This window comes from Pontibacillus yanchengensis Y32, assembly GCF_000770635.1.
GTDB classification, from domain to species: Bacteria; Bacillota; Bacilli; order Bacillales; family BH030062; genus Pontibacillus; species Pontibacillus yanchengensis.
Genome location: NZ_AVBF01000032.1, coordinates 1 through 47,455 on the forward strand (window position 1 = coordinate 1; position 47,455 = coordinate 47,455).

Genomic DNA, 47,455 nt, shown 5'->3' on the forward strand with positions numbered 1-47,455 from the left:
TCCAAGTCTTCCAGATTATGCTTCTTATCTTGAATAAGGCTATTTTATTTGTTGATTTCCAAATCAAAAACCAAACTTTAATATAGCCTTTTGTTTCTTGGAGTGTACAATGACTAGCCGACTAAAAAGATTAATATACATGTTTGTGAAAAAGTAATAAGGGAACATGTTTATCAAAAAGATAGGATGGTGACATGTGTTTTGATTTTGAATAATGTTAAGATTTATCAACCTAATGGGGACTTTGATAAAGAAGAGATATATCATCTACATATTGAAAATGGCTACTTCTCTTCTATACATAAAGGAATAAGTAATGAAGAAGGTAATCATGTCATAGATGGCAAAGGTAGAACAGTAGTACCAGGCTTCACAGATTCTCATATGCATTTACTTCGTTTTGGGATGTTGAAAAATGAATTGGATTTAACACAAGTGACAAGTTGGACAGAAATGAAAAAGGAAGTAGAAGCCTACTATCCGGAGATTGAAGAAGCAGATTGGATTTTTGGTAAAGGTTTCAATGATGGTGCTTTTACAGATATCGATCACTTGCTAACAGCAGAGGATTTAGACGAAATTAATGTTAATAAGTATATGTATTTCATGCATCAGGATGGTCATGAATGTGTCATTAGTAAGAAATTACTCAAGCGGTTAGAGGAAGAAGAAGATTTTCACAAAGAACCTGAGGTATTTAAAGAACGAGATGATCAAGGGAATTTAACGGGACGTTTTAAAGATACGGCTGTTCACTATATAAATCATCATCTCTGGGAACGCTCGATAGAACATGCAAAAGAGTCACTATCAGTAGCGCTACCATATTTACTTGAGAATGGTATCACCACTGTTCATTCAGATGATAGAAGTTTTGTTGGTTCCTACCAATCGCTTTGGAAAACGTACACATCACTAGAAGAAGATGGTAAACTACCGATTGAGGCGTACTTACATCACTATATTTTTGATCAGAAGGACTTAGATGAATTCATTGAGAATTTTCACAAGCGGACAGGGGAAGGTACTGATCGCGTAAAAGTAGGTGCTATCAAAATTTTCTTAGATGGTACGCAGCGATTACATACAGCTGCCATGCGTCAACCTTATCCAGATTCCCCAGATACAACTGGATATTTAATTTATGACCAAGACCAACTTAATAAAATGATTCAGACAGCAGCTAGTCATGGGATGCAAGTAGCTGTCCATGCTTTAGGTGATCGGGCCGTCCAATCAGCTATTACGGCTTTTGAACAACCAGAAGCTCGTACTAAAAAATTACGTCATCGTATTATTCATGCTCAAACGCTTGCAGAAGATTTACTAGAAAGAATGGAAGATTTGGGAGTGTATATTGAAACACAGCCTTCCTTTTTAATGGACGAATGGAATCAAAAGGATCAATGGACACCTAAAGATATCTTGCCATACTGTGATGCATTTGGAAGTATGATTAACCATAACATCCCTATTACACTTAGTTCTGATGCGCCAATTGGAGCCTTGGATCCGATTGTATCCATTTTTGGAGCGGTTAATCGAATGGATGAAAATTATCAGCCGAGTGGAGGGTGGATGCCTAGTGAAAAAATTACGTTAGATCAAGCATTTTCAGGCTTCGGTACCATTCCCTCTGAGCTAGAATGGAATGAAGGTGTAAAGGGAAGGGTATCAGAAGGCTATCAAGCAGATTTTGTATTATTGAATCATCATCCTAATGACATAAGTACTGAAGACATTCTGCAACTTCATGTTCAATCGACATGGATTAAAGGGGAAAAAGTATATTCAAAAACCACTGATGGTCAATAGCGAATGGTTGAACCATATCATCATAAAAAGGAATTAGTTTTTTGTTGGTTAGTTAAGTTACATTATAACCTGTCGATTTTCCTCGGCAGGGTCTTTTTTATGAACGAGTAGGAGAGTGACATTGAAATGCAATGGAGCGAGCATAAAGGGTACAGTCGTATGATTAAAGAAAATAAGTTAACAATCGGTCTGACACTACCACTAGAGCATCATGGTCAAGAACGACCAACGATGAACGACCAAGTAGAACGAGTTCAGTTAGCAGAGCGTTTAGGCTTTAGTGCCATTTGGTTTCAAGACGTGCTATTAGAGGACCCAACGTTTCATGATCCTTCAACTGGACAAGTGTATGATAGTCTATTGTATCTTACCTACATAGGTGCACATACAACTATTATTAATCTTGGTACCGCTGCTGTCGTATTGTCTTTGCGACATCCATTACGATTAGCTAAAGAAGCGGCAACCATTGAGAACTTGTTTCCTGAACGTTTCATGTTGGGGATATCATCTGGAGATCGTCGGAGAGATTTTGAAGGGTTGCATATCCCGATTATGGAAAGAGGTAAGATATTCAGAGAGGCTTTTCAGTTTTACGAACATGTCTTGCATAGTGAATACGAAGATTACCAATCCCCCTTAGGAAAAATAGAAGGTGCTACACTTGTACCAAAACCTAACACTCCAATCCCCACCTTTATTACAGGTTATGCTCAACAGACCCTTGATTGGGTAGCAGAGCATGGAGATGGTTGGATGTTTTATCCGCAATCATTAGATAAACAGCAATCACTTATCAAACAGTATAGAAACAAAGTAAGTGATAAAAGTGGAGTCGCATTTAAACCTTTCTTTCAACCACTTGTAATGGACCTTGCTGAAGATCCTAATCATGAGCCTGAAAAAATAAAATTAGGCTATAAACTAGGTTCTAAAGCGTTGATAGCATGGTTGAAAGAGCATGAAGCAATCGGAGTAAATCATGTGATGATCTCTTTGTCGAATAGTAGCAGAGAAGTAGAGGAGGTTATGAGGGAACTTGGGGAAGTGGTATTACCGCATTTTCCACCACATCATACATTTCCTTTTGAAAAAGAGAGATAGTTAATGTGTAACTAAATATAAAATATCGATTCTAAAAAATACTTAGTAGTAACTCCGACCATAGTAGCAAAAAAAGAGGCAAACGCTTTAACCGTTTGCCTACAATTAATAAGGTTAATTTTTAACGTAACTGTGTTGTTTTGTTCGATGTTCATTCCAATTTATTGTAAATGTATTTAATAGATTGTCTAATTTCTCAACTAAAGTAAGGGTTAATAGTCCATTGCCTTCAGCTTGAGAGGAATGACCAAGAGGAACGGTTCTTCTAATTAACTGCGCGTATAGTTCTGGTTCTGAGAGTCTTCTGTTAAACTGCGTTTCAGTAATGTTCACTAACAACGATAATGCACCTGAAATATGTGGCGTGGCCATGGATGTACCAGATAAACGCGCGTATTTTCCATCTATATATGTTGATAGTATCTTTACTCCTGGTGCTACCAAGTCTATTTCATCATTAGTATTTGTAAATGAAGCAATATTTCTATTGAAATCAATGGCCCCAACTTGTATTACTTCATTATAAGCTCCTGGATAGGCATACTCATCTGTTCTAGCTTGTCCATCCCCGTTATTACCAGCAGCACATACAACAGATACACCTTGATTCACAGCGTATTGGATTGCTTCATGTAATTCAGGGACATCACTTGGGCCACCTAATGACATGGACATTACTCGAACTTCTTCTCCGTTAGGACCTTTCCAATTTGTTGCGTAATTAATGGCATCAATGATCCAATTCATTTTTCCTTGTCCTTCTCCAGTAAGCACTTTAAGAATAAGTAAGCTACTCTCAGGTGCTACGCCAGTTACCCCTGAGTTGGTTTGAGAGGCAGCAATTGTACCAGCTACATGGGTACCATGACCATTATTATCATTAAAGTTATTTTCATCACTATTGTAGTCCGTTGTAAAGTTTTTACCTCCAATAATACGACCTTGTAAATCAGGGTGGTTGATTTCACATCCTGTATCTATGACGGCAACTATATTTCCTTTGCCTTTTGTAGCAGATTCCCAAACTAAAGGAGCCTCAATCATCTCCACACCTTCTGGAACAATGGAAGAACTGTCTAAAATCTGTTCCGTCTTATAAGGAATTAATTGTACGTCTGCCATATTCACCCTCCATTTGAAATAGTTGTTATATTTCTAGAATACACGAAGAGAGGGGTAATAAAATAGTAAAAAATCAGAAAATTAAAACAATAATGCTATGTACCTACTAGTTGTGCCAACCAACTTAAGAAACTTTCTCATTTAATAGGCATTAATACATATAAAAATCCCCCTTCTAAATAGAAGAGGGGGGATTTTCTGGAAAAGCAAAAAAACCATTGAGAGGGTAAGTGCTTTATTCTACAAAAGACTTATATTCGCACTTCTTTGTCGGAAGTCAACACCCTGGTAATACGTATTCTTAACAAGAACATTAGGTCCAAGGCATTTTGCCATAGGACAATGACAATTAAGTTGCTGAGCTATAGTCGATTGTTGCCATTTATGAAATGCATCCGGTAAAGATGTGTTTTGTATGTTTCCTAATCGTGGTTCGTCTCCAAAATCAGTTACGATAATTTCTCCACTAAAGATGTTTACGTTTAAACGTGAACGTCCATCAGGGTCATTACGAACGGTGACATTCGGTTCTTCATGGAGTCTTTGTTGAAGAGACAATGCTTCTTTGTCAGAACTACAAGGATAAAAAGGAAGCGTACCAAATAGCATCCATATATCTTTTTTTCGGTGATCGAGTAATCGATGGATACCTTCTTTCATCTCATCTAAAGAGAGAATATCCAGGTCACTTGCAAAATCAGCAGGATACATAGGGTGAACCTCATGTCGAGCACAACCCATCTCGATTATATGATCATGGATTGATTCTAAGTACGGGAGGGTTCGTCTATTTAACATTGTTTCAGCAGATACCATGACACCTTCTGCAGATAGCTTTTGTGAATTTTCTACCATGCGATGAAAGTATTGCTCACGTACTCGTTCTGGAGGTTTCTTTTCCATGTTCCGAAACCCAGTGTGTACGAATTCCTCTATCGTTCCCCAATTGTGAGAGATATGTAATACATCTAAATAGGGGATGATATCTTTATATCGTTCATATGGTAGAGTCAAATTCGAATTGATTTGTGTCCTTGCCCCACGTTCATGTGCATATTTCAATAATGGAACGACATACTGATCAACGGACTTTTTCGAAAGGGCAGGTTCTCCTCCTGTTATACTTACCGCACGAAGATGAGGTATTTCATCTAAGCGTTTTTTTAATAGGTCAAAAGGAAGTGCATCCGGGTCCTTTTGTTTTAATGTGTAGCCAACAGCGCAATGTTCGCACCGCATATTACATAAATGAGTAGTCGTAAACTCAACATTTGATAGAGTGATACCACCATGCTCCTCAACATCCATATAGGCTTCCCATGGATCATTAGAAGGGGTGATAGGGTGAAGCTTCATGTTTTGCATTATATGAAACTCCCTTTCTTCTTTAGTTTCTTTATACAACAGCTACCATTCTATCATGTATGTTGCAAAAAAAGAAGAACGACTCTTATGCAGACGAGTCATTTTCCCTTTTTGTACACATATTTTTGCCGTGTTGAATGTAAGACCTTACCAATTGTTAGCCTATTGTTATGCTTAACATTCATGTAATCAGGGAAAAAGGCACAAGTGATAGTAATAAAATTCTCATGGAGGGATATTTTTGGCAAGTTTACAAGGAAAGACAGCAATCGTAACAGGTGCAAGTAGTGGCATAGGCGAAGCTATAGCGAAGCATTTAGCTCATGAAGGCGCAAATGTTGTCCTAGCTGCTCGTCGACAAGAACGTTTGGAGGAACTAGCAAAAGAAATAGAAGATTCAACTTCAGTTAAAACAAAAATCTCCATAACAGATGTAACGAAACAGAGTGAAATGGAAGCACTCGTTACAGAGACGAAAGAAGAATTTTCTTCTGTAGATATGTTTATAAACAATGCTGGGGTAATGCTTTTATCATTCTTGAAGAATGACAAGGTGGAAGAATGGGAGAAGATGATAGATGTAAATATAAAAGGTGTTTTATTTGGCATCCATGCTGCACTACCAACTATGCTTAAACAAGAGTCAGGTCATATTGTAAACGTATCTTCTGTAGCAGGTCATGAAGTATTCCCTGCTAGTAGTGTGTATAGTGCTACAAAATATGCAGTTCGAGCTCTTTCAATGGGGATGGAAAAAGAACTATCTAGCTCTGGGGTGAGGGTAACGAACGTATCACCAGGCGCAGTTTCCACTGAGTTACCAGAGCATATCACGGATGAGGAAGTCCTCGATATGTTTAAAGACCGTCAAGGACGTATCACGCTTGAATCAGATGATATAGCGCGTTCTGTTGTTTATGCTGTTACACAACCAGAATACGTAAACGTTAATGAAGTAATGGTAAGACCGATGAAAAAATAAACGTATTTACATTCTGTTTCTTAAATAAAAAAATGTAGACCCAGAACCATTTTAGGTTCTGGGTCTTTTACATAATAGTTGTGTGAGGAAGACTACTTAATATCAAAAGCTTTATATCCTTCAAGTGTCGATGCTTCATCAATGTCTACATCTGTAATTTTTGCATACGGGCTAGGTCCTTGTTTAATAGCTTCAATAAAGGATGTCATGTCTTCATCTTGCCCCTCAGCTTCGATTTCAACGGAACCATCATTTCGGTTACGAACCCAACCAGTAATATTGAACTCTTTGGCTTTTTGTTGTGCTGAAAATCGAAAGCCAACACCTTGGACTCTTCCTTTTACTAATAAATGTACATGTTGCATTGTACTCACCTCTACTCATTGTCGTCGCTATGATTTAGTTCACTAACTTTATTCCCGTTTTAGCTGTAAAGTTAAACGACAAGAAACAGAAGAGGCTATTTATTCATCGAATGGTTGGTCAGGGAAAAGCTCCTTAAAAGCGTCTTCCGCTGCTGCTTCTGATGTAAATAAGGCATCATTTTCCTCAATAAGGTGGTATGCTTCATGCAAAAATAACGCCACATCCTCTGGGTTGTGAGGGTGTTTCACAATTTCTGCTTGTTTAATGTTTGCCACGGTAGGTGTATGGGGATTACGGTAAATAACATACACTTCATCACCTTCATTCACTTCTCTTGGGTCTACCATTGGATCCAAATGTATCACCTCTTATTTATTGTTTCTATTAGTGTGTGTGCATACCGTAGAAGTTAACAAAAATTGTTCGTGTTAAAAAAAGGAAAGAGGAGGAGGTTGTATAGTGGAACGTATTTTAATCCAAAATATAAAAGGCTTTAAGATTGGCCACGCTGAACATTTAGATGGAATAACTGGCTGTACCACTATTTTATGTCCAGAAGGCGCAATTGCTGGGGTTGATGTAAGAGGAGGAGCTCCAGGTACCAGGGAAACAGACTTATTATCGTCAGAAAACTTAGTGGATACTATTCATGCCATGTTTATGTCTGGTGGAAGTGCATACGGTCTCGATGTAGGTAGTGGGATTATGAAGTTTCTCGAGGAGCAACAGATTGGATTTGATGTTCAAGTTGCGCGAGTCCCTATTGTACCAGGTGCGGTTCTTTTTGATTTAGCGGTAGGATCGCCTACAATTCGTCCAAATCAAAAATTGGGTTACACGGCAGCTCAAAATGCATATCATCTCGCAGATGAAAGAGAAGGATCCATTGGTGCAGGGACAGGGGCTACAGTTGGGAAATGTTTGGGGATGGATTATTCTATGAAGGGTGGTATTGGAACATTTGCTGTGAAAGTTGGCGAATTACAAATAGGAGCTGTTGTAGCAGTTAATAGCTTCGGTGATATATATGATCCAGAAACAGGAGAGATTATTGCTGGAGTATATGATCAAAAAAAGCAATCCTATCTGAATACAGAATCGATTATGTTTGAGGCACCTCCTGACCAACAAGAAACAAATCGGTTCAGCGGTAATACTTCCATTGCTACTGTTTTAACAAATGCTAAACTTACCAAGGCAGATGCAAATAAGATGTCATCAATGGCTCATGATGGTTTTGCCAGAACAATGAGACCTGCTCATTCTATGGTAGATGGGGATACTATATTTACGATGTCAACCAATGAAATAGATGCAGATTTGAATGTAGTCGGTCATCTAGCATCTTATGTTGTTCAGCAAGCAGTAGTCAGAGCCATAAAAGAAGCAGATAGCCTTGGAGGCATTATTAGTTATAAAGATCTAAATAAAGTAAAATGAATGGATGACTTCACCATTTTACATAATATGATTATGGTTAACTAGCGATAGTTTCTGAATAAGAAGGTGAAAAAATGACTGAAGATCGAGAACATTATTATGTGAAAATGAGAGATGGTACATCTTTGCCTGTTTTTGCTTACAAGTCCCCTTATAAAACAAACGCAACATTGATTCTAATCCACGGAATTACAGCTGAACAACATGCATTACAACAGCTTGCTAAGAAATTACAACCAAATGTGAATGTGTTTATCCCTGTTTTAAGAGGTTATGGTGAGCATGAGGGGAGGGGGGACATCAATTACTTTGGGCAATATGATCATGACTTAATCGATGTAGCTAAATCAGTTAATAATCAGGGATATAATCGTATTTTTTGGGCGGGTCATTCAATGGGGTGTGCTAACTTACTTCGAGTGTTAGACAAAAATCTGGTTACATCGGAGGGATTTTTGTTTCTATCCCCATTTTTTCATCCTTCGTTGAAATTATATAAGTATCAAGGTAAACAAGAAAAGAAACAAGAAGATTTGTACAAGCTTAACTTATTCAAAATCATCAGCTTAGCATCATTAATGAAGATAGGTATTCATCGCTTTATGCATAGTAAAGTAGCCATTGTACCTGATGAATTTAAAAAAGGGAACTCATTGCATTTAAGCTTTCGCCTACTATTGTCGAGATTTATAGAAGATGCAAAACAACTCCCTTTATCAAAAGCGAATGCGCCTCTTTTAACCCTAATAGGGTCAAATGATGAGGTAACAGATGCGTCTAAATTACAAGCTTGGTGGCAGACTCAATCGAGTCATCAATGCACGATTGTGCCTAATGAAGATCATAATACTATTGTACATTGTGATGAAACGATTAAAAGTATAACGCAATGGTTAAAAAACTCTATAAGACAAAGCCAAGAGCATACTGCTAATTAAGCAGATGCTTTTTATTCATAAAAAATACTTAGTAGCAACTCCGAACACATAAAAATTCAAAACCATTTTTAACATGATAATAAAAAATCGGATTACTGACTAGAGAGAATCCGATTTTTTTGTATTTGTTTCAATAATTTCTTTAAATTTAATAGCTATTTCATTATTCTGGACACGGAATTCATCTTTTGCTTTAGAACGTTCTAGAATATTTAAGTTGCTGTTATGATCGATTGCTTCAATATCAATATAAAAAGGTTGGGCATTGGGACGGTTGATTGTTCCAGAAAGAATTCGAAGTTGTTCTCTTGTTAGTGTCATGATTTCCGCATCTTCCCAACTAATTTCTCCATCATACATATCATCATTATATACATGAGCAAAGTGCATAGCTTCCATAACTGCTTCAGCTGCATCAGCATACGCATTGGGACTTCCTATATTTGTGTTCATTAACCCATCTCTAACGACAGGTCGATACACAGAGTCGAATTGGTTAGTCATATATGATACCCTCCTAATGTGATTATTTCTATTTTGTAGGGATTCGGATAGGAATATACATGATTACACTAACTAAAATGTACGATAAAAGTTATATTGGTAAGAAATTCGCCTATTTTCATAGTTCATTCTGTTAATTAACGTATTAACTTGCTAAAATGAGAATTATCAAACATATTGGAATGAAACTAGGAGGGGTAAGATGGCGACGGATAAAGCGATTCTATTTGATGTAGATGGAGTATTATTAAGTGAAGAACGATATTTTGATTCCTCGGCACTAACAGTTTGGGAAATGCTTTATAGTAATCAATACATAGGATTGGATCAATCCATATTTAAAACAGACCTAACAGATGATGAAATAAATCAAGTTCGTTCCACAGTATTTGATGAAGATCGTGTTCTTTCTTTTATAAAATCCAGGGGTATTAATGCAAATTGGGATATGGTGTATTTAACCTTATCTCACCAGATTATTGTGCTATTGCAACAAATTCAATCTAAAGATGAGGCGTTTGTAAACGAATTTTTACATGAAGATATTACCTTAGATTCACTTCAAAAACTTAATAATAAAGTACAACAACTTGAAGTGAAACCTCAATTCCATTCATTCGTTGAAGATTTTGAAAAGGGTGAAGCAACAAAGCAGGAATTATTAACATTCTTAAACGAGATAGCTTATGAAAAATTAGGAGTGAACACAGAAAGTTTTACACGAAACAGTGAGCTATGGACAATCGGCCGTGAGGCATTTCAAGAATGGTATGTAGGCGAGGAATTAATAGAGAAATCTATTGGAAAACAAGCAAGACAACAAGGTAAAAAAGGATTCATCCAGCATGAAATTCCACTTGCTAAAGAAGAAGAACTTCAAGCGTTATTTCAGCAACTTCAGTCTGATAATTGGACGATAGGAGTAGGTACAGGAAGACCTAAGCTAGAGACAATTGAACCATTAAGGGCACTAGGGTTACTTGATTATATAGAAGAGGACCGTATTGTAACAGCTTCGGATGTTCTAGAAGCTGAACAAACACATCCTGATAAGGCTCCACTTGCAAAGCCACAACCCTACACGTATATACGAAGCTGGTTAACAAAGCAATCAACTATACAACAAGCTTTAGAATATACGTTACCTATTGATGGAGACAAGATTCTAATAGTAGGTGACTCAGTGGCTGATGGCTTAGCAGCTCAAACAATGGGAGCTACTTTTGTCGCTGTCTTAACAGGTCTATCAGGTAAAAAGGCTAGACCTGATTTCGAAAAAATGAAAGCTGATTATATCATTGATAATGTTGTTGATCTCTCTACCATAATATAATGTAGCGCAATAAGCCGGAGGTTTCTCCGGTTTTTGTTTTGATAGTAATGATAACGCTTTCACATTTTGTGCTTAAACCACAAAATGTTCAGTAAATGATTGTGTTCCCATCACGTTGCTAGAATGTTGCGAAAATAGTTATAATTTTTAATATAGATAACAAATAAAATAAAACCTACGTTATCCCTTCAACATAGAAAGAGATATCGCTAGAGACGATATGGGGGTGTAGTAATCATGGAAGCTTTGAGTAAGAATTTTTTTCTTTATTTATCAAATAACTCTGTTTTGGATCGTTTAGCAAAGAAATGGGGTCCAAAATTTGGGGCAGATAAAATCGTAGGTGGGGAGACATTTGAACAAGCTGTTCCCTTAATTCAACAATTGAACAATCAAGGACTGCATATTACTGTAGACCATCTTGGGGAGTTTGTTTCCTCAGAGGAAGAAGCAAGAAATCGAGCAAAAGAATGTGTCGATACAATTCGAAGCATTAGTAGTAACCAACTGCAATCACAAGTCTCAGTGAAACTAACTTCACTTGGGCTCGATATTCGCCATGATTTAGTTTGGGAAAACATGATTAATATTATGGAAGAAGCCAAAAAACATAATGTCGTAATTACAATTGATATGGAAGATTCTACACGAACACAGAAGACATTAGAAATGTATAAAGCTTTAAAAGAGAAATACGACAATATTGGGACGGTCATACAATCTTATTTGTATCGCTCCAGTGAAGACTTAGATGATTTAAATTCTTATGATCCCTACCTTCGCTTAGTGAAAGGTGCTTATAAGGAATCTGGTAAAGTGGCATTTGTTGAAAAATCGTATGTTGATGATAACTTAAAACATTTGATTAAAAAGAATCTACTAAATGGTAACTATACAGCAGTAGCAAGCCACGATGATGCCATGATTGAATATACAAAATCATTTGCAAAAGAGAACAATATTCCATCAGATCAATTTGAATTCCAAATGCTTTATGGCATGAGAAATGATACCCAACTTGCACTTTTAAAAGAAGGCTATAAAGTAAGGGTGTATCTACCTTATGGAGATGATTGGTATGGATATTTTATGCGACGTTTAGCCGAAAGACCGGCAAATGTGGCATTTGCAGTGAAAGGTATTTTTAAAAAATAAAGAATAATGTTAATGTTATGATAAAAGCGTTTCCAAATAAGAAAGGAGAATTATTTTATGTACACACCATTCAAACACGAACCATTTACTGATTTTACTGTAGAGGAAAATAAAAAAGCTTTCGAGGCTGCTTTAGAGCATGTAAAAGGTGAACTAAACAAAGATCATGACCTTCTAGTTAATGGCGAACACATACAAACAGAAGATAAAATTGTCTCCATCAACCCTGCTAACAAAGAAGAAGTTGTAGGACGAGTATCAAAAGCAAATCAAGAGATTGCCGAGGAAGCAATGCAAGCTGCTGTTACCTCATTTGAAGATTGGAGAAAGTGGTCTCCCGAAGCTCGCGCTGGTGTTTTCTTCCGTGCTGCAGCTAAAATCCGACGTCGTAAGCATGAATTTTCCGCATATCTTGTTTATGAAGTAGGTAAACCTTGGAAAGAAGCAGATGCTGATACGGCAGAAGCAATTGACTTCTTAGAATATTATGCTCGACAAATGATCGAGCTTGGCGAAGGAAAACATGTGGAAAGCCGTGAAGGGGAACAAAACCGTTATATCTATCAGCCTACTGGTGTGGCAGTAGTCATTCCACCATGGAACCTAGCATTTGCTATTATGGCTGGTACAACAGTGGCTCCTCTAGTAACTGGTAACACTGTGCTGCTTAAGCCTGCAAGTAATAGTCCAGTAATTGCATCTAAATTTGTAGAAGTACTTGAAGATTCTGGTCTTCCTAAAGGTGTTTTAAACTTTGTTCCAGGTAGCGGTAAAGAAGTTGGAGACTATTTAGTAGATCATCCAAAAACAGCTCTTATCTCATTCACAGGCTCTCGTGATGTTGGTACACGTATTATCGAGAGAGCATCTAAAGTACAGCCAGGACAAACACATCTAAAACAAGTGATTGCTGAAATGGGTGGTAAAGACACGGTTGTCGTTGACAGTAGTGCTGATATTGATACAGCTGTAGATGCTATCGTTGTATCTGCATTCGGATTCTCTGGTCAGAAATGTTCCTCTGGTTCCCGTGCTGTCGTACACGAAGATGTTTATGACGAAGTACTAGAACGAGTTGCAAAAGTAACAAGTGAACTTTCTGTAGGAAATGCTAGTGAATCAAATGTCTATATGGGACCAGTTGTTGACCAAGCTGCATATGACAAAATCATGGGTTACATGGAAGTAGGAAAAGAAGAAGGACGCCTTGTTGTAGGCGGTACAGGTGATGACTCTAAAGGATTCTTCATCCAACCAACTGTTTTTGCAGATCTTGATCCGAAATCTCGTATGCAACAAGAAGAAATCTTCGGTCCAGTGGTTTGCTTTACTAAAGCGAAAGACTTTGATGAAGCAATCGAAATTGCAAATAACACAGAATACGGTTTAACTGGTGCCGTCATTACAGAAGATCGCCAGCATATCGAACGTGCTGCACGTGATTTCCACGTAGGTAACCTATACTTTAACCGTAATTGCACAGGAGCGATTGTAGGCTATCAACCATTTGGAGGCTTCAAAATGTCAGGTACAGACTCCAAAGCCGGTGGCCCAGATTACCTAGCTCTTCACATGCAAGCAAAAACTATTTCTGAAATGTTATAAAACTAGATACTACACTAGCAAAAATACAAGCATGTGGCTTTTGATAGCCACATGCTTTTTTAGATTTTCTGCATTTTGTTCCATATAAGAGGTATAATCTTGAGACTTGAAATCGAGATAAATTAGTAATCGTAAAATAGTGGAATGTTTCCGTTGCTTTTGTGAAAATAAAGGTGGCCGTGGAACAACTCGCGTCCTGCCGGCGAGCTGGCAAGCTACCTTCGGGAAGAACGCCCTCAGGGGATCTTGCCTACCTCTTTCTCCGGCGGGAGTCTCCTTGTTCCACGGCCACCTTTGCTATTGTTGGGAGAAACGGAAACATGGCGAGGTATGAATAAATGGTATTTTTCTGAGTTATAGTCTACACACTCGTACGTCTAGTGTACCAAATGAAGGTTTTCACTAAGATGTGAACATCTTGTTTGGTAGGAGAGTGGTACTACAATTAACCGCGGGTCCGATAGCCATTACCCGGATGGGGGTTAAGGGGGAACTGCGAGACTCCCGCGGGAGAAAGAGGTTGGTGAGACCCCGGAGGGAGCGAAGCGAGTGAGAAGGCTCACCAGCTCGCCCGCAGGAAAGCGAGTTGTTCCATCGTAACCCCCTCCACTATTTAAGTATCGGACCCTCCATCTTTTGGAAATATCTCGAACCCAAGTCTTCAAGATAATGGGGCTTTAATGAAACATTAACAACAAAAAAACAAACTATAGCCAAATAAAATGAATGTTGTAAATCGTAAACCTTTTTCTTTTGGTAGGAAATAGATATAATAGGCAGTGCATACAGAAGAAATTTTCTAATAACAGATATGCATTCAATTGAATAAGAAAGGGAATGCCATGTGGATGCGAAACAGCTTATTTTCCAAACCGAGGACATACATAAAGCAACAGAACTGATAAGCTCAAGCCTAAAAAAGCCAGTTATTATTGAGAATAAAAATTTCGAACTCATATCATATAGTTCATCTTTAGATGAATTTGATCAAACGCAACAAAAAACAATTCTCTCTAAGAAATGTCCTGTATTTATAATTGATCGTTTGAAGAAGGAAGGCATTGTTCAAAAATTAGAGAAACAACCAAGTCCTATTAGGGTAGGTCCTATTGAGGAACTGGGATTTTACCAACGTGTGGTTATAGCTGCAAATCATTTACGCCATACAATGGGATATATTTGGATTCAAGAAGCAACAACACCGCTTCAAGAAGAGGACTTAGCATTCTTAGAAGAAATCACTCCTCATATTGGTAAACTCATATATGATGTGTATAACAAGTTAAATGCCTCGGATAGCCGTAAGGATGAATTACTATGGAAACTCATTCATCAAGAGTATGGAAGTGAACAACAGTTTAGACATGATGCAACTATTGCGAAACTCACTCTACCTGAACGTTTTTCTGTGCTTATCTTTTCTTTAACCAATCCTCAGCAGAGGTATTTATTAGACTATCTTCAAGAAATCGTAAATAACTTTCCAGAAAGGAAACGTATTTACTTACTAAAAACGGAATTTCAAATTGTGATGATTGTTCATGGTAATAGAGAAGATGAAGGGTTGATTACAGAAGAAGCTCGTTATGTTATCTATAAAATTAAAGAGCAGATTGGTTACGCCGAATTCTATAGGTTTATGATTGGTCTAGGTAAGGAATACCAGCGACTAATCGATGTGCGAAAAAGTTTTCTAGAAGCGTTAGAAGTTATTGAAACAGCAAACTTTATTGAACCGAGACCAGAAACAATGCCTCGTGAGTTCTCTAAATTAGGTGTATATCGATACTTAGCTACTTTATATGAAAAGAATAGCTCAGAAGATTACTTTAGCCATGATTTACTAAGGTTAATCAGTAAGGATATCGACAGTCATACTGATTTACTAAAGACATTAGAAGTGTATCTTGCCAATAATGGGAAGGGTAAGCAATCAGCTAATGAATTATTTATCCACCCAAATACGCTGAATTATCGTATTAAACAAATTCTAGAAATCACCAATATAGACTTTAATGATTTTAATATGAAGAGCTATCTATACACTGAATTACTATTATTAAACAATGTTCCGGCTTACTACAAACGCTATAAAGATGCGATTAAAACAAACTTAGGAAAAGAGTGAAACAATGCGCATTTCTCAAGGGATTTGCGCTATTTTCTATTTATACCATTCTAGTAGTCTACAAAAGGAGAGATACTTATGAAAGCTTGGAAAACGTTAGACTCAGAATATATAGTTCAGTCCCCTTTTGGTAATGTTCGAAGAGATAAATGCGAACTACCGAATGGAAACATAATCGATGACTTTTATGTAAATGAATATAGTGACTGGGTTAATGCGATTGTAATAACAAAAGAAAAGAAGGTGGTATTAGTAAAACAATACCGACAAGGAGCAAAAGAGTTCTTCGCTGAAATTCCTGGTGGCATGAGTGAAGAAGGGGAGACATATGAAGCTGGAATATTGAGAGAAGTACAAGAAGAAACTGGGTTTACTTCAGATGATCCTCCTGTACTATTGGGTGAGTTTATGGTAAATCCAGCTGAACAAAATAATAAAGTACATACATTTCTAATATCAAATGCATATCCAGCATTTCAACAGCACCTTGATGAGAATGAAGACATCGAAATAGAGGTTATAGAATTAGATAGTTTGAAAGATAGAATTGAACAAGGAAAGCTTACACAGCTTTTTACAGTAACAGCTTATTCCATAGCAGTAGCCAGAGGTCTAGTATAATTACTTTCATTACCCTTCCTTATTAAAAAGATGTGATGTCATCCGGTTCCATACAGGAAGTAATTGTTCTTCATCTTGAAGTAGATGGCAATGGACTATAAAGCCGAGCGCTAACATATCTAATGTTTGAAGTTGCTCAGCATCTATTTCAGGATTTTCGTGCATGATTTGTTGAGCCACTGTATTGTTGTACACAATATTAGAGAAGATGGTACGGAATGATTGCCTTAATTCTTCATCTACAAAGCTCTTACTAATAAATAAAAATAATAAATAATAATCTCTATTATGGTTTCGTACAGAAGTGAAGATGTGTTTTCCCAGATTCTTTACGATGTCTTCAACAGATGATGTTTGACTTAGTGGCATATGTTGGAGACACCGTTCAAATGTATAGATAGCCACTTCCTTTATTAACTCATCCATACTCGAAAAGTAATGGTAGAAACTGCCTTTACTCACAGATGCTTCCTTAATTATTTTATTAATGCCTACATTTTCAATCCCATCTCTTACAATAAAATCTACTGTTGCTCTCATTATTTTTTCTTTCGTTTCTTCCCCTTTTTTTGTAGACAATTTACTTATCCCCCTTAGAACGTTCTATATATTGTTTAAAAAAAGATCGCAATTTATGCTTACCATAACTTGGTGCAACCACATCTGTCGTTATTGCCTCATAAAAAAAGGCTAGTAATCCGTACTGTTTTTTATTCACAACTTTTATAACAGGAAGTACCACTCTAATAAGAACAGCTGGTATTCTTGTAATTTTCTCCTTCTTTTGGAGAACTTGAAAAGCAAGCTTCGCGATTTCCTCATGCTTATAAACATGGGGGCCACCAACATCTATTTGTTTATTATTATGATGGATGAGTACATCAGTACAATATTCTGCGAGGTCTTCCCCATGTATAGGATTTACTTTTTTCTTTCCGGAACCAATTAAATAAACTCTACCTTGGTGAGCCATTTTGATATATTCACTTAAATCTGAGAAATAACCTGTAGGTTTAACAATAATGTAATTCAACGGTGACTGTATCAATTGATTCACGAATAATTGTTTTGCCTCTACTACAGGATTACTCATTTCTTCACCCTGACTTGCATGGATGTACATGAATTTTTGTACCCCTTGTTCCTCTGCTTCTTTTAATAATGCCAGGTTACCTAAGTAATCTACATTATAGAATGTCATGTTATCTTTCTGGCGTGTTAATCCTATTGCTGAACATACCGAATCGATACCTTTACAACATCCTTTTAGCGTTGTTGCATCCGTAACATCACCGATATGTACTTCATCTATTAGATTAGCTACTGCTGGTTCTAAAAAAGGACCTTGATATTCCAATTTTTGAGGATTTCTTACCAAGACCTTTACATAATAACCTTTCCTTTTAAAGGATTGTACTAAGTATTTACCTAAATACCCAGTAGCCCCTGCAATCAATATTCTTTTCAATAAAATCACTCCTTTCCTCTTTAAGTATATAATAGACCAATCAGTCTATTTTTTCAATCTATATTAAAAATATGAAGGAAAGGATTTGCATGTTATGATGGAAAGAAAATATTGGAATTTCAATTTAAAAGTGAGGTCATCTTATCAAATGATAAAAGTTAAAAGAGCAACAGAAGAGCATGTTGAAGGTATTTCTCGAGTATGTTCTGTAGCCTGTTATGCCACATATGAGGGGATTAGAAGTTATGAGAATATCAAGCGAAACAATGAAAGGTTTTATAATCATAAAAGAATAACCGATGAATTAGAGGAATCAAATGGGTGGGATGGATATATTGTCGCACTTGATGAGGAAGAGGTTGTTGGAGCTATAGGCGGGGGAATGACAGGGGAAAACAAAAGTGAAATTTATGTATTATATTTACATCCTACACGCCGAGGTGAAGGAATAGGTAGCCAATTGTTACAGTACTTAACAGATATTCAAAAAAACAAAGGATCAACAGAACAATGGGTATCGGTACAAAAGGGAAATAAAAAAGGCATACCTTTTTACCAAACAAAAGGGTTTACCAGCCACTCAGAACGAATGGCGTATTCTAATAGTTCTGAAGAAGATTATGTATCTATTCGCTATGTTCGAACGATTTAAGTAAGAAAATGAGGTGAAAATAATGGGGGACGGTGTCTTTAGTGTTGTTTTATTTATTGGGTTAATAGTTATAATCGTTATGTCATCCTTAGGAGTTGGCATCACATTAAAATCAACATTTTTAGAGGATAAAAGGAAAGGATATATGATGTTAGTGGGATATGTCCTTTTAATACTATATATTTCAAAACAATTATTGAAGGTTTCCTCTCTATTAATGTATATTTGTCTCGTAAGTTATGGAATTGTTGGTATTCTAGCATATAAGGACTACAAAAGAAGAACACGAAGAATTTCAGAGAATTAACATAGTATCTATACACTTAAATCATAACAACAAAGAAAAAGGGGAGGTGTATTCGTTGCAAGAGGAATCTAAAGTTATGCTAAAAACAAGAGATATATTAATAAAAGCTTTGTTTGGATTAATGGGGGCAGGACTAGCATATCTATTGGTTTATACCCTTACGTATTTACCAAATGGATATGAGTTGGTTTCTAAACAACAAGGTGTCTTACATATACAAGAATATAATTTAGTTGGTTTAAAAGAAGATAAAATAAAATGGCAACCTCCATCAGAAGAGGAGGACTGGAGACTAAAAGCTTTGAAAACAAAGATACCAAATTTAATGGTTTCGTATTTTATTCTATTTACAAGTATTTTTATAACGTTATTCCTTACTCTATATGAATCTTCCAAGGGTAAAAGAATTATTGGTGACTTAATTGCTAGTGGTTTAACGGTTTTGTTTGCCTTCTTAACTCTACTACGAAACTTAGATCGTATAAAAGAACTTTTATAATTTTAGAATATAAAACGTTGTAAAAATTGTAATATGTCTATGACAACTCAATCTAACATGATAGACTTCATAATAAAGTGTATGAAATCGCTACCATAAGAATGATACAGAGGTTTATCGATTAGGGAGTGGACGTCTTGCAATTTTTACTAGAAAACCAGAAGAAAGAGTTATTTGATACATTTTTTGAAAGTGGGAATTTCTGTATAGTGATTGTTGATCATCATGGAAACGTATCCTACATTAACGAAAGTTACTGCCGTTTCTTAGAGGTTGAAAAGCATGATGCCATTGGTAGACACGTGACAGAAGTTATTGAAAATACAAGAATGCATCATGTAGTGGATTCAGGAAAAGAAGAAATGGCAGACTTACAATACATAAAAGGCAATTACATGATTGCGAATCGAATTCCCCTTTATGCTGAAGGACAAATAGTTGGAGCTTTTGGCATGGTTTTGTTTCGTGATACAGAAGAATGGCTAAAAATGAACAGTCATATTAGAGAGTTATTACTTGAATTGAAAGCTTATCGTTCTCAAAATAATGAGAGTAATGGTGCAACGTATTCTCTTCATCACATAATAAGTCGCTCTCCAGTTGTAGAGCAACTAAAAGAGAAGACGAAGCAGGTTGCTCCTACTGATGTATCTGTTCTGATTAGAGGGGAAAGTGGTACCGGTAAAGAGTTATTTGCTCACAGTATTCACCATTTAAGTGAACGTAGCTCAAAGCCCTTTGTTAAAGTGAATTGTGCGGCTATCCCTGAACATTTGTTGGAATCTGAATTGTTTGGTTATCAGGAAGGAGCTTTCACAGGAGCCAAAAAAGGAGGAAAACCTGGTAAATTTCAGATGGCTGATGGTGGAACCCTCTTTCTGGATGAAATAGGGGATATGCCACTGAGTGCTCAAGTGAAAATTTTACGTGTGTTGCAAGAAGGGGAAGTGGAAGCTGTCGGTGCTGTTCAACCTCAGAAAGTAGATGTAAGGATTATTGCTTCTACTCACCAACCTCTTGAAAATCTTATTGCTGAACAGCGCTTTAGAGAGGATTTATTTTATCGAATCAATGTTGTTCAACTTCATGTGCCTTCGTTAAAAGATCGTTCAGAAGATGTACCATTGCTGGCAAAGTCCTTACTATTAAAAATCACAGATCGGATAGGAAAGCGAGTCGAAGATTTTAGTGATGAAGTATATAAAAGTTTAATGGAATATCACTGGCCAGGCAATATTCGCGAACTAGAGAATGCCATTGAATCCGCTGCACATTTAACTAATTCGGAAGAAATTCAGATCAATGACTTACCAGATTATATACATCCCCATACATTCAACTGGCAAGAAGATCTAAATCTAAAGGAAATACTCGATCAAACTGAAAAACGTGTGATTGAGAAGGCGTTAGTAAAAGCAAATGGAGATAAGATCAAAGCAGCTGAACAACTTGGTATCGGTAAATCAAGTTTATACGACAAAGTAAAAAAATATAACTTGTAATCATTCCATTAACTTGGAAAGCCATTCCGGAATATCGGAATGGCTTTTTTGATAGTGTTGTAAGGGTTTTCAATGGATGATCTTATTAACTTGAAAACGTTTTCCGGAAATATGGAATGTACTGAATAAATGTATTTATCATTTTGCGGTATGACGCAGTTTTCAAAGTTGGCATGATTTTTGCATATAAAATTGGTGAAGGGAGTGGTAAGTGATGAAAGAGATTTATACATCATTTCAAGAAGCTGTAAAAGATATTGAAGATTATTCTACTATTATGGTAGGAGGATTTGGTCTGGTTGGAATTCCAGAAAATTTAATTCTTGCTTTAGTAGAATCAAACGCTAAACATCTAACTGTTATTTCTAACAATTGTGGAGTTGATGATTGGGGCTTAGGATTACTGCTTCAAAATAAACAAATAGATAAAATGATAGGATCCTATGTTGGTGAAAATAAAGAATTTGAACGACAGGTTATTAATGGCGAATTAGAAGTGGATCTTGTTCCACAAGGTACTCTTGCAGAAAGAATTCGTGCAGGTGGAGCTGGAATTCCTGCCTTTTATACACCTGCAGGCGTAGGTACGCCAATTGCAGAAGGAAAAGAAGTACGTATGTTTGATGGTAAAGAATATTTACTACAGACAGGTCTAACGGCTGATTTCAGTCTTGTTCGAGCAGCTAAAGGGGATCGACTTGGTAATCTTATGTACAACAAAACAGCCCGTAACTTTAATCCTATGATGGCAGCTGCAGGAGCAACGACTATTGCAGAGGTGGAAGAGTTAGTAGAGCCTGGAGAAATGGATCCAGAACACGTACACACGCCTGGCATATATGTTCAAAGTTTAATAGAAGGAAAGCAAGAAAAGCGTATTGAACGCCTAACGCTTCAAACTCAGGAAAAATAGGAGGTTATAAAATGGCGGTACATTTAGATAAAGCTACAATTCGTGAAAAGATTGCAAGAAGAGCTGAACAAGAAATTGAAAACGGTTTCTATGTGAACTTAGGAATCGGAATGCCTACAATGGTAGCGAATTATATTCAACCTGATAAACAGATGGTACTCCAATCAGAAAATGGTTTGGTAGGGATTGGACGATCTCCTTATGAAGAAGAAGTTGACCCAGATCTAATTAACGCTGGTAAAGAGACGGTTACAGCGTCGATAGGAAGTTCTTATTGCAGTAGCGCGGAGTCATTCGCAATGATTAGAGGAGAACATTTAGATCTAGCTATTTTAGGTGGAATGGAAGTATCAGAAACGGGAGATCTAGCCAATTGGATGATCCCCGGGAAAATGATCAAAGGCATGGGCGGCGCGATGGATATCGTTCATGGTGCCAAGAAGATTGTAATTATCATGGATCATGTGAATAAACACGGGGAACCAAAGATTTTAAAACAATGTCACTTACCACTTACCGGTAAAGGTGTTGTGAATCGCATCATTACGGATCGTGCTGTTATTGATGTAGAAAAGGACGGTCTAGTGTTAGTGGAAATTGCAGAAGGATGGACAGTTGAAGAAATAAAAGAATCAACAGAGGCTGAATTAACAATAAGCTCAAAGCTTTTAGAAACATCTTTTTAAAGTACGGGAGGTAACAGGTATGGTTGAAAATAAAGTCGTTTTTATTACTGGTTCCGCAAGCGGAATTGGGTATGAGATTGGTGAGGATTTTGCGAAGAGCGGTGCCAAGGTCGTGTTTAGTGATATTAATGAGGATAAAGTGCAAGAAGTTACTTCTTCTTTAACATCAGATGGATATGAATGCATAGGAATCAAATGCGATGTGACCAATGAAGAAGAGCTTAAAAGTGCCATTGATCAGACGGTGAAACAGTATGGTCGATTAGATGTGTTAATCAACAATGCAGGCTTACAACATGTATCTGCTATTGAAGATTTTCCAACAGAGAAATTTGAATTTATGACAAAGGTAATGCTTACAGCACCATTCGTGGCAATCAAGCACGTTTTTCCGATTATGAAAAAACAAGGGTGGGGACGTATCATTAATATGGCCTCAATCAATGGCTTAATCGGATTTGCTGGTAAAGCAGCCTATAACAGTTCCAAGCATGGAGTAATAGGACTAACGAAAGTCTCAGCATTAGAAGCTGCAGAACATGGTATCACTGTTAATGCTATATGTCCTGGATACGTGGACACTCCACTGGTTCGAGGTCAGTTAGAGGATTTAGCCAGCAATCGAAATGTTTCATTGGAGAAAGTGCTGGAAGACGTTATTTACCCGTTAGTACCTCAGAAGCGATTATTATCTGTAAAAGAAATTTCTGACTATACGGCTTTCTTAGCTAGTGACAAAGCAAAAGGAGTTACTGGTCAGGCTGTTGTAATGGATGGCGGCTATACAGCTCAATAACAAAAAGGTAGAGGAGTGATACAGCATGGAAAATGTTTATATTTTAGAAGGCGCACGAACCCCTTTTGGATCCTTTGGTGGAGCATTAAAAGATGTAGATCCAACTCAATTGGGTGTAACGGTAAGTACGAGCGCAATCGAAAGAAGTGGTATTTCTAGTGAGGATGTTGATTTTTCCATTATGGGGAATGTTATTCACTCATCGAAGAATGCCCCTTATTTAGCAAGGCATATTGCCTTAGAATCAGGAATTCCTATTGAAAGTCCAGCACTTGCAGTTAACCGTTTATGTGGCTCTGGCCTTCAGTCTGTTATTTCATCCGCTCAATCCATCATGCTTGGAGAAGGTAGTGTAGCTCTAGCAGGTGGAGTAGATAGTATGAGCCTTGCTCCACATGCATTAAGAGGTGCCCGTTTTGGTACTAAATTAGGAACACCACAAATGGATGACATGCTTTGGGCAGCTCTTACAGATGATTATATTGGTGAATTGATGGGCGTAACAGGGGAAAATCTTGCTCATAAATATGATATATCTCGTGAAGCTCAAGATGAGTATGCTACAAGAAGTCATCAAAGAGCAGCAGCGGCTACAGAACAAGGAAAGTTTAAAGAAGAAATAGCACCAGTAGAAATAAAATCTCGTAAAGGTACAAAGGTCGTTGATGTTGATGAGCATATCCGTGGAGATACAACTTCTCAAACATTAGCAAACTTAAAACCTGCTTTTACGAAAGATGGATCTGTAACAGGTGGCAATGCTAGTGGGATTAATGATGGTGCAGGCGCTGTAGTTTTAGCGGGTGAAGAATTTGTTGAATCCAAACAAGTAACACCGCTTGCTCGAATTGTTTCTTGGGGAGTAACTGGTGTTGATCCTTCCCATATGGGAATTGGTCCGGCTCCTGCTATCAAACAAGCCTTACAAAAAGCTGATCTTAGTTTAGAGGATATGGGATTAATCGAAGTAAATGAAGCTTTCGCAGCACAATACTTGTCCGTCGAAAAAGAGTTAGGACTTGATCGTGATAAAGTTAATGTTAATGGTGGAGCTATTGCACTTGGACATCCTGTAGGTGCAAGTGGTACGAGAGTACTCTACACGTTGTTGAAGGAATTAAAACGTAGAAATGAAAAATATGGGGTAGCATCACTATGCATTGGTGGGGGCCAAGGCATTGCGATGGTTGTAGAAAGTATGTAAGCGATAACAACATTTATAAGGAGATAGATACCGTGTCTAGTAGCATATATGCTTACAATACCTCCTTAAGTCCATTAGGTTTTTGCATATATGTTACTACTCGGATTGCTCTTAGTATTCTTGATAAAAGATTCAATTAGACTTAGGGGGATTTATCATGTTTGGAATATTTCTTGGGCTAGCCGCACTAATGGTGCTTGCTTATTTAGGTTGGTCCATTATATGGGTGGCACCCATTGCAGCAGGAATTGTTGCGTTAACAGGAGGACTCGATTTACTAGAAGCCTATAGAGATACATATATGGGTGGTTTTGTTAACTTTGCGAAATCATGGTTCCCTGTGTTTATGCTAGGTGCTATATTTGGTAAATTAATGCAGGATACAGGTATGGCAAGGTCCGTTGCAGTAGCAATGACAAAAGTAATAGGAACACAGCGTGCTATTTTAGGGGTGTTAGCTTCAGCTGCTGTTCTTACCTATGGCGGAGTTAGTTTGTTTGTCGTAGTATTCGCAGTCTATCCTTTAGCAATCTCGTTATTTAGAGAAGCAAATGTAAGTCGTAAGCTTATACCAGCTACAGTTGCATTAGGCGCGTTTACGTTTACCATGACAGCAATTCCAGGTTCACCACAAATACAAAACCTGATTCCAATGGATTATTTCAACACAACCGCAACTGCTGCACCAGTAATGGGAATTATAGCAGCGATTATTATGTCGGTTGGCGGTTACTTATATTTACGTAGACAAGAAAGAAAGTTAAGAGAAAATGGAGAAACGTTCACAGAACCAAAAGATGATAAAAATACAGAAGCCGAAGACAAAACTCCTCATTGGCTATTATCGTTTTTACCTCTTTTAACTGTCTTGATTACACTTAACGTTTTTCAGGTTGATGTCGTAACAGCTTTGATTGCTGGAATTCTTTTAATCATGATCTTAAATATTCCGAAATACAAGCGTTTCATCCAAGCTATGAATAGCGGTGCAAGCGGTTCTGTTATTGCTATTATTAATACAAGTGCAGCCGTAGGGTTTGGTACAGTAGTTCGTGAAGTACCAGGATTTGAACGCTTAACAGAATTATTAATGGGCGTAAAAGGCCACCCATTAATATCAGAGGCAATATCGGTCAACATTCTAGCAGGAGCGACAGGCTCTGCATCAGGAGGAATGGGAATTGCTCTTGAAGCACTAGGATCTAAATATTATGAGATAGCACAAAATACTGGAGTAAGTCCAGAAGCATTCCACCGTATCGCATCTTTATCCTCAGGTGGACTCGATGCATTACCGCACAACGGTGCAGTCTTAACGCTATTTGCCATTACAGGAATGACCCACAAAGATAGCTACAAGGATATTTTCGTTGTAGCTGTTCTTATTCCGATTATTTCCGTTGCAGTAGTAATCTTTCTTGCAGCGATTGGAATTCTTTAAGGTTATAATTTTGGGACCCAAGTGATCGTGATGACGATTGCTTGGGTTTATTTATACGTTTATTTAATTAATATTAAAATTGCTAGAAGAAGGAGTTTGTAATCTATCAGAAATAATTATATTGTATAGCATAGAGTTTTGTCTGGTATTACTTATGGGAAAAGGAGTTATAATAAATGCTACTACATCAGAAGATAAGATGGATATCGAGACAAACCTGAAATTAATAAGCTGTTCGATGATGAGAGAACGAAGCTTAAAGAGATACTCTCTACAAATTTGTGGAAAGATTATCAAAATCAAGTTCTAAAGTATGAAAGGGAGAGGTTTATTAGTAAACTAGTATCCAGTTTAACAATCTTTGTCTTTTTATTAAGTGCTTGTTCGGAAAATGAGCGAGCTATTGAAATAGAGGATAAAGGTTTAGCCAATTTTTTCATCCAAAAAGTGGAAGGGAATTCTTCCTCTCAATAAATGACTAAAAAAGTGAATGATAAACAAAAAATAGAACAAGTTCTGACTATGGTAGAAGGACTTAATGTGAAGGAGACACAATCAGAAGGAACATTCGAAAAGATGAAGTCTTCTGATACTTATATGTTTGTTTTTTCTGAAGGTGAAAATCAATATGGGAAAGCACCGTTTGCTTTTTATGTTTTAGATAATGGAACTTTCATTTTCCCTTATAAAGATTTTAATTCACCAAAAGAAAACCTCATTACAATAGAAAAACATGATGGATTATTAAAAGAAATAAAGAATCTATTTAACATTTCATATTAATTTTCTTATTGGGATTAATTGCGAGTGAGATGATTATCTTTAAAAAAGGGAGCTAGTTACTGATGAGTACGTTAACCGCTTTTAGAGTAACTAGAGCTATTGCTTTATTTATAATTATAAGTAGCTTTTTTGTATCTAACAGTGAAAGTATAAACTTCTTGGGTATGGTTTATTATGGAATTGGTTTTGGTGTAGCTGTATTCGTAGTAAGTACATTTCAAATTGAAGCTATATTAAAAGATGAATTGAAAAACTATGAAGAACACTATTATTCCTATATTGAAGTTTAGTTTCATAATCCTAGTACAACACTTGAATATTATCAATTGTATTAGGTGAGAGTGAAACAATACGTATCATCTTTCAAGTTTATACGAGCAGTTTAACGGTTAATGAAAATACCGCATAGACACACCAAAGAGGTCTATGCGGTATTTATTAGTTGTTTATAAATGAATGTCTTTAACAGAAGTTATATTCTCAATCAGTCCTAAGTCATGGAATACATTCTGATCTGTTGGTCGATCGATTGCTAGCATCATGATAGCGTCTCCGCCTTCTTCTTTACGACCAACCTGCATGGTAGCGATGTTGATATCATGCTTACCAAGTGTTGTACCTACAAGTCCAATCATACCTGGAGTATCTCGATGTTGGATATAGAGTAGGTGAGTATCAGGTGCAATGTCGATGGAGTAGTCATCGATCTTAATGATTCTTGGTCCATATCCAGTTAACATTGTTCCAGAAATAGTACGCGTACCTCGTTTTGTTTCAATAGAAACAGTAATCAGATTAGTGAAATCTTGCGCAGAACCTGAATATTCTACAGAATAGGAGAGGTTATACGATTTAGCCATATGGAATGTGTTAACAACATTCACTTTATCCCCTAGGTGATAGCTTAATAGACCTTTCATTACATTTCTTGTAAGAGAGGATGTGTCATAGTCTGTAAGTTCACCTGCATAGGTGATCGTTACTTTCGTCGGTGCTTCTAGTACAAGCTGTATGGCCATTTCACCGAGTTTCTCACCGAGATAATAATATGGTTCCAGAACTTCTCGAACCTCAGAGGAAATGGAAGGCATATTAACAGCATTCTTAAATGGTTCCCCTTTAAGGATACGAAGGATTTCCTCACTTACATCATAAGCAACTAACGTTTGTGCCTCTTCTGTTGAAGCACCTAGGTGAGGGGTTGCAATTACTTCTGGTTTAGAAAGAAGTGGGTGATGAGTTGCAGGTTCTTCTTCAAATACATCCAAAGCAGCCCCTGCTACCTTTCCATCCTCAATAGCTTCGAGAAGGGCATTTTCTTCAATAATACCACCACGGGCACAATTCAGGATACGAACTCCATTCTTCATTTTTGCAAATGCTTGCTCATCAATCATATGCTTCGTGTCTTTTGTTAGTGGAGTGTGGACGGTAATGAAATCTGCTTGTTCATAAATATCATCCAGCGTTCCTTTTGAAATGCCTAGTTTCTGAGCGCGTTCCTCAGTTAAGAATGGGTCATAAGCTACAATGCTCATGTTACATGCTTTTGCGCGTTGAGCAACTTCTGTTCCAATTCTACCCATTCCGACAATACCAAGTGTCTTCTTATTAAGTTCCACACCTTTGAACGACTTACGATCCCATTTGCCATTCATTAATGACTGGTAGGCTTGAGGAATATGACGCGCAAGAGACATCATCATGGCAAATGTATGCTCTGCAGTAGACATGGTATTACCATCTGGTGCGTTAACTACAATAACCCCATTTTCAGTAGCGGCATCAAGGTCAATATTATCTACTCCGACACCAGCACGACCAATCACTTTTAATTGGGATGCAGCTTCAATTAAAGAAGCTGTTACAGTCGTTTGACTACGTACAATTAGTGCATCATATTGAGGTATTAATTCATGTAATTCTTCCTCAGATAAGTTGGTTTTTTGATCAACATTGACTTCTTGATTAGATAAGAGCGGCTCTAAGCCTTCTTGGTTTACTGGATCACTTACTAGAATTTGAAACGTCATTGATATACACCTCCTGGGCAGCTTTTACACCTGCGCCTAATTCAATAGAAATACCGCAATCGACTAATCCCATTTCAATAATAGATAAAGTAGTTAGAACATCTATAGGGGAGCAGTAGCCCATATGACCAACTCTGAAAATCTCTCCTTTTAGTTTCTTTTGACCACCAGCAAGTGATAAACCATAACGATCTCTTACATGGTTACGGAATTCATCTACTTTTAACCCTTCCGTAGCTTTAACGGCTGTTACAGTTGGAGATGCATCTTGATCAGATGTTAAAAGGGGTAGCCCTAAAGCACGGAATGCGGCGCGAGTCATATCTTTCATTACTACATGTCGTTTATACACTTTTTCTAACGTTTCTTCCTCGAGCATGGTACATACTTCTTTTAACCCCTGGATTAGAGAAACAGCTGGAGTATAAGGGGTCATCCCATTTTCATACTGTTTATGATAGGCTTTTAAATCAAAATAAAAGGAAGAAGAGTCAACTTGCTCAATAACGTCCCAAGCACGTTCGCTTGCTGAAATGAACGCAAGGCCAGGAGGGAGCATCATTGCTTTTTGAGAGCCTGTTACTAGTATATCAATACCCCATTCATCCATTTGGGCAGGTACAGCTCCGATACAACTTACTCCGTCAACTAAGGCTAAGGCATAAGAGTGGTCATGTACGATTTTTGTTAGCTCTTGAATTGGCTGCATGACACCAGTTGATGTTTCATTATATGTCATTACAACAGCTTTAGCATTCGGATGTGCATGCAGAGTAGAGATTAATTCTTGTTGATCAACCGATTCTCCCCATGGAACTTCAATTCGATGGGTAACTAATTGATGATGTTCGCAAATGGAGGCAAATCGGTCGCCAAAGGCGCCTGCTACAACAGAGATTATCTCATCACCTGGTTTAGTGACATTCAGTACAGCAGCTTCTAGTGCACCTGTGCCACTTGATGTCAATGTGTAAACAGGTTGCTCTGTGCCGAATATAGGTTTCAAACGTTCGCTAGTACCTTTAAATAACTGAGCGAATGATTGACTACGATGGCCAATCATAGGTTGATTCATTGCATGGGTTACTTGTTGTGGAATTGGTGTTGGCCCTGGAGTTCTTAAGAAAGATTGATTGTGTAGCATTTTCTTCCTCCTCATTTTATAGCTTGTTTTGATACAAAAAACACCCCTCGCTATGAATAGCAAGGGGCGTGTATTACGCGGTACCACCCTTGATACGCTCAAAACATGGGAGCGATCTCAGACACGATAACGGGTGGGGAACCGGGTATGCTTACTTTGTTCAGATACCAGCTCAGAAGTGCTCAATTTAAGGATGTTTATCGATTCACAGCAACCATCGACTCTCTGAAAAACAAACCAAAAATCTGTCTTCTTCATAACTTTTAACGTATTATACACAGAGTTTAGCACGTTACCGTAACGGTGTAAAGAAATAAGTCTAAAAATTCACAAAAGAATAAAATTAACCATAATCATATTATGTAAACTTAAATAGACCAAGAATCTGTTACAGATTCTTGGTCTATTGGTTATTTTTCATAAACTGACCTCCAATTTTAACAGCTGCATGTTCATGGAATTTTCTTGTACGACGTAGGTAGTTATCCGTCGTAGAGGAAGATTCATGGTCTAGCAAATTTTGTATTGCTTTTAAATCTGCTCCCTTAGCTAAATAATAAGCAGCAGTGTAATGCCGGCATGTATGGGGAGTGATTTTAAATTTAATAGACTTCCCCTCATTTTTCATTTGTTTTTCCATGTCGATACGTCTCTTGATAAAAGAGAAGGTATTTGCTAAATGATTAATTTGGTTCGTAAATTCATTACTTAAATATTTATAATGGTAGGCATCTCCATTTGGTTTTGGGAACAATGCAGTGCCATCATCTTCCAATGTGCTATGAAAACCTCTTCTTGATCGAAACTCTGTTAACGCTTCTAAAACCTCTTCAAATAATGGTACCTCACGTACTTTGTCTCGCTTCCCGACTACTGTAATAAAATATAGGTTAACTTCTGGATGATAATAAACCCCAGACCATTTTGCTGAAGAAAGCTCTTGAATTCGTAACCCTGTTGAAACGAGCACAAACAGCATGGTGTACATAAACCAATTATGCTTTTTGAAGTAGTCTAGTAATGCTTGCACTTCTTCCTCGTAAAAGTCGCGATTCACTAGATCCTCTTTTTCAACTGCAATTTGTTTCATACTTCTGGTTAAGTCTTCCTGTATAATTCCTTTCCGGTACAAGAAGGAGAGGAAGGATTTCACTACAGCAGTCTTTCGGCGAAGCGTCATGGATTTATACCCTTGCTCGGTAAGTTGAAGTTGATAATGAGCCAGCTCTTCATGATGGATCCGGCGAACGGAAGAATCTTTATCATGTATATAGGAAAGAAAATGACGAATGTCACGAAAGTATTCTTTTAGTGTATTCATTTTTCTTTTCTTCCCGAGAGTAGGTTCCTCATGAAGAAATAAGTATAAAAGCCATTCATCAGGTATGTGTGACCAATCGATATTACGATAACCATGAGAGATTACTTGCTTATATAAGGTATCGTCGAACCAATCAACTTGATTAGACAAACGTAGTGACGTTGTCGTTAAAGAGATATTCATGTCGAAATCAGCCTCCCGTATATCGACATAAGCTATTACAGTTAATTAAATCTATAACGAAAGCATAACATACTTAATTGTATTAAACCTAGAAAAATTGCTCATTATTCCATCTTAAGATACAATTATATAAACAAATACATTACGTTGTATTAAATTAATGAAATGGAAGAGGTGATAAAGTGTATTATTCTATTGATTACGTAGCTAACGTATTAGGGAAAAGCAAACGGCAGGTCCAGTATTTAGTTCAACAGGGATTAACTGAACCTATTAACTTAGATACATATAGACGAGATGGTGGCTATCGTTTCAGTGAAGAAGAGGTGAGACGGTTAAGGGATGTGTTTAAGCTTCCTGGGATATCCGTTAAGGAGGCTGCTCGGCAGCTAGAGATGACACCTCAGTATCTTATGCAGTTTATAAGAGAGGGACAAATTAATAGTGAGATCGTAACGATTGGTAATCGGAGAAGAAGATGGTTTCATCAAGAAGAGATTGAACGTTTTAAGAATTTTCTGTCACAACGTGCACAGGCTAAACGAATGGGGGAATATGGGCGAAAGATTCGATTAATTTCGCGAGAAGTCCATATTTTTGACGAAGTCCTAGTACAAGGCTCTATGGCAAGGGTAGTGTCTGTTGAACCACTTCAAGTCTTAACTGCTAATGGAGAATTTGTCCAAATAGATCATGTCGATGGAAATAGTAGTAACCTCCAAGATCATCCGTATATTCGAACAAGAGGATTTGTCGAATTTCAAATACCAATTCCTAGACATTACCAACATCCTGTATATCAATTATTATTCCAATTACTACATCAACTAGGGGAAAAGAATATACAAATTTTTGAACAGGAATTCGGAGATTATTATGTACGATGCCGATTAGGTCAAGTCCACTTAGCTGAGCGCGAGATAAAGTTATTGCAACGATCGATCATTAAAGGTGACATGCAGATTGAAAATCAAACTGTCACGTTTCAATCAAATGAAGTTCAAAAAACATTGTATCTACCTAAGGATTTACTAAAGCAATATGACGATATTGCTGAACAAGAAAAAGTGCAAGTAGAAGAAATATTGTTAGAAGCATTACAACAATACATTACAAAGAAATAAAGATATAAAAAGAAAGGTTCACTCTGTCAAAAATTGCGCAAATTCAGTACAATAGACAAAGATGCAATGAACAAAGGAGTTACCATCACAATGAATGTAAATCAATCTATGGATCAATCAGAATTAGTTCCAATCGTATCTACTTTATATAAGCAATTTCAACTTCATGGAGATATTACCCAGTCAAAGAAAGCGCTTGATTTATTAGGAAAACTACAATCTGAAGAATTTGTAATGGGGTTTGCTGGACATTTCTCAGCTGGAAAATCAACGCTAATTAATACATTAATCGGCGAACAAATTTTACCCTCAAGTCCTATCCCAACAAGTGCAAATTTAGTAAAAGTGAAAAATGGTCGAGAGTATGCTCGTGTTTATTTTACTGAGGAAGACCCAATAGAAATCGAACAAGAATATGACTTAAACACCATTCAATCATTTTGTAAGGATGGAGAAGCTGTCCGTGAAATTGAAATAAGTAAACCATTGTCCTCAATACCTGACGGGGTAAGTGTCATGGATACCCCTGGTATTGACTCTTCAAATGATGCAGATCGTCTTATGACAGAATCAGCACTACATATGGTGGATGTCTTGTTTTATGTTATGGATTATAACCATGTTCAATCAGAGGTCAATTTAGCCTTTTTAGCTGAAATGAAGAAGAGGGGGAAACCTCTTTATATTGTAGTGAATCAAATTGATAAGCATCAGGAAGAAGAGTTATCTTTTACATCATTTAAAGAAAGTGTACATCGCTCCCTTGAAATATGGGGTATAAAGCCAGAGGGAGTATATTTTACGTCATTGTTTAATTTAAATCTTACCAACAACGATTTTCGATCATTACAGCAAGATGTAAACATGCTGATTCAACAGAAGCAAGATGTTGTTCACAATACAGTACATCATTCCATGAAATCGATTGTGCAAGAGCATCTTGAAACTTATAAGCAACAAAAAAACACTATCATTGAAGAAGCCCAACTAAAACTTGAAAGACTGGAACCTTCAGACATAATGGCCGTAGAAGAAGTTCAACAAGAAAAAGCAAGGATGGAAAATAGACCAGAAGATTCTGAAGAAACCATGTTATCAGAGTTACAATCTACGTTGAACAATGCTTATGTTATGTCTCATGACCTTCGTGAGCATGCTCGATCTTTTGTTGAATCCATGGATTCTGGATTCAAAGTTGGCTTTATTATGACGAAGAAGAAAACCGAAGAAGAGCGAGAGGAGCGTCTCAACACTTTCTATGAAGCTTTAGTGGAAAAAGTGAAAGCGAATATGGAATGGCCTGTTCGTAATAAATTATTAACTGTTGCTAAAGATTATCAAGTATTTGATGAAGACGTTTTACAAGATTTACAAAACTTAACGATAACGCTTGACCGAGAGGACTTAAAATATCTCATAAAAACAGGAGCTGGTAGTGGAGGAGATTACATACTTGTCTATACGAAAGATGTGGTCAATGATTTAAAACAGCGCTATAAGAAACAAGCGTTAACACAATGGGAAGCTGTAAAACAAAGTATTCAAAATCAAACAAGTCATGAAATAGAAGAAAAAGAAAAACTCGAACGTACTATGAGAGAATATGAGCAAATAAAAAAGGAGATGGAGGAAGAGAAGCAAGCGATAGAAAAAAGAAAAGATGAATACTCATCTATTATTAATGGAGAAGAAATATGGTCCTCAGCTTATGATGAAGCGACAGAAGCATTAATACATCGAGACACAAAAATTCATCATGTAGAGTGGATTGAAGAGTCACAAAAAGAGAATAAGGCACCTGATCCAGATAAAACATATTCACAAAAAAATACCAGTTCAACTACATCCTTGTCGATAGAATCTGCGATAGAGGCAATTAAACAAGCGAAAGATACATTACATGATGTACATGGCTTTGCCACCATTTTAAATGAGTTAGAGGAGAAAAAAGCCAGGTTACAATCACGACATTACACAGTTGCGTTGTTTGGAGCCTTTTCGGCAGGGAAATCTTCTTTTGCTAATGCACTTTTAGGAGAAAAAGTTTTACCGGTTTCCCCAAACCCTACGACAGCAACAATTAATCGCATAATGCCGTCGACTGATGAATATGGTCATGGTAGTGTCGAAGTTAAAGTAAAGTCAGAATCCCAATTAATAGAAGATATTCAATTTGCATCTGGTAAACATACATTAAAGTCTAATACGTTAACAAAGGTAGTGGAAGAGTTAAACGACTTAATGCAACAAGGAGAACTCTCTTCGATTGATCAAAACCGTCTCTCTTTTATTAATGCTATAAAGCAAGGTTACTCATTTATGAAGGATTACGTTGGTCAAACCATTATGGTTGATCTTGATAAGTTTGCAGCTTATGTGTCAGATGAAACTCGATCTTGCTTTGTGGAGTGGATGAATCTATATTATGATTGTCCATTAACTAGCAGAGGGATTACCTTGGTGGACACTCCAGGAGCAGATTCTGTTAATGCGAGACATACGGAAGTTTCATTTGAGTATATGAAGCAAGCTGATGCAATCCTTTTTGTGACGTATTATAATCATGCTTTTTCAAGAGCTGATCAAGATTTTCTTTATCAACTTGGTCGAGTGAAAGATGCCTTTAGTATGGATAAAATGTTCTTCCTTATTAATGCAGCAGATTTAGCGCAAAATCAACAAGATTTACAGCTAGTAACCGATTATATGGGTGAACAGTTAACACAATTTGGAATTCGAAACCCTCGTCTTTACCCTGTGTCAAGTTTAATGGCCATGCAGGAAAAGGAAGAAAGTTCACAGGTGGCTCATCATCCAGTTTTACCTTCTTCTGGAATAGATTACTTCGAGGATGCATTTACTCATTTCATGGATGAAGAAATTACAGGATTACTGGTACATGAAATCGTCTATGATTTGCATCGTGCAAGTAATATGATTCAGCATATGATAGAATCAGCATCTTTAAGTAAAGAAGCGAAACAAGAAAGAAAGAAGCATATCAAACAACAACTTTCCAAAACGCTTGAAACTATTGGTTCTGTAGATACAACACGTTATGAGCAATCCATTAAACAGAAAATTGATAAACAAACGTACTATATACAGGAAAGACTTTTATTGAGGTTTACAGATTTCTTTAAAGAACATATCAATCCTTCCTCCATTAATGGTAATAGTAAACAGGCCAAACAACAGTTAGAATCAGCTGTCTCAGAATTATTAGAGCAACTAGCTAGTGAGCTCAAACAGGAAGTGCGTGCAGTCTCCATTCGTATTGAATCCTTCCTTAATGAGATTGTCTCTGAGTTAAAGGATGATTTACAAGAACAAACACAAAGAATCATTACAGACCTCTCGTTACCTAACGCAAAGGAGAAGTCTTATGAAACACCACAAATTCAAGAACCTTTCCAGCATATAAAACCTGATTATTTTGAAAAAGAAATAAATTTATTCAAAAATACGAAAGCTTTTTTTGAAAACAATGAAAAAGAAACGATGAAAGAAGCGTTACAAGTGAAAATAAAACCTTTATTAGGTGAGTATATTTTAGGTCAAAAGGAAAGCTTAGTAGAATATTATTTAGCTCAATGGCAAGAACATGTCTCTATGTATAAAAAGCAAATAATGAAATCTATAGAGGAATATGAAGAAGGTGTAATGTATTCCTTGCAAGATGATATCTCCATTGAGACGTTAAGAGATAAAAAAGAGTATCTTGATAACCAATTACTTCAAGACACACAATAGTAAATTGTGTGTCTTGTTTTTTGAATAAAAACAGGAAACATCTTAAGAAGAAAGAAGAGGGCGGAGGAGATAATCTAAGAACAAATAAAAAAAGCAGCCAAGATGGCTGCTTTTTTTATACGTTAACTTTCTTTTCGATTTCACTATTGCTCTTGATTTCTTCAAGAAGTTTAGTTACTTGTTCGTTTTCCTTCTTCTTCTTAACGCTATCTTTTAGTTTCTTTTTAGCGTCTTCAAATTTAGGAACTTCCATTTCCTTATCACTTTGTTTGTTCATAGCTTCATACTGCTGTTTCATCTTGTCATATTCAGCTTTAAGTTCTTCTTCTGTAACCTCTACATCTTCAGTATTTTTGTCGATGAACTGTTGAATTTTAAGGTTTTTCTTGATGTTGTTTTTAAGTTCTTCTTCTGTAAGATCGTTTTGCTCTAATAGCTTTTGGAAGTTGTCTCCATTTTGTTCTTTAATTTGGTTGAACTGTTCTTTTACCTTGTTCTCAGATGCTGTGATGTTATTTTCTTCAGCTTTCTGAAGGATTAACTCTGTGTTAATTAGTTGTTGCATGATTGAAGATTTTAATTGTTTTACTTGTGATTCTTTAAGCTCTTGTCCAGATTGAGACATTTGATTTGCCTGAGACATTAGCTGATCATTGAACTTTTTCATTGGAATCTCTTCGCCGTTTACAACAGCTGCTACATCGCCACTTTCTTTGATGTCAGTGTTTGTGCTTTTCGATTCGCTGTCACTGCTATCTGATTCACTTGAGCTATCATCTTTAGTTGATTCTCCGCTGTTATCTTCTTGTTTTTCATCATTATTTTTATCAGAATTAGCATTTTCATCAGATTCGCTATTACCACATGCAGCTAGTCCGATTGCAAGTACTAAACCAAATAACATGGCTGTTAGTTTCTTTTTAAATGTCACAAAGAACATCTCCCTTGTTGTAAAATCAATTCTGTTAGAATGTACCACATCTATTAGTAGCTTGTAAAACCCTAATCAAAATTATTCTAAAAAATAAGCATATAATCCTCTTTTACTGGCATGAACATGGACTTTCTTTCATAGGGATGAAAGGGAATGAAATTATTAATCCTTAGGAGTGAAATGATGAATCCATATAATCAGTATGAAAGGGAACTAGCACATAAGGCTAGTATGTATCAATTGCTTGCAGATTACTATAAGTACATCGATCCTCAAAAACATATGATGTACTATATGAAACATTTTGAATGTATGCAGCAACTTATTCATTCACAACAACAGCAAATGGGTTATGGACAATATCGAAATAACCAACAACAATCTTATGTAAGAGTATTTCACGCTTCCCCTAATGCACCCAATGTAGATATTTATGTGAATGGTCAATTACTTCTACAAGATGTAGCATATAAACAAATTAGTGATTATATTCCTGTTATGCCAGGAGATTATCGAATTATGATTACAGCAACTGGGCAACAAGAAGCAGTGTTAACTAAAGATGTTAATGTTCCTGCAAACAGTGCAATTACACTAGCTGCGGCAGGAAAAGTTGAAAATCTAAAATTACTTCCTTATCAAGATGATCTATATCCTGAGCAAGGAAAAGCAAAGGTACGTTTCATTCATTTATCCCCTGATGCACCACGTGTGGATATTGCCGTTAAAGGCGGAGATGTTCTCTTTTCTAATGTAGGATTTGAGGAGTCAACACCATACAAATCTCTTCCTCCTACTAAAGTTGATTTAGAGGTACGTCCAGCTGGGTCTAAGCAAGTTGTACTGATGATCCCAGATGTTATGTTAAATGAAAACCAAGTATATAATGCGGTCGCAGTTGGATTTGTTGAGTCTCAACCATCCTTGGAAGCTATGTTTATTTAATATCAGTAATGAGAAACTTGAGTTGCAATAATCTACTAGCACTTATGTGAGATAGATTTGGACACATAATGTGTTTATCAAGAAAATAGAATTTAGAAACGAGTGTACGCTGAACCTTACCTATTAGAGTCTGGCTTTATACTTTCTTTCACTTCAAATAAAGGCTATACAAAAACGTATAGTCTTTTTTTAGTTTCAAATTTTAGGGGAGAACATAAAACTTATTTAAATGTTCTATCAACAACAAACTTTAACACAGCCTTTTATAAGTTGTGTAGTTTCTCTTTAAAAGCAGTGGATTACAATTGAGGTGTGCAAATTTTCTAAAAAATGTATATAATTAGAGAGACGAAAAAAAGGAGGGGTTGTTTGTGAAGAAAACACAATATAGCCAAATATGGGATCTAGATGTATTTTTTGAAGGTGGTAGTAATTCTGAAGAATTTGCATTGTACATAGAAGACACACATCAAAAGATGAAAGAGTTGGATACCGTGGTTAAAGAGTGGGAAATCCCTACATCTTCGCATGAAACAAAAGGACTTATTAATATTGTTGGTCATATTAACGTAACGTTAAGACAACTCATGGAGAGTTCTGCTTTTGTAAGTTGTTTAAGTGCTCAGAATGTTAATGATAAGAAAGCAAATCTATATCGAGCTAAGCTTAATCAAATAGGTGCTAGTCTTTCAACAAGTCTCACAACATTTGATCAGAAACTCTCTAAAATTGAGGATAATACATGGATTGAAATGCTAGATAAACCGAATTTAAATAATTTATCTTTTATTTTAAATGAAAGAAGAGAACAGGCTAAAGAAAAATTACCATTAGAACAAGAAGCATTGATAAATGATTTAGCAGTAGATGGCTACCATGCGTGGGGAGAAATGTATGATAGTATCGTTGGAGGCATGAGTGTCATAATAGAAGAAAATGGTGAAAAGAAAGAACTTTCTGTAGGACAAGCAGCAAATAAATTAAGCACTTCTGATCGGGATAAACGAAAAGAGGTATATAATCAAATCCAAAAAGCATGGGCTGAAAAAGAAGATTTATTTGGGGAAACTTTGAATCATTTATCAGGTTTTCGTCTGCAAATGTATAAACATAGAGGATGGGACAATGTATTAAAAGAACCACTTCAGATTAATCGAATGAATGAGCAGACATTAAATGCTATGTGGAACGCTATTAATAAAAATAAGGGGAGGTTCGTTCAATACTTAGAGCGAAAAGCTTCCTTATTAGGTCTTGAAAAATTGAGTTGGTATGATATTGGAGCACCTATTTCTAGTAGTGAGAATAGAGTTTCTTATGATGAAGGAGCTCACTTTATTCAAGAGCAGTTTGAGCGTTTTGGACCCAAAATGGCTGCTTTTGCTCAAAGAGCGTTTGAAGAAAGTTGGATTGAGGCTGAGGACAGAAGCGGAAAACAACCAGGAGGTTTTTGCACAAGCTTTCCTATAAGCCAACAAACCCGTATTTTTATGACGTATTCTGGTACACCATCTAATGTGGCAACTCTTGCTCATGAATTAGGGCATGCTTTTCATCAACATGTAATGGATGAATTGGAGCCATTAAATCAATTATATGCAATGAACGTTGCTGAGACAGCTTCCACATTTGCGGAAATGATTGTGGCAGATGCATCGGTTAAACATGCCCCGAATGAAGAAGAAAGACTTCATTTATTAGAAGACAAAATACAAAGAAGTGTAGCATTCTTCATGAATATTCATTCCCGTTTTCTTTTTGAAACCCGTTTTTATGAAGAGAGAACGAAAGGACCAGTTTCTGTAGAGAAGCTTAAACAATTAACCGAGGATGCACAAAAGGAAGCTTATTGTGAATCCTTAGAAGAATATTCACCTTATTACTGGGCCTCAAAGCTTCATTTCCATATAACTGAAGTACCTTTTTATAACTTTCCTTACACATTTGGGTATCTCTTCAGTCTTGGGATATATGCAAAAGCACTAAATTCAGGATCTGATTTTGAAGAGCAATATATCTCTTTGCTTCAAGATACAGGGAGAATGTCTGTGGAAGATCTCGCTAAAAAACACCTTAATGTTGACCTTACAGAGGAAGCATTTTGGGAAAGCGCGATCGAAATTTGTGTTAATGATGTAGAAGAATTTTTAAGCTTAACAGAAAATAAATAAAAAATGTATAACTTAAATAAGGTATTCATATACTAGTGGTGAACCTGATAAAAAGCTCTATACTCAATAGGGCTTTTTAGGTTTTCCATTTCATTCTGTATTAAAAAATTAAGAAAGTTTCCACAGTTCTTTTCCTGTAACTTGACTTCTGTACGTTAAAGTAGTATGATTAATGTAATTGAAAAATAAATAATTAGCTTCATATTTTACGGAAATTGAAAAGTGCTCACGATCACATATTATAAAGAGTAATCAATTAACGTTGGTACTTTTTATAATATGTGATTCTTTTTTAAAAGAAAGTGAAACATATTAAGAAATTAGCAATGGAGGTTTTCTCTCATGAAAACAGGTACAGTTAAGTGGTTTAACGCAGAAAAAGGTTTTGGATTCATTGAAGTACAAGGCGAAGACGATGTTTTCGTACACTTCAGCGCAATCAACCAAGAAGGCTTCAAAACTCTAGAAGAAGGTCAAACAGTAGAGTTTGAAGTTACTGAAGGTAACCGCGGACCACAAGCAGCTAACGTAACTAAAGTATAATGATTAAAGCTACCTTAAGAGGTAGCTTTTTCATATATCATAGTCCGAAGGAGGCATTCAGATGGCGTTTGGAAAAAAGAATCAGCAAGAGGTCAAAAAAGAAGACCTAAAAATCTGGGAGTGTACATCCGAGGATTGTAATGCATGGATGAGAGATAACTTCAAGAGTCAAGAAACTCCTAAGTGTCCAATTTGTCAGAGTGATATGGCAACCAGCATGAAAGAACTACAAGTTGTTGAAAATAACAGCGGTAATTGGAATAAATAAATACCATTTTTACAAAAAAGAGAAGGAGTGGCTATTGCTGCTCCTTCTCTTTTTTGTGAACCATAATAATATTATGTAAACTAAAGAAAGGCAAATAAAGCAAAGCGTTTATATGGTATACTTCACCACACAGAAGCTTTGCTTATAAATATTATGGAAGAAGGCTACTAGATCGTTGTCTCACTTCTGTTGATAAGATCGAATGAACTTCTGATCAATGTAATGCTTTAACTTCCAAGCCCATTTCCCCTTAAACGCCCAAGAACCATATAAAAACAATCCTTCTTTATGTCCGATTGACATGATGGCTAAGTAATGTTTCTGAGGTTTATAGTGTTGACCATCACTTTCGGTTAAAAATCCTTTAAGATTATCCCAAAGAACAGGGGCCTGTTTAATTGCAAACACCCCATTTTTTGGGAGATTTGGTGCGTTGGTTAATGTGACGCAATCTCCAGCACCAAAAATGGAGGGATAAGCTTTCACTTGTAAAGTAGATTCAACTTGTAAATATCCTTCTTGATCAATAGGTAAGTTAGAAACACGAAATAAATCAGGTGCTTTAGGACCAGCTAACCACATTACATCATCGTAGTTTATTTTCTCATTCGTTTCGGTAATAATATGGTCAGAATTTATCTCCCGAACTTTTTTTCCAGTATGAGCGAATATTTCACGCTGCCTTACTATTTGTTCTATTTTGTTAGATGCTTGTTGAGATTGGCTCTCCAATAAATAATCAGAACTAGAAATTAGAGTAACAGGATCTTGGTTATTTTGTTTCTGCCGGTAAGCTTGCAATGATAATGCTAGTTCTGTTCCTGCTACACCGCCTCCCACAATGACAGGATTTGAGCTTTCTTGCATTTCCTTAATCATATCTGGAAAATGATAGTTCGGCTTAATTCGCTTCGCGTATTCTTTCACACCAGGTAATTCTGTATGCGCAGTAAGGGAACCTATGTCAAAAGAAACTGCATCATAACTAAGCACTTTACCTTTATCCGTCAGAAGTATTTTTTGTGCTCCATCAACTGACATAACTGCCTCTTTGTAAAATGTAGCCCCAGCTTGTTCTGCTAATGATTCTACGTTAATACGAATGTCTTCTATATTATATAATCCTTCTGTGTAACCTGAGAACATACCAGAATAGTATTGGTATTCATTAGGGGACAGAAGAGTTAACTCTACCTCATCAATAGCATGGTCTATCCATTGTTTTATAATATGGAGATGCGCATGGCCAGCTCCTACCAGAATTAATTGCTTCATAAATTGATCCTTTCCTGATTTAAAATATTCCAACTACATCATAGCAAAATTATTAATAAAACCAAAAAGAACTAGCACGCAACAATTTTGCAATTGGGGGACAGATAGCTCAAAAATGCTTAGAATAAATTTTACCATCTATATGCCCCCGGGGGTTGACGATATAGAATACAGGGTGTAATATACCCATATAGGTATTTAAATTTACTTTATAAATTAATTATTTGGAGGTTATTATTATGAATATTGATAAAACATTAGATGTAAAAGGTCTTGCATGCCCAATGCCATTAGTTCAAACGAAGAAAGCAATTGGTGAATTAGAAGCCAATCAAGTACTAGAAGTTGTAACAACAGACGCTGGAGCTAAAGCAGACTTAGCTGCTTGGAGTAAATCTTCTGGTCATGAATTACTTGATCAAAAAGAAGATGACGGCGTATTCACATTCTATATTCAAAAGGGTTAATATAACGCCTTAATATACCCGTACGTGTAAGTGTAATAAACATCGAGAGGAGGACACAATATGTCTGAGACAAAGAAAACAAATATTATACTATTTAGTGGCGACTATGATAAAGCCATGGCTGCTTACATTATCGCTAATGGAGCTGCAGCTTATGATCATGAGGTGACCATATTTCATACGTTTTGGGGATTAAATGCTTTACGAAAAGACGGCAAAGTGGAAGCCCAAAAAGGCTTTCTAGAAAAAATGTTCGGTAAGATGATGCCACGAGGCGCTGACAAAATGGGATTATCTAAAATGAATATGGCCGGAATGGGTCCTAAAATGATCAAAAAAGTAATGAAAAAGCATAACACAAGCTCAGTACCAGATCTAATTGAAATGGCTCAAATGCAAGGCATTAATCTTGTTGCTTGCCAAATGACAATGGACCTACTTGGCTTCCAACGGGCTGAACTGTTGGACGATATCACTTATGCTGGTGTTGCTGCTTATCTTGCAGATGCTGAAAACGGGAATGTAAATCTGTTTATATAATTTATCACCCTTAGCAATACTATCTGGGGTAATGAAGATGTTTAAGAAGGATACAGTTAATTTCGTATCCTTCTTATTCATTTTATCCCTCATCTCAGAAATGAAATTAGCTCTAGGAAACTAGCCATAATTCAATAATAGATTCATTAATGGTAAAAGTTTTTACATTGGGGGGTTGAACATGGAATTGGATTTCTTGTTATTATTAACTATATTTATCATCGGATTCGTAGGTTCTTTTGTATCAGGAATGGTGGGAATCGGAGGTTCAATCATAAAGTATCCTATGTTGCTCTATATACCACCTCTTCTTGGATTTACAGCATTTACAGCTCATGAAGTTGCAGGAATCAGTGCTGTTCAGGTGCTTTTTGCAACCATAGGAGGGGTATGGGCATATCGTAAAGGTGGATACTTAAATAAATCTCTTATCCTTTATATGGGTATTAGTATTTTGATTGGGAGCTTTATTGGCGGTTATGGTTCTAATATGATGTCAGACAGCGCAGTAAATCTTGTATATGGTTTGCTTGCTACCATTGCTGCAATTATGATGTTTGTACCTAAAGAAGGTATTGAAGATCAAAATCTAACAGAAGTAAAGTTTAATAAAGGGTTAGCAGCATCACTTGCATTTATCACTGGTATAGGTGCTGGAATTGTCGGTGCTGCAGGTGCATTCATTTTGGTACCAATTATGTTGGTTGTGCTGAAAATACCAACTCGCATGACGATAGCAAGCTCGCTAGCTATAACATTTATATCATCAATAGGTGCAACTGTTGGTAAAGTAACAACAGGACAAGTGGAATATCTTCCTGCTGCAGTTATGATTGTAGCTAGCTTACTTGCATCCCCATTAGGGGCGAATGCTGGTAAGAAAATAAACACCAAGATATTACAGGGCATCTTAGCAGCACTGATTTTAGCGAGTGCGATAAAAATATGGGTAAGCTTCTTCAGTTAAGAAGTAATGAGAAGGTCTGTTGCCTATTGTTGCAAAGTATTTAAAATTTTGCGATGATGGGTAACGGACTTTTTTTAATCTATAGTAATGTTTAACTTGATTGAAAATGGCAATCCTAGTGAAAGTTATGGTTTACGTGTTTTTCTTCATTGGTCTATCTTAATCAATAGTACAATGGTATAATTTCATGTGGTAACTTTATAGAATTGGAGGATTATATACTATGCTACAGGCTACAAACGTAAGTCTTCGTTTTGGTGACCAAAAATTATTCGAAGACGTTAATATAAAATTTACACCTGGCAATTGTTATGGACTTATTGGTGCAAATGGTGCAGGTAAATCAACATTCTTAAAAATCTTATCCGGAGATATAGAAGCTCAAACTGGTGAGGTTTCATTAAAATCTAACCACCGTATGGCTGTGTTAAAGCAGAACCACTTCGAATATGAAGAATATGAAGTACTTCAAGTTGTCATCATGGGGTACAAACGCTTGTACGAAGTCATGCAAGAGAAAAATGAAATTTACATGAAAGCTGACTTCAGCGAAGAGGATGGCATGCGCGCAGCTGAGCTTGAAGGAGAATTCGCTGAGATGAATGGGTGGGAAGCAGAATCTGATGCTTCTCGTTTACTAACTGGTTTAGGTATTGAAGAAGATCTTCATAATAAGAAAATGTCCGAATTAACAGGTTCTCAGAAAGTGAAAGTGTTGCTTGCTCAAGCTTTATTTGGTAATCCTGATGTCCTTCTTCTTGACGAGCCTACGAACCACTTAGATATCCGTGCGATTCAATGGTTAGAAGAATTCCTCATTAATTTCGAGGGTACTGTAATCGTTGTTTCCCACGACCGTCATTTCTTAAATAGTGTTTGTACTCATATTGCAGACCTTGACTTTGGTAAAATTCAAGTCTACGTGGGTAACTACGATTTCTGGTATGAATCAAGCCAATTAGCTCAGAAAATGGCTAAAGAAGAAAACAAGAAGAAAGAACAAAAAGTAGCAGAATTAAAAGAATTTATCCAGCGCTTTAGTGCAAATAAATCCAAGTCTAAGCAAGCTACTTCACGTAAGAAGCTTCTCGATAAGATTACATTAGATGATATTAAACCATCTAGCCGTCGCTATCCTTATATTGCGTTCAAACCTGATCGTGAGATTGGTAATGACCTTCTTGAAGTGAAAAATCTTACTAAAACAATAGATGGTGTGAAAGTACTTGATAACTTATCCTTCACCATGCATAAAGATGACAAAGTTGCGCTAGTTGGAGATAATGAGATTGCTAAAACGACATTATTCAAAATTCTTATGGGAGAGATTGAGCCAGACTCTGGTTCATACAAATGGGGTGTAACTACATCTCAGAGTTACTTCCCGAAAGACAATTCTGCTTTCTTTGAAGACAACGATCAGAATCTTGTCGAATGGCTACGTCAGTATTCTCCTGAAGATGAAACAGAAACGTTCTTAAGAAGCTTCTTAGGACGTATGCTCTTCTCCGGTGAAGAGGTTAAGAAAAAAGCAAAAGTATTATCTGGTGGAGAGAAAGTACGTTGTATGCTTTCTAAAATGATGCTTAGTGGTGCCAACGTTCTGCTTTTAGATGAGCCTACAAACCACTTGGATCTAGAATCCATCACAGCATTAAACGAAGGATTAACGAATTTCAAAGGCTCCATTTTATTCTCATCTCATGACCATCAGTTTATCGACACAATTGCTAACCGTATAATTGAGATCACTCCTAACGGCGTAATCGATAAATATATGAGTTATGATGAATATATCAATGACCCTGAAATTGAAAAGCAACGTAACGAGCTTCTTCAAGCAACTTAATATGGATTCTTAAAAGCTTGTAGTCACTAGGACTACAAGCTTTTTTTATAATTAGTAAAGAAAATTCAAATAGGTATGTCTGTGTCAAAGGTTTGTAATTATATAATTTTCTACATGTACTTTGACCTATATTAAAAAATGTACGTTTGTTTTCACCTCTGAAAGGGGATTTATTTTATTGATAAAGTAAAATAACCGCAAAGGAGTGATGAAGATGAACAGTAGTGTAGAAGTAACCAAAAAAAGAGCTGAACGAAAGGGAAAGCAAGCAACACAAGATGTTAAGCCATGGGTACGTGCTTTTGCGAGATTTGGTTACACAGCTAAGGGAGCTATCTATGTACTCTTGGGTGCATTATCTTTAATGGCAGCTTTAGGAGTTGGTGGTAAAACCACTGGTTCAAAAGGTGCATTAGAAACATTAGCGAAACAACAATATGGTAATATACTGCTATGGTTAACAGCTATTGGTTTAATTGGTTATATTGTATGGCGATTGATACAGCTCATTAAAAATCCTGAAAATAAAGGGATTGGTTCTAGAATTGGATATTTATTGAGTGGAATCATGTATGGTGCACTTGCCATGAAAGCTTTTTCTATACTTATTGGAACTTTACAATCCGGTGGAGGTTCTTCTGGTAGTAGTACGAAACAATCATTAACTGCAAAAGTATTAGCTCAACCTATGGGACAATATGTGATTATGGGTGTAGGTGGAGCAATCATTCTTTATGGATTATATGAGATGTATAGAGGATTGACAGAAAAATTTAAAAAGCAATTCAATTATAGTGATATGACAAAGAAAGAAAAATCAGCGGTAAGAAAAACAGGCAAATTAGGATTATTATCGCGAGGTGTTGTTTTTGGTTTGATTGGATATTTCTTTATCCAAACAGCCATGAGAGCACAAACCAGTCAGGCATTAGGACTTGATGCTGCTTTATCTAAGCTAGCAGAACAACCCTATGGTCAATGGTTATTAGGAATAGTTTCCGCTGGATTATTGTTATTTGGTATCTTTCAAATATTAAAAGGAAAAAACAGACATTTACGCTTAAGTTAAAGAGAAGGGGGATACCCTTCTTTTTTTATAATTACTAATCAGTAAATAATTAGACTTATTCCATAATCGAGGCATAATCTTGAAGACTTGAATTCGAGATATATTTCAAAATTACCATTACTAACTGGTTGGAAAAGATG

Annotated in this window: 43 protein-coding genes and 1 other annotated feature; of the genes, 31 read left to right on the forward strand and 12 right to left on the reverse strand. The window is 36.6% G+C overall.

What is annotated here, in order from left to right; genetic code table 11:
- The first annotated feature begins 207 nt into the window (after positions 1 to 207).
- On the forward strand, positions 208 to 1,815 hold the full coding sequence (locus N782_RS12070; protein ID WP_237582651.1) for an amidohydrolase: 1,608 nt from the start codon (positions 208 to 210) through the stop codon (positions 1,813 to 1,815).
- Between the two features lie 126 nt (positions 1,816 to 1,941).
- Positions 1,942 to 2,919, forward strand: coding sequence for a TIGR03571 family LLM class oxidoreductase (locus tag N782_RS12075; RefSeq protein WP_036820214.1), 978 nt, complete (start codon positions 1,942 to 1,944; stop codon positions 2,917 to 2,919).
- Positions 2,920 to 3,033: 114 nt separating this feature from the next.
- On the opposite strand, the gene N782_RS12080 is transcribed toward N782_RS12075, so the two are convergent.
- Together N782_RS12080 and yfkAB are read right to left on the reverse strand one after the other, a co-directional pair.
- Complete coding sequence (locus N782_RS12080) at positions 3,034 to 4,041, reverse strand: S8 family peptidase (RefSeq protein ID WP_052111314.1); 1,008 nt, start codon at positions 4,039 to 4,041, stop codon at positions 3,034 to 3,036.
- Between the two features lie 240 nt (positions 4,042 to 4,281).
- Positions 4,282 to 5,406 (reverse strand): radical SAM/CxCxxxxC motif protein YfkAB, encoded by a 1,125-nt coding sequence (gene yfkAB, locus N782_RS12085; protein WP_036820216.1) that lies wholly within the window; start codon positions 5,404 to 5,406, stop codon positions 4,282 to 4,284.
- A gap of 241 nt (positions 5,407 to 5,647) precedes the next feature.
- Here yfkAB and N782_RS12090 point away from each other — a divergent pair, with 241 nt between their 5' ends.
- On the forward strand, positions 5,648 to 6,388 hold the full coding sequence (locus N782_RS12090) for an SDR family oxidoreductase (RefSeq protein WP_036820219.1): 741 nt from the start codon (positions 5,648 to 5,650) through the stop codon (positions 6,386 to 6,388).
- A gap of 92 nt (positions 6,389 to 6,480) precedes the next feature.
- Here N782_RS12090 and N782_RS12095 read toward each other — a convergent pair whose 3' ends face one another.
- Both N782_RS12095 and N782_RS12100 read right to left on the reverse strand, forming a co-directional pair.
- A complete protein-coding gene (locus N782_RS12095; RefSeq protein WP_036820221.1) occupies positions 6,481 to 6,753 on the reverse strand; it encodes an acylphosphatase in 273 nt (90 codons plus the stop codon).
- Between the two features lie 99 nt (positions 6,754 to 6,852).
- On the reverse strand, positions 6,853 to 7,101 hold the full coding sequence (locus N782_RS12100) for a transcriptional regulator SplA domain-containing protein (RefSeq protein ID WP_036820306.1): 249 nt from the start codon (positions 7,099 to 7,101) through the stop codon (positions 6,853 to 6,855).
- A gap of 112 nt (positions 7,102 to 7,213) precedes the next feature.
- Here N782_RS12100 and N782_RS12105 point away from each other — a divergent pair, with 112 nt between their 5' ends.
- Together N782_RS12105 and N782_RS12110 are read left to right on the forward strand one after the other, a co-directional pair.
- Entirely contained in the window at positions 7,214 to 8,194 is a 981-nt protein-coding gene (locus N782_RS12105; RefSeq protein WP_036820223.1) for a P1 family peptidase, read from the forward strand.
- 74 nt (positions 8,195 to 8,268) lie between these two features.
- A complete protein-coding gene (locus N782_RS12110; protein ID WP_052111315.1) occupies positions 8,269 to 9,132 on the forward strand; it encodes an alpha/beta hydrolase in 864 nt (287 codons plus the stop codon).
- A gap of 99 nt (positions 9,133 to 9,231) precedes the next feature.
- On the opposite strand, the gene N782_RS12115 is transcribed toward N782_RS12110, so the two are convergent.
- On the reverse strand, positions 9,232 to 9,636 hold the full coding sequence (locus N782_RS12115) for a hypothetical protein (protein ID WP_036820226.1): 405 nt from the start codon (positions 9,634 to 9,636) through the stop codon (positions 9,232 to 9,234).
- A gap of 202 nt (positions 9,637 to 9,838) precedes the next feature.
- Here N782_RS12115 and N782_RS12120 point away from each other — a divergent pair, with 202 nt between their 5' ends.
- The 5 genes from N782_RS12120 to N782_RS12140 all read left to right on the forward strand — a co-directional run bounded on the left by N782_RS12120 (position 9,839) and on the right by N782_RS12140 (position 16,478).
- The gene (locus tag N782_RS12120) at positions 9,839 to 10,969 is read left to right on the forward strand and encodes an HAD family hydrolase (protein WP_036820229.1); all 1,131 of its coding nucleotides are present in this window, start codon (positions 9,839 to 9,841) and stop codon (positions 10,967 to 10,969) included.
- 237 nt (positions 10,970 to 11,206) lie between these two features.
- A complete protein-coding gene (locus N782_RS12125) occupies positions 11,207 to 12,124 on the forward strand; it encodes a proline dehydrogenase family protein (RefSeq protein WP_036820233.1) in 918 nt (305 codons plus the stop codon).
- 57 nt (positions 12,125 to 12,181) lie between these two features.
- On the forward strand, positions 12,182 to 13,729 hold the full coding sequence (gene pruA, locus N782_RS12130) for an L-glutamate gamma-semialdehyde dehydrogenase (protein WP_036820236.1): 1,548 nt from the start codon (positions 12,182 to 12,184) through the stop codon (positions 13,727 to 13,729).
- A gap of 844 nt (positions 13,730 to 14,573) precedes the next feature.
- Positions 14,574 to 15,857, forward strand: a complete 1,284-nt coding sequence (locus tag N782_RS12135; RefSeq protein WP_036820239.1) for a PucR family transcriptional regulator — start codon at positions 14,574 to 14,576, stop codon at positions 15,855 to 15,857.
- A 78-nt stretch (positions 15,858 to 15,935) separates the two neighbouring features.
- Positions 15,936 to 16,478, forward strand: a complete 543-nt coding sequence (locus N782_RS12140) for an NUDIX hydrolase (RefSeq protein ID WP_036820241.1) — start codon at positions 15,936 to 15,938, stop codon at positions 16,476 to 16,478.
- 9 nt (positions 16,479 to 16,487) lie between these two features.
- Here the strand turns inward: N782_RS12140 and N782_RS20755 are convergent, their stop codons facing one another.
- A complete protein-coding gene (locus N782_RS20755; protein ID WP_052111316.1) occupies positions 16,488 to 17,057 on the reverse strand; it encodes a TetR/AcrR family transcriptional regulator in 570 nt (189 codons plus the stop codon).
- A gap of 1 nt (position 17,058) precedes the next feature.
- Complete coding sequence (locus tag N782_RS12150) at positions 17,059 to 17,946, reverse strand: SDR family oxidoreductase (RefSeq protein WP_036820243.1); 888 nt, start codon at positions 17,944 to 17,946, stop codon at positions 17,059 to 17,061.
- Between the two features lie 94 nt (positions 17,947 to 18,040).
- On the opposite strand from N782_RS12150, the gene N782_RS12155 reads away from it, so the two are divergent.
- From N782_RS12155 to N782_RS12210, 10 genes are all read left to right on the forward strand, one after another.
- Positions 18,041 to 18,598: a GNAT family N-acetyltransferase gene (locus N782_RS12155; RefSeq protein WP_237582652.1), complete on the forward strand. Its 558-nt coding sequence runs from the start codon at positions 18,041 to 18,043 to the stop codon at positions 18,596 to 18,598.
- A 383-nt stretch (positions 18,599 to 18,981) separates the two neighbouring features.
- The gene (locus N782_RS12165; RefSeq protein WP_161783106.1) at positions 18,982 to 19,404 is read left to right on the forward strand and encodes a hypothetical protein; all 423 of its coding nucleotides are present in this window, start codon (positions 18,982 to 18,984) and stop codon (positions 19,402 to 19,404) included.
- Between the two features lie 137 nt (positions 19,405 to 19,541).
- Positions 19,542 to 20,906 (forward strand): sigma-54 interaction domain-containing protein, encoded by a 1,365-nt coding sequence (locus tag N782_RS12170; RefSeq protein WP_036820252.1) that lies wholly within the window; start codon positions 19,542 to 19,544, stop codon positions 20,904 to 20,906.
- Between the two features lie 214 nt (positions 20,907 to 21,120).
- Positions 21,121 to 21,819 carry a CoA transferase subunit A gene (locus tag N782_RS12175; RefSeq protein WP_036820254.1) on the forward strand — a complete coding sequence of 233 codons (699 nt, stop codon included), beginning with the start codon at positions 21,121 to 21,123 and terminating at the stop codon, positions 21,817 to 21,819.
- A gap of 11 nt (positions 21,820 to 21,830) precedes the next feature.
- Positions 21,831 to 22,505 (forward strand): 3-oxoacid CoA-transferase subunit B, encoded by a 675-nt coding sequence (locus N782_RS12180; protein WP_036820255.1) that lies wholly within the window; start codon positions 21,831 to 21,833, stop codon positions 22,503 to 22,505.
- 19 nt (positions 22,506 to 22,524) lie between these two features.
- Positions 22,525 to 23,301: a 3-hydroxybutyrate dehydrogenase gene (locus N782_RS12185; protein ID WP_036820257.1), complete on the forward strand. Its 777-nt coding sequence runs from the start codon at positions 22,525 to 22,527 to the stop codon at positions 23,299 to 23,301.
- 25 nt (positions 23,302 to 23,326) lie between these two features.
- Positions 23,327 to 24,505, forward strand: coding sequence for an acetyl-CoA C-acetyltransferase (locus N782_RS12190; RefSeq protein WP_036820260.1), 1,179 nt, complete (start codon positions 23,327 to 23,329; stop codon positions 24,503 to 24,505).
- 157 nt (positions 24,506 to 24,662) lie between these two features.
- A complete protein-coding gene (locus N782_RS12195; RefSeq protein ID WP_036820263.1) occupies positions 24,663 to 25,946 on the forward strand; it encodes a GntP family permease in 1,284 nt (427 codons plus the stop codon).
- A gap of 474 nt (positions 25,947 to 26,420) precedes the next feature.
- Positions 26,421 to 26,729, forward strand: coding sequence for a hypothetical protein (locus tag N782_RS12205; RefSeq protein WP_036820269.1), 309 nt, complete (start codon positions 26,421 to 26,423; stop codon positions 26,727 to 26,729).
- Between the two features lie 62 nt (positions 26,730 to 26,791).
- Entirely contained in the window at positions 26,792 to 27,019 is a 228-nt protein-coding gene (locus tag N782_RS12210; RefSeq protein ID WP_036820271.1) for a hypothetical protein, read from the forward strand.
- Positions 27,020 to 27,175: 156 nt separating this feature from the next.
- Here the strand turns inward: N782_RS12210 and serA are convergent, their stop codons facing one another.
- The 3 genes from serA to N782_RS12225 all read right to left on the reverse strand — a co-directional run bounded on the left by serA (position 27,176) and on the right by N782_RS12225 (position 31,410).
- Positions 27,176 to 28,762: a phosphoglycerate dehydrogenase gene (serA, locus tag N782_RS12215; RefSeq protein WP_036820273.1), complete on the reverse strand. Its 1,587-nt coding sequence runs from the start codon at positions 28,760 to 28,762 to the stop codon at positions 27,176 to 27,178.
- Positions 28,737 to 29,906: a pyridoxal-phosphate-dependent aminotransferase family protein gene (locus tag N782_RS12220; protein WP_036820277.1), complete on the reverse strand. Its 1,170-nt coding sequence runs from the start codon at positions 29,904 to 29,906 to the stop codon at positions 28,737 to 28,739. The genes serA and N782_RS12220 overlap by 26 nt, the downstream gene beginning before the upstream one ends.
- A 59-nt stretch (positions 29,907 to 29,965) precedes the next feature.
- Positions 29,966 to 30,173 (reverse strand) — a binding site (T-box leader).
- A 136-nt stretch (positions 30,174 to 30,309) separates the two neighbouring features.
- Positions 30,310 to 31,410: a tyrosine-type recombinase/integrase gene (locus N782_RS12225; RefSeq protein ID WP_052111317.1), complete on the reverse strand. Its 1,101-nt coding sequence runs from the start codon at positions 31,408 to 31,410 to the stop codon at positions 30,310 to 30,312.
- Positions 31,411 to 31,592: 182 nt separating this feature from the next.
- On the opposite strand from N782_RS12225, the gene N782_RS12230 reads away from it, so the two are divergent.
- Positions 31,593 to 32,534, forward strand: coding sequence for a MerR family transcriptional regulator (locus N782_RS12230; protein WP_036820280.1), 942 nt, complete (start codon positions 31,593 to 31,595; stop codon positions 32,532 to 32,534).
- A 33-nt stretch (positions 32,535 to 32,567) separates the two neighbouring features.
- A complete protein-coding gene (locus tag N782_RS12235) occupies positions 32,568 to 36,287 on the forward strand; it encodes a dynamin family protein (RefSeq protein ID WP_237582653.1) in 3,720 nt (1,239 codons plus the stop codon).
- A 115-nt stretch (positions 36,288 to 36,402) separates the two neighbouring features.
- On the opposite strand, the gene N782_RS12240 is transcribed toward N782_RS12235, so the two are convergent.
- Positions 36,403 to 37,218, reverse strand: a complete 816-nt coding sequence (locus N782_RS12240; RefSeq protein ID WP_036820286.1) for a SurA N-terminal domain-containing protein — start codon at positions 37,216 to 37,218, stop codon at positions 36,403 to 36,405.
- 186 nt (positions 37,219 to 37,404) lie between these two features.
- Between N782_RS12240 and N782_RS12245 the strand changes: the two genes are divergently transcribed.
- From N782_RS12245 to N782_RS12260, 4 genes are all read left to right on the forward strand, one after another.
- A complete protein-coding gene (locus N782_RS12245; RefSeq protein ID WP_052111318.1) occupies positions 37,405 to 38,166 on the forward strand; it encodes a DUF4397 domain-containing protein in 762 nt (253 codons plus the stop codon).
- A gap of 371 nt (positions 38,167 to 38,537) precedes the next feature.
- Complete coding sequence (locus N782_RS12250) at positions 38,538 to 40,337, forward strand: M3 family oligoendopeptidase (protein ID WP_036820288.1); 1,800 nt, start codon at positions 38,538 to 38,540, stop codon at positions 40,335 to 40,337.
- A 342-nt stretch (positions 40,338 to 40,679) separates the two neighbouring features.
- Positions 40,680 to 40,880, forward strand: coding sequence for a cold-shock protein (locus tag N782_RS12255; RefSeq protein WP_036820291.1), 201 nt, complete (start codon positions 40,680 to 40,682; stop codon positions 40,878 to 40,880).
- A 61-nt stretch (positions 40,881 to 40,941) separates the two neighbouring features.
- Positions 40,942 to 41,148 carry a cold-shock protein gene (locus tag N782_RS12260; RefSeq protein ID WP_202595695.1) on the forward strand — a complete coding sequence of 69 codons (207 nt, stop codon included), beginning with the start codon at positions 40,942 to 40,944 and terminating at the stop codon, positions 41,146 to 41,148.
- A 180-nt stretch (positions 41,149 to 41,328) separates the two neighbouring features.
- Here N782_RS12260 and N782_RS12265 read toward each other — a convergent pair whose 3' ends face one another.
- On the reverse strand, positions 41,329 to 42,423 hold the full coding sequence (locus tag N782_RS12265; protein ID WP_036820296.1) for an FAD-dependent oxidoreductase: 1,095 nt from the start codon (positions 42,421 to 42,423) through the stop codon (positions 41,329 to 41,331).
- Between the two features lie 239 nt (positions 42,424 to 42,662).
- Here N782_RS12265 and N782_RS12270 point away from each other — a divergent pair, with 239 nt between their 5' ends.
- The 5 genes from N782_RS12270 to N782_RS12290 all read left to right on the forward strand — a co-directional run bounded on the left by N782_RS12270 (position 42,663) and on the right by N782_RS12290 (position 47,315).
- The gene (locus tag N782_RS12270) at positions 42,663 to 42,890 is read left to right on the forward strand and encodes a sulfurtransferase TusA family protein (RefSeq protein ID WP_036820297.1); all 228 of its coding nucleotides are present in this window, start codon (positions 42,663 to 42,665) and stop codon (positions 42,888 to 42,890) included.
- A 60-nt stretch (positions 42,891 to 42,950) separates the two neighbouring features.
- Complete coding sequence (locus N782_RS12275; RefSeq protein ID WP_036820299.1) at positions 42,951 to 43,430, forward strand: DsrE/DsrF/DrsH-like family protein; 480 nt, start codon at positions 42,951 to 42,953, stop codon at positions 43,428 to 43,430.
- Between the two features lie 181 nt (positions 43,431 to 43,611).
- On the forward strand, positions 43,612 to 44,397 hold the full coding sequence (locus tag N782_RS12280; protein WP_420805594.1) for a sulfite exporter TauE/SafE family protein: 786 nt from the start codon (positions 43,612 to 43,614) through the stop codon (positions 44,395 to 44,397).
- Between the two features lie 223 nt (positions 44,398 to 44,620).
- On the forward strand, positions 44,621 to 46,246 hold the full coding sequence (locus N782_RS12285) for an ABC-F family ATP-binding cassette domain-containing protein (RefSeq protein WP_036820301.1): 1,626 nt from the start codon (positions 44,621 to 44,623) through the stop codon (positions 46,244 to 46,246).
- A 214-nt stretch (positions 46,247 to 46,460) separates the two neighbouring features.
- Positions 46,461 to 47,315, forward strand: coding sequence for a DUF1206 domain-containing protein (locus tag N782_RS12290; protein WP_036820303.1), 855 nt, complete (start codon positions 46,461 to 46,463; stop codon positions 47,313 to 47,315).
- Positions 47,316 to 47,455 lie beyond the last annotated feature (140 nt).

Coding starts and splice junctions, on each gene's coding strand:
- N782_RS12080 (WP_052111314.1), bottom strand. CDS start 4,041: ATGGCAGACGTACAATTAATTCCTTATAAGACGGAACAGATTTTAGAC.
- serA (WP_036820273.1), bottom strand. CDS start 28,762: ATGACGTTTCAAATTCTAGTAAGTGATCCAGTAAACCAAGAAGGCTTA.
- N782_RS12075 (WP_036820214.1), top strand. CDS start 1,942: ATGCAATGGAGCGAGCATAAAGGGTACAGTCGTATGATTAAAGAAAAT.
- N782_RS12120 (WP_036820229.1), top strand. CDS start 9,839: ATGGCGACGGATAAAGCGATTCTATTTGATGTAGATGGAGTATTATTA.
- N782_RS12190 (WP_036820260.1), top strand. CDS start 23,327: ATGGAAAATGTTTATATTTTAGAAGGCGCACGAACCCCTTTTGGATCC.
- N782_RS12165 (WP_161783106.1), top strand. CDS start 18,982: ATGCTAAAAACAAGAGATATATTAATAAAAGCTTTGTTTGGATTAATG.
- N782_RS12205 (WP_036820269.1), top strand. CDS start 26,421: ATGACTAAAAAAGTGAATGATAAACAAAAAATAGAACAAGTTCTGACT.
- N782_RS12110 (WP_052111315.1), top strand. CDS start 8,269: ATGACTGAAGATCGAGAACATTATTATGTGAAAATGAGAGATGGTACA.
- N782_RS12285 (WP_036820301.1), top strand. CDS start 44,621: ATGCTACAGGCTACAAACGTAAGTCTTCGTTTTGGTGACCAAAAATTA.
- N782_RS12185 (WP_036820257.1), top strand. CDS start 22,525: ATGGTTGAAAATAAAGTCGTTTTTATTACTGGTTCCGCAAGCGGAATT.
- N782_RS12210 (WP_036820271.1), top strand. CDS start 26,792: ATGAGTACGTTAACCGCTTTTAGAGTAACTAGAGCTATTGCTTTATTT.
- N782_RS12260 (WP_202595695.1), top strand. CDS start 40,942: ATGGCGTTTGGAAAAAAGAATCAGCAAGAGGTCAAAAAAGAAGACCTA.
- N782_RS12265 (WP_036820296.1), bottom strand. CDS start 42,423: ATGAAGCAATTAATTCTGGTAGGAGCTGGCCATGCGCATCTCCATATT.
- N782_RS12115 (WP_036820226.1), bottom strand. CDS start 9,636: ATGACTAACCAATTCGACTCTGTGTATCGACCTGTCGTTAGAGATGGG.
- N782_RS12245 (WP_052111318.1), top strand. CDS start 37,405: ATGAATCCATATAATCAGTATGAAAGGGAACTAGCACATAAGGCTAGT.
- N782_RS12220 (WP_036820277.1), bottom strand. CDS start 29,906: ATGCTACACAATCAATCTTTCTTAAGAACTCCAGGGCCAACACCAATT.
- N782_RS12125 (WP_036820233.1), top strand. CDS start 11,207: ATGGAAGCTTTGAGTAAGAATTTTTTTCTTTATTTATCAAATAACTCT.
- N782_RS12180 (WP_036820255.1), top strand. CDS start 21,831: ATGGCGGTACATTTAGATAAAGCTACAATTCGTGAAAAGATTGCAAGA.
- N782_RS12095 (WP_036820221.1), bottom strand. CDS start 6,753: ATGCAACATGTACATTTATTAGTAAAAGGAAGAGTCCAAGGTGTTGGC.
- N782_RS12270 (WP_036820297.1), top strand. CDS start 42,663: ATGAATATTGATAAAACATTAGATGTAAAAGGTCTTGCATGCCCAATG.
- N782_RS12280 (WP_420805594.1), top strand. CDS start 43,612: ATGGAATTGGATTTCTTGTTATTATTAACTATATTTATCATCGGATTC.
- N782_RS12255 (WP_036820291.1), top strand. CDS start 40,680: ATGAAAACAGGTACAGTTAAGTGGTTTAACGCAGAAAAAGGTTTTGGA.
- N782_RS12175 (WP_036820254.1), top strand. CDS start 21,121: ATGAAAGAGATTTATACATCATTTCAAGAAGCTGTAAAAGATATTGAA.
- N782_RS12225 (WP_052111317.1), bottom strand. CDS start 31,410: ATGAATATCTCTTTAACGACAACGTCACTACGTTTGTCTAATCAAGTT.
- N782_RS12290 (WP_036820303.1), top strand. CDS start 46,461: ATGAACAGTAGTGTAGAAGTAACCAAAAAAAGAGCTGAACGAAAGGGA.
- N782_RS12100 (WP_036820306.1), bottom strand. CDS start 7,101: ATGGTAGACCCAAGAGAAGTGAATGAAGGTGATGAAGTGTATGTTATT.
- N782_RS12140 (WP_036820241.1), top strand. CDS start 15,936: ATGAAAGCTTGGAAAACGTTAGACTCAGAATATATAGTTCAGTCCCCT.
- pruA (WP_036820236.1), top strand. CDS start 12,182: ATGTACACACCATTCAAACACGAACCATTTACTGATTTTACTGTAGAG.
- N782_RS12155 (WP_237582652.1), top strand. CDS start 18,041: ATGATGGAAAGAAAATATTGGAATTTCAATTTAAAAGTGAGGTCATCT.
- N782_RS12195 (WP_036820263.1), top strand. CDS start 24,663: ATGTTTGGAATATTTCTTGGGCTAGCCGCACTAATGGTGCTTGCTTAT.
- yfkAB (WP_036820216.1), bottom strand. CDS start 5,406: ATGCAAAACATGAAGCTTCACCCTATCACCCCTTCTAATGATCCATGG.
- N782_RS12275 (WP_036820299.1), top strand. CDS start 42,951: ATGTCTGAGACAAAGAAAACAAATATTATACTATTTAGTGGCGACTAT.